The sequence below is a fragment of the Nodosilinea sp. LEGE 07088 genome, assembly GCF_015207395.1.
Classification (GTDB): Bacteria; Cyanobacteriota; Cyanobacteriia; order Phormidesmidales; family Phormidesmidaceae; genus Nodosilinea.
The window spans coordinates 1-49,971 of record NZ_JADEWX010000030.1 but is presented as its reverse complement, the minus strand read 5'-3'; the positions used below and the strand labels follow the sequence as shown (position 1 = coordinate 49,971).

Genomic DNA, 49,971 nt, shown 5'->3' with positions numbered 1-49,971 from the left:
ATATGCGCTCGGTCACGCGTCCGATAGGGAACTGTCTGAGCCTCCCGAAGTTCACTTAACGTGCGGTCTTCTTCCTCGGTCAAAATGATGCGTAATGGGGCGGGCATTTGAGGGCACTCTGGCTACCCTGCTATCTTACATTTAATCTCAACTGCCTACTTATCCTGGTTAGCACTGCAATATCATGAGCCGTGTCGTCGTAGGACTCGTTGGCACTCACCAACAAACAACACTTCTCTAACTGCGGACTCCACTGAGGAGGCATCCATGGCAGTGAAGTTCCTAGGTTGAACTGCTCAAAGCTTAACGTTCATGCGCCTGGTCAAGATTAGGTATTATTGCTCATTGCATAACTGGGATGCACCCCTATCAACGTCCGGGTTACTCTACGTCGTGAATTCGTGCTTTTGCAAGGTTCCTTGTAAGCAGATATGTCCATAGGCGGAAAGATGTTTTGAAATTTTGTTAGCAGAGAGATTTAAAGGTTATGTGTATCCATATTTGGCTGTAAAAGCAAAAATTTTTTGCATGGTTTAGCAGTAGTATATGGGCTTATAAAATGGTTTTGCCTCTGATGCAGACACTAATCTGACTGACGAAATAGCCACTTTTCTTGGCAAATTCTATGTCTAAAAGTAGTTCAATATCAGCATTCGGAAGCCGTCTTTAGAGTTCACCTATCGAGGTTGGGCGATCGCCCTTCTGCTAGATACACCCAAACAAACGAGTTAACCGAGTAGTGGAAGGGCGAGAATTTTGACATAACTATTACGGTATGCATATGCCCAGAGAAATGATCTGGCAGATCAGTTTTGGCTAGCGCAAAGTCAGGCTCATCTTAAGAGTTGCTTAAAATATGAGTCTTCAGATGGCTTTGCCGGTTAATTAAAGTCAAATGTGGTCGTTGCGGTTCCCTCAAAAATCCTTGGTTTACTGATCTGCTAATTATGACAATTATTTCAAAGTCTTTTAGAAAAGCGCTTTCACTGCTGGGTATAGCCGCGCTGGCTGCTATCAATGCGCCACCAGCTGCGGCTCAGGGTCGATCTGTCTCCTACTGTTTTGTCGTTCAAGACACCCTGAGCGTGTTTTCTAGCCCGTCATCCACAGCCGCAACGCCGGATAGATTTCTTCGGGGTGACATTGCCTACGCTATAGCTAATCCGCCTACGGTGCGCTTCGATGGCAACCGGGCCTTTGTTGAGGTCGCAATCTACGGCGGTAATCGGGGGTGGTTGCCTCGCCTATCGACCATCGACGGCGTACCGCTCATTGTCGATTTGACTACCGATCAGTGCCGCAACCCACCCTTCAACGCCGCCGGGGGTGGCGGCGGCATTGTCGGCGGTGACAATGGTGGTAGCCTACCCTACTGCTATCGGGTGCAGATGGCTACATCGGTGTTTTCTAGCCCCAATGTGGGGGCCGCTACGGGCGATCGCTTCCTAGTAGGTGATATTGCCTACGCCACGACCAACCCTCCTACCGCTGTGGTTCAAGGCGGGCGATCGTTTATCGAAGTAGCTATCTACGGCGGCAATAGAGCTTGGGTGCCCCAGCGCTCGGCCAACGGTAATCAAGCCATTTTGATGGATTTATCAACCGCTCAATGCAACAATCCCCCGGCCCAAGCGGCGGGCAGGCGATAGGAACCCCCAATCCTGGTTATCGACAGTTGTGGGGTGTTGCTCCCAGTTAACCGCTGAGTAGAGCTTCCACAAACTCGTAGCTAGAGAAGGGGCGCAGGTCTTCGATGCCCTCTCCGGCCCCGATAAAGCGAATTGGTAGACCCAACTGCTCGACGACCGCCAGGGCCACCCCGCCTTTAGCGGTACCGTCTAGCTTCGTGAGCACCACACCGCTGAGGTTGGCGGCTTCGGCAAAGACTTCGGCCTGGCGCAGACCGTTTTGACCCAGGGTGGCATCGAGCACGAGTAATGCCTCAATCTGGGCATCGGGCGCTTTCTTATCGACGATGCGGCGAATCTTGGCCAGCTCGTCCATCAAATTCTTTTTGTTTTGCAGTCGCCCGGCGGTATCGACCAGCAATAGCTCGGTATGGCGCGACTGGGCGGCAGCGATCGCATCGTAGACCACCGCCGCCGGGTCAGTGTTTTGCCCCGGGTTGGCGATCACCTCCACCTCGCTGCGAGCGCCCCAGGTTTTGACCTGTTCCACAGCGGCAGCCCGAAAGGTATCGGCGGCGGCAATCAGCGTGTTGTAGCCCGACTTTTTAGCAATATGGGCCAGCTTGCCAATGGTGGTGGTTTTACCGGCACCATTGACCCCAGTCATCAACCAGATATTAAAGCTGCCTTTCTCAGGGGTAAAGGTGAGGTTGTGGGCATCGCCCAGGGGGGCATCGAGCATATCCCGCAGAATAGATTTGAGGTAGGCGATCGCCTGGTCTGGGGGCAGCGCTTCTTCGCGCAGGCGCTTCTGCAACGCCTCAATCACTTTGTCGGTGGCGGCCACGCCCACATCGGCCTGCAACAGCAGGGCCTCAATCTCCATCACCGCATCATCGTTAAGCGGCCCCTGGCCGACAATGGCCTTGAGTTGGTTGACCAGGCTAAGGCGGGTTTTGTTCAGCCCCTGGCGCAGTTTGTTGAGCCAGGTGATCTCTTCGACGGAGATATCGTCGGGCCGTCGCCCCTGGGCAGCCAGCACCTCTGCCGACCAAAGAAAGGCTTCGTCGAGATCGATATCCAGTAGCAAGGGCTCGGGGGCGGCGACGACGGCGGCAACGGGCTCGGGGTCGGCAATGGCGGTGGCTTCCAGCTGGGCCAAGCGCTGCTGGCGTTCTTCCTCCGCCTGGGCCCAGAAAGGGCGCGGGGCGACGGGTTCTGGCTCAGGCTCGGGGGCGATCTCCTCAGCCTCAGGGATAGAGGCGGCCCCAGCATCTAGGGTTGCCGGAGGCTCAGCGATCGCCTCTGGGGCGATGGGCTCGGGCTCGGCAGTGGCAGGCTCCTCAGCCAAATCAACTGGGACAAAAGCCTCCGACTCTTCCTTTACGGTTTCAGGCTCTGGAGTTTCAGGCTCTGGGGTTTCAGGCTTTGGGGTTTCAGGCTCTGGCTCAGATTCAGCCTGCTGCTTTTGAATATTTTGATAGGCAGCTTTGGCCCACTTTAGATAGTCTTCTGAGGAGAGCGGCGGCGGCGCGGTACCAGAGTCTTTTTCGGTCTCGGCAGCGTTAGCGTCAGCCTCGCTAGCCTTAGCATCGGCGCTGTCAGACTTGTCGAAACTGCGCTGAAACCAGTTGAACCCAGACATATCGAAGCTACCTTGCGGACGGTGTGACTGTTCTTAATAGTAAGGCTTTATCCCCGTGCGAGAGGAGCCGGAGTGATTGCACTAAGCCCCTCAACTACCGGGCTAAGCTACCGGACTGTCTACGGTCGCTTCATTGCCCTCAACCTGGCTCCCATCACTGCGGCTGACCACCCGGCGCAGGACACCGTTAATAAAGCGAAAGCCATCGTCGTCACTGTAGCGTTTGGCCAACTCAACCGCCTCATTGATGGCGACCCGATCGGGGGTACCCAGGTAGTTGATCTCAACCACGGCCAGGCGCAAAATGTCGCGATCAATCCGGGCCAGGCGCTTGAGGTTCCAGGCGACCATGGCGTCATCGAGCACCGCATCGACATCATGCTGGTATTTGGCGGTGTTGCTCAGCAGCTCTAGGGCAAAGGCTTCGATCTCAGACTGGTTGCTGAGGCGAATAAACTCGGGCAGCTCCACGGCATGGGCCAGGCGGTTGATGGCGGTCTGAGTGAGGGCGATCGCATCTTCGACCATGGCTCGGCCCTTTTCGACATCGCTGGCGCGGGTGCCGCTGTCGACCAGGTGTTGGCTGCCCCGCTTGAGCTCATCAGAGGCGGTTTCTAGGGCGTCTTTGGCCTCAGCGGTGAGGGCTTGAACCGCCGACAGCAGTAGCTTCTTGAAATCTTGAGTAATCAGTTTACCCGGCTTCTCGGAAAGCTGGCTGAGGCCCAACAGGGCCAACTCGCGGGCCATACGGCGGGCTTGCATAGTCAATGTCTCCCAGAAGCGGCGGTGCTTGGTTCTGCCCAGGCCCCAATCGGGCAGGTTGCGCCTCGCGACACATCGCCTTACCCCAGGGCCAGAACCAGGCTATATCTTAGCAATCTTCGTCTAAGGGTAAGACAGAAAGTTGCTCGGGGGCGTCGAGGCGTTCAGGGGGGATTTCAGCCGTCAATCCTGCCCCACTCTGGCCCAGGGAAATCGACAACTGGCTCTCTCCTGTTACCACTTCAAGCCGCTCGGCAGGCACAGCCGAGGCCAGATTGGGGCCAACAATACCGCCAGACAGCAGCACCTTAAAGGCCTCTTCAATGGAGATCGACAGGTTCACTACGTCGGTTTCGGGCACAATGGCATACCAGCCGCTGGTGGGGTTGGGAGTCGTGGGCACAAACACGCTGAGCATTTTAGGAGCGCTCGATACGGCGGCCGCTGTCATAGCGCCGGTCACAAAGGCGATCGCCCAAACACCCTTGCGGGGATATTCCACCAGAACCACCCGGCGAAAGCGAGTACTAGAGTCTTGAAAGACGGTTTGCAGTAGCTGTTGCAGGGTCTTGTAAACCGACCCGGCCAACGGAATCGATTGCACTACTTTTTCGCCTACATCCAGCAGCCAGCGCCCGGCAATGTTGCGAGCCATCAGGCCAATGATGAGAATTGCCAGCAGTGGCACCGAGAGCCCAATCACCAGGTTGATGAAGTTCACCAGCACGGGGTTGAGGCCATCAAAGGGTGCCAGCTGCTTGGGGAAACGGGTCAGCAGCCGCACCACCCAGGCTGAAATCGTAATGGTCAGCCAAATGGTGGTGGCCAGGGGAATAATCACCAGCAGCCCGGCGATTAGATCGTTTTTAAGGTCTTGCTTGATCTTTTGCAGCACAGGGATCTCGTGGGGGTCTTGACCTGACAGAGATTGGGTGTTGAGGATAGGCGAACCGTTTAAGTCTATGGGTCCCGAAAGGCTGTCTAGGGAGAGGTTAGGCTACGAAGGTGGAACGGCAAACAGATATATAAAGAGCTTAGGTATGTATGACGCTGTGTAAGGGGTCGCCAAGTTGGGTTGAGTTTATTTGAGTATGAACAAACAAGCAACCTAAATCGACACAGACTTACAAATTATTGTAAACATTTGTATCCAGAAGTGGGCAAGAATACCTTTCACAACCCGAAATTTAGGCCGGAATCTAGCTTCCACCCTTTTTATCTTAAATCAAATTAGGTAGCGTAGCTCACATAAGGCGCGGGGCAACCGTTACGCGTCGGGCGCAGGGCTCTCAGGCTAGACCTAGCATATGGCGGGCCAAGGTGAGATAGAGTAGCACCCCGAGCACGTCCACAATGGTGGTAATGAAGGGGGCCGACATTAGGGCCGGGTCAAAGCCGAGGTGCTCAAACAAAATGGGCAGGGTGCCCCCGGCGGTAGAGGCCAAAATAGAGATGGCCACCAGGCTAATGCCTACGGTCAGGGCTACGGGCAGACTGCCCTGGAGCAGGTAGGCCCACCCGGTGACCACCACGCCGAGCATGAGCCCCAGAACCGTGCCAGCGATCGCCTCCCGCCGAATCACTGACAGGGCCTGCTTAGAGCTAATTTCTTGGGTGTTGAGGCCGCGAATCACCACCGTAGACGACTGCGCCCCCACGTTGCCGCCGCTGCCAATCAGCAGCGGAATAAAGGCGGCCAGGGTGACCACCTGCTGCAAGATATCCTGCTGGCTGCGAATCACGGCGGTGGTAACGGTGTTGGTCACCAGCAAAATCGAGAGCCACACCACCCGCTTGCGGGCCACATCGAATAGGTTGGAATGAAAATAGCTATCGCCACCGCTCTGCACACCGCCGAGGGTATAGATGTCTTCGGTAGTTTCGGCCTCGATGACGTCAATCAGGTCATCGACGGTGATAATGCCGACCAGGCGCTCTTCGGTGTCGACCACGGGCACGGCTAGAAAGTCGTAGCGCTGCACTAGGCGGGCGACTTCTTCTTGATCGGTGTCGGTGCGCACAGAGATCACGTCGCGGGTCATCAAGTCGCCGATGGTTTGCTCGGGCTGGCCCAGCACCAGGTGCCGCAGCGAGAGAATGCCGGTCATGCGGCGGGCGGCATCGGTGACAAACAGGTAGTAGATGGTTTCGCTGAGAAAGGCACGGCTGCGAATGTAGTCGAGGGCACGCAGCACAGTCCACCCTTCCTTGAGGGCGATGTACTCGGGGGTCATGATCCGCCCGGCGGTACCGGCTTCATAGCCCAGCAGCAGGGCGGTGGCCTCGCGCTCCTGGGGGCTGAGCTGCGACAGTAGGTTGCGCACAATTTTGGCGGGCAGTTCGTCAAACAGCCGAGCCCGATCGTCGGGCGACATTTTATCGACGATGTCGAGCACGTCCTGGCGCTTGAAGTCTTCGATCAGGGCCTGCTGCACGCTGGTGTCGAGGTTTTCGTAGACCTCAATCGCCTCGCCCTTGCCCAATAGCCGAAAAGCGATCGCCTGCATGGCCTCGGGCAGGCCCTCAATAGCCTCGGCAATATCCGCAGGCTGCACCGGCACCAGCAGCGCCTTGGCCCCTGGCAAATTGCCCTGCTCTAGTAGTACCTGGAGCTGCGATCGCACCAGCTCTTGCAACTCTCTGCGGTCTACGGTGAGGGTAGTCGGTGTATTCTGCGACTCGCTCAACGCTTACGTCTCGGCTATACAACTGCCATTAGTCTAGTGGCCCCTGGGCCCAGAGAGATGATAAATCATGGCCAAATTGCTGGGATTATTCTTTGAACTGCGGTAAAAGACTGGGCTAGCGCCGCCACCGCTCCGGGTTGGGCTTAGCTAGGGCACCGACTGGGGTCACCCTATCCGGCAACTAATGGGCAACGGCATAATGGATACAGAGTTCTTTGTCGGACGTAGATCACCCCACTATGGAACTGTCAAGGGCTACCAACGACATTATTGACGGCCGCTACCGCGTTTTGCGGTGTCTGGGTCAGGGCAGTAGCGGTACCACCTATGCCGCCGAGGTGCTCGATACAGGCCATGCGATCGCCCTCAAAGAGCTCTCGCTGCGCGGCCTGCAAGACTGGAAAAAAATTGAGCTATTCGAGCGCGAGGCTGGCATCCTCAAAACCCTCAATCACCCGGCTATTCCCCGATACATCGACGCGTTTCAAGTCGATACCGCCGACAATCGCTGGTTTTATCTGGCCCAAGACCTGGCTGAGGGCACCTCCCTGGCCGACTGGGTGGAGGCCGGAGGTCGGGTCAATGAAGCCGAAGCCCGCCGCATTGCCGCCGCCGTGCTGGATGTACTGAGCTATCTTCACGGCCTCAATCCGCCCGTCATTCACCGCGACCTCAAGCCCCAAAATATCATCCGTCGCGACGATGGCCAGATTTATCTGGTTGACTTTGGTGCGGTGCAGACGGTCTACCGCGACGACCAGGGCAGCACGGTGGTGGGCACCTACGGCTACATGGCCCCCGAACAATTTCGCGGCCAGGCCGTACCTGCAACCGATCTCTACGGTCTGGGGGCTACCCTGTTGTTTGTACTCACCCATCAGTCACCCGCCGACTTGCCCCAAGCGCGACTGCGCCTTAACTTTCGCCCTTATCTCTCGGTTTCGGCAGCCTTTGCCGACTGGCTGGATCAACTACTCGACCCCCTGGTGGAAGACCGCTTTGCGTCGGCCCAGGTCGCCCTCGCTGCCCTCACCCAACCCGCCCCCTTGGTGCCGATGGCCTCGCTCCGCCCGCGCCCACCTGCCGGAACTCGGGTGCGGGTTCAGACCTCACCCACGGAGCTGAGGATCGCGATCCCCCCTGTTGGCCTGCGCGGAGAGACCATTGGCCTTGCTCTATTCGGCCTGTTCTGGAATGGCTTTGTGTTGTTTTGGACCTTTGGTGTCGTATCGGGAGGCGCGTGGTGGTTTGGGCTGTTTGCCATTCCTTTTTGGGTGGCGGGCTTTGGCATGATTGGCGGCATCATCAACAATCTGCTGGCCCACGTTACCTTGCGCATCGATCGCCACCACTTTTCCCTCTCCCGCCGCCTGCTGAGGTGGACCCGGCAGCAGGCGGGCAATACCGCCGATTTAGCCAAGGTTGAACTGCAAACGGCCTACACCCAAAACGATCGCCCCGTGCAAACCATTACCCTGCTGGAGGGAATCAACCAGCACAAGTTTGGCACCCCCCTAACGGCGATCGAAAAAGCCTGGCTGGTGGAGGAAATCAGCTGGTTTCTTGGCCAAAACGGGGGCGATCGCTAGTCATGTCCGAGGCCGATGCCCTTGTTTCTAGCCTATGCCCCACGGTTTTTGTTGACCGATGCACTGCATTGGGACAGTGCCCGTAGTTTTGCCACTTGGAGTTATCGCTGGCCGATTGAGACCTTTCATGAGTTTGCCAAGCAAGTCGTCGGTTTTGAGCTGGCTCAGCTACGCCAGGAGGAAGCGGTTAAACGTCACTTCTGTTGACGCGGCACCGCCAGCAGAGCAAGGTGAACCCTAGCGGCTGCGATCGCTGAGGTGATTGCCGAACAAAAACACATGGCTATGGCTACGGCTAGGGTCATTCTGGGTACCTGCACCGGAACCATTGCCTGCACCAGAACCATGATCAGTCCTGGATGAGATGGCGATCGCGGCCAAGCGATCTGGTTTCTGCACCAGCATCCTAAATGTAGGCCGAAATATCTTCGCCACACTCGTCGGCCAGGTAGCACAGGGCCCGAAACCGCAACTCGACCAGCTCATTATAAAGAGGGTTGAGCTTGCACAGGGGTGGAATATGAGCAATAGATCGGCCACACACAACGATATTGCGCTCAAAGGGGCACTGGGCGGGGATCAACTCAGCCACCTTGTGGGCCCGGCGGGGGGTCTCAACCCTCAGGTGACTGATCCACCGACGCAGTGGCCGAAATAGGTCTAAGTTGAGGGTGTGACCTGTAGCGCGAAGACCCTGACTGATCGTAGACATAAAGCGTTTCATGGTTAAACCTCTCGCAAGTCCAATCGTTAAGACTGTCTGAGAAAGCATTGGGCACTGAGTGGACTTGACGTAAAATCTCAATGCCTGATCGCAGGAACATAGATACAGCAACAGACCCTTGTAAAGCCCTCTGCTTAAGTTAAAGAATTCCCTGGAGCATCAGGTAAAGCATCAGCGAAGCCAAACCCATCTCGACTAAAGCTCCGATGAAGTATTACTTCACTAAGACGTGGATAGATTCCGGAAAACCTTGCTGATATTAGACTCCAGCATCTATCAAGACTTGGGTTCACCGCTTAATGCCGAGTAATTTCACTCAAACAATTCAGATTTCAGTGTGGCAAAAAACAGTAGGGGCTTGCGTAAAAACCGTGACACTTTTACAGGTGGGCCTCAGCCGCTCCTGATTGATCTGAGAAGACATCTTTCCGTATAGAAGATTACTCAATCTGATACCATCATCGATGTTCTTTTGAGAGGCTTATAATGATGACCAAGTATGTGATGTGGGGCACCTACTGCGAAAATGTACTAGAAAAGCGGGCTCCATTTCGCGCAGATCACTTACAGGGGTTGCAGCAGCAGAAAGACAACGGGGTGCTGGTGGCCCTTGGCCCGACCACCGACAATACCAAGGTATTTGGAATCTATGAGGCCAATAGCGAAGCAGACGTGCGGCAGCTGATTGAGGGTGACCCCTACTGGCAAAATGGCATCTGGACTGATTATGCTGTGTACGCATGGAACCAGGTGTTTTAGCTGGGATGGCCATTTCCCCTTAAGATAATTTGGTTCAGATAATCTATGGCGTGGTTCAAAGGGGTGCCGTGGCTAAGTTAGCGCCTACTCAGATCGATCAGCTCCAGAACATTGGGGCGTATCTAGCGCAGGTGCGTCAAGATCAGGGCCTATCTATAGAGATGTTGGCCAATCAGATTTTTATTCGTCCTGCACTCCTCCGTGCTCTGGAATCGGGCAGTGATGGAGAGTTGCCGGAGCCAGTGTTTATTCAAGGGTTTATTCGCCGTTATGCCGAAGCTTTGGGGTTAGATGGTCAGGCGATCGCCCAAGAATTTAAGGTCATTCCGGTGGCTGTGCTGCCCACCGCAGAATCGCTAGCTCAGGCCGATACCAACGGTGTTGTTGAGCCCGAGACGCGCCACAGCATCAAGGTGCTGCAGCAAGAGTCTCCTAAACGGGCGTGGCTATCTCTGCCGCTGTTGCTCAGCCTGGGCGGGCTGTTATTGGTGCTGGGTTTGGGCATCTGGGGGTGGTTGGGTCGTAGTCGTGAGCCATCCCAGACAGATAGCAACAGCTCGGTGGCAGAGACAGTGCCAGACGACAGCAATGCCCCTAGCGATGCCCCTAGCGATGCTCCTGAAACAGCGCTAGACCCCCTAGAAGAAACAGGGGATTTGGCGACTGAGGCCGTACTAGAAGCGCCAGTGGTCGTCAGCGCTAGTCTCAGCGATCGCGCCTGGTTGAGCGTAGTCGCCGATGGCGAGAACGTCTACGAGGGCGTCGCTGAAAGCGGCTTTGAAGAAACCTGGACGGCCCAAACCAGCCTGGAATTTACTACGGGGAATGCGGGCGGGGTCGAGCTGTCGGTCAATGGCGATCGCGCCGTAACCGTTGGTGACAATGGGGATGTGCGCACTCTGACCTTTACCCCTGACTCGGATGTAGAGAGCATTCAATCCCCCTAATCTCAGACCTATAATCTGTTGGGCCTACAAAACCATGGGTTTACAATAGAAACGAATTCTCCACCGCCCCTTTGACCAGCCTATGACACCGCCCACCGAGCTTGAGACCGCCACCGCCGAGACGGCCAGCGCCAACGGTGCCACAGCCGACCCAGCGGTTGATCTCGACGATGTTCCCTACGATGTCGAGATGTCGCTGTTTGACCATCTAGAAGAACTGCGCCAGCGCATCTTCTATAGCCTAATCGCGGTAATACTGGCGATCGTGGTGTGCTTTTGGCAGGTCAACCCGATCGTTAGCTTGCTAGAGGTGCCCGCCCAGGGGGTAAAATTTTTGCAGCTATCCCCAGGGGAATACTTTTTTGTCTCCTTCAAGGTGGCGGGCTACAGCGGCCTGGTGGCGGCCAGCCCGTTTATCCTTTATCAGATCGTCATGTTTGTGCTGCCAGGGCTGACCCGCCGAGAACGGCGACTGGTTGGGCCGTTGGTGTTGGGGTCGAGCGTGCTGTTTTTTGCGGGGCTACTGTTTGCCTATGTAGCGCTGATTCCAGCCGCGCTCAACTTCTTCATTAGCTACGGTGCCGATGTGGTCGAGCAGCTGTGGTCGATCGATCGCTATTTTGAGTTTGTGCTGCTGTTGTTGTTCAGCACCGGTTTGGCCTTTCAAATTCCCATTCTGCAAATGCTGCTGGGGCTTTTGGGCATCGTTAACTCGGGGCAAATGGTGAAGAGCTGGCGCATCGTGCTGCTGGGGGCGGCGGTGCTGGGGGCGGTGCTGACCCCCTCTACCGACCCGGTCACCCAGAGTCTGCTGGCCGGGGCGGTGCTGTTTTTGTACTTTGGCGGCATTGGCCTGGTCAAGGCGATCGGGCGTTAACCCTACGAGCCTGTCTGGAATGGGGTAAGGGGGTAAAAGTCGCCTTTCCCCCCTGTTATCCTTGCTTGGGTGCGATCGCCCTAGAGGTCAAACTTAAGACCTCCCACCACTGAGGTGCTAGTTTGACCAGAGAATCCGCCCTCCAGGCGGAAGTAAATACCCGGGCCAATGGCGCGACCAGTGCCTACGGTGAGAGGAATGCGATCGCCGGACTCGTCGGTAATGAAGCGATGCGTCACAATCGGCAGACTACCGCCGCTGGCATCGGCAACCAGGGCGATGACTGGCTCACCATTCTCATCCACCAGGGGTTCTGTTTGGTATAAAGCTGTCACATTGCCCGCAGGGTCAACGCCGTAGGCAGGGCGCTGTTCTTCCCCAAAGGGGTTGATCACCGTTTCGACCCGCCAGCCGGTAGCACCACCGTTTCCTGCGCCCAGCACCAGACCCTGGGTAAATAGCTCTGCCCGGAGAGTATTAGCCGCTGGAGTCCAGGGAGTATTGCCAAAGTTGAGCACACCCCCCACCGCCAGTTCACCCAGCAGCGGTGACACATTGGGATAGGTCTCGGTCTGGGTGATGGCCTGACGGTCTACCTCAACTACGCCATCGCTCTCTAAGCCAGGGATAAACTCGATCTCGGTGGCCTCACCGACTAGGGCCTCAATTCCCCGAATTGTTTCAGTGGTCTTTGTTTCGTCACGCAAAATGCGATCGCCTAGAACCCTGGTGACCTGGTCAGGAGCACGATTGAACTGCACATTGCCCAGCACGCCTTCGGAATCAATGGTAAACAAAGCGTTACCCGATCGAGTAATTGTTTCTGTCCCGGGTTGCACCCACTCCTGAAGAGTCCTATCAACCTGGGTCACAGGCGTCTCAAAGAACCGGGTAATGGTTTGGCGACGGAGACCATCGGTCTGGGTGCTCTCAGTGGTGGTAGTAGTAGTGATGACATCTTGCTGATTGCCCAGTCCTAGGGATAGAGAACCACGGGCGTACAGCCCTGCCGCCATAGTCGTGGTGTAAAAGCCCGGTTGTCCGGGCTGTCCTGGAATAGCTGTATCGGCAGTGGTCAGGTAGTTGCCTACGCGAGCGTCGACCCCGGCTGGATCAGTCAGACTAAGGGTTGGCACCAAGCTGCCGTTGGGGGTTTGACGATATAGCCCCCGCAACCCGTTGAATTCATTGGTAATGGCGTTTTGCTGATCCAGAGTGTCTTCTACAGCATAGATTTCTGACGCTTCCTGCAAGAAATTATCGCGGTGGATATCGGCGGCAATCACCTGCCAGTTCCCGTCTACGGTGCGATAGCCTGTGGCATCCAGCGTCAGGGGGTAGGTTTGCCCAAGCTGCAAATCCTGATCGGCCTGCTGGGGCACGAGGGCGTAAATCACGCGGTGAGCTTCCCCTGCCGCCAGCGCGATCGGTTCAGTGGCATAGCCCTGCCTTGTCCATTGGGGCACAAACTCGCTACTGCCGTCGGCTCGTTCAATGACTAATCCCCCAACGTTATGGGTATAGGCTGCATTACCAGGACCTACCCGATCGGGGCTGGGTGGCTCAATGACCACGGCTTCGTCTGGGGGTAACTCAAAAATGCCGTTTACTGAGGTCAGGGCGCGCCCGGTCACAACCTGATCGGGCGTACTGGGCACATAGCCGACTAGGCGCGTGTTGCTCAGCAATCCGGTGGGCTGCACCAGACGAGGGCCATTGGGGTCAGGGTTAGTGATCACCTGGCCAAACATGTCAACCGCCTCACGGTGAGTGGGGTGAAAGAATTGGGTCAGTGATAGGGTACCGCTGAGGCCTGCTTGGTTAACAGCGGCGCCGGGGTTAAACCGCAGGGTTCCGGTCACCAGAGTAGGCGGTACGGCTGGATTGTTGCTGAGGGGAGGCAGTTGGCCAATCAGACTACCGCCATCATTGCCCAGGCGCACCTGGGCCGCCCCGGCGTAGCGATTGTAGATTAGTTGCTCGTCGTTCTCGGTCGTTGCCCCCAGGCTATGGGATAGGGCTGCAGCGCTCAGGCCATTGAGTTCCACTTCACCGTACTCGCGCTGTTCTTCGGTGTGGGTGGCAACGCGGTCAACGGACACCGGAATTTCGATGATCTCTTCCTCCTGGCGTACCAGAGGATCAAGAGGGGTGGTAATGATCTCCTCGATGAAAGTAGTCTCTTCAAACTGTCTGCTGTCGATGTCAGTCAAGACGGCATTGCCTTCGCCATCGGAGAGCCTGAAGTAGTCGCCATCGTTGAAGTCGTTGCGGGCAAAGGAGCCACGGCTCGGCCTGCGGCCCGGCGCAACAAATTCACCGTCAGGCCGATCCTCCACAGCAAACTCACCGGTGTTAGTAAAGTAAATACCCGACTCCCGGGGAAGAACCCGATTAGCAGACTGGTGCATCACCCGCAGCATCACCCGCTCGCCAGCGCTATAAGTAACATTAATTTCGGCTTGGTCTGGCAAGGGCTGACCATTTGGACCAAGCGTCACGTTATCGCCCCGCACATAGGCCACTTGGCGATCAATTTCATTGCCTTCGGAGTCGTAGACAATCACCTCAATCCCTTCTCCGAAGCCATGATTGCCGGGCGAGTACCTGAGGTTGAACTGGGTATTTAACGTAATAGATTTAGTGTCGAGGGTGTAATCAGACGAGACATCGGAGGGGAGTTGATTTCTCAGTTGCTCTCTAACATAGTCTTCGTTGATTTCGAGATTGACTGAGCTGGGGGCCAAACCTGGACGCGTAGGCTGGGAGACGTTCTCAAGCGGTTGATCCAGCAGCCCAGCCGGTAGCTGAATGCCCGTCTCGTTGTGTAACTCGCCCGTCGATAGGTCAAATGCATTGCTCTCAACTCGAACGTTGCCTGCGGCATCGATAATGGGCGTAGCCATAACGCCGACGGGGGCAATCGTGCCGGTAGCCAGCAGGGCCAAAGAAGCCAGGGTATAAACCCGGGTAGTTTTGGTGGGGATAAACTTGAACATAGTAGAACTCCTGGGGGCAAATCGTTGTCTCTGCATAAAGAAACAGTGATTCCACCCAGGTTCACCTAAAAGATTTTGTGTTTTCTTCCGCAGCTCTCCGTGATTTTCGTCACGTCTGGATTCGGGCTTCAGGAAATTTGCTGATGGTGCAGCGGAGTCATACAAATAGAGTGTCTTGGGTCAGCATGCTGGCGATCGCAGGTTGTTAGCCAAATCTGCGCCCTAGCCCCCCGAGCGGCTGCTCTAACCCGCCCTAAGGAGATCCCGACCAGAACAGACCTGAAATGCTAGATTCCATAAAAAGCTGGAGTCATCTCCTACGGATCACTCCAGACCAGCGATAGATTCCTTTTTGCTGAGCTTTCAGGTTACGATCGAGCCGTCGCTATAGCCTGACCAAGTCCTATGTTTTTAGATGAACTGACCCCGTTTGCCCAAGAACTCACGGCCCACCCGGTAGCGTTTTTAGGCGGGCTGGCCTCTGGTCTACTGCGGCTGAGTCTGGGGGATGACCCAGTCAAGAGCTGGCTGAATAACCAGGGAGTAGCGCCCCACAGTAGCGCTGCCAGCCAGGCCAGCTCCCGTAACGGTGGGCCTCAAAGTATTTCTATTGACTAGATAAATCCAACACAGCTCTGCTGTTGCCAGCGATCTAGGCGCAGCTTTGCGAGGGCACTAGCTCTGCCATATAGCGCTTGACTCGCCGCACCAGGGCCTGAATTTGAGAGCTGGGTGCCAGTGTCGCGGCGACGGCCAAGGTTCGGCGGTAGTCGGCCATGGCGCAGTTCCAGTCGCCGCGCAGGTGATAGGTGCGGCCTCGCTCAGCGTAGATAAACTCGGGTAGCTGCTTAAACATCAGCGCCTCATCAAAGCAGTCGAGGGCACTATCAAAGGCTCCGGCCTGACGCAGCGTAGCGCCGAGGTTAATGCGGGCACGGCTGTTGAAGGGATTGAGGTCAACGGCGCGATTGTAGTCATCAATGGCTGCGGCCAGGTTACCGAGGGCCGCGTGGCACATGGCACGATTGTTGTAGGCCTGGTCAAGGGTGGGGTCAAGTGCTACCGCGCGATCGCAGTCAGCCAGAGCCGCCGTGGGGTTGTCCAGCCGCAGATAGACCAGCCCTCGGTTGCTATGGTGCATCGCCCGCTGGGGATGACGCGCAAGCAACTGGCTCAGCAGCCGCAACGCCTGCGGATACTGCTGGTTTTTAACCGCTGCCGCCGCCAACCGACTCAAGGTTTCGTCGGTGGTGGAATAAAGGGTAGAGCGAGAGGCTGCTACGGCCGCTGCCGGGGCCTTGGAACCACTGCCAGAAAGCAGATCAACCTGGGGTCGCTGTCGTTGGTAGATGTGCATGGTCGGATCTCGATAGTGTGCTCATAAACCGGAGTGCCAGTTCAGCTGAGAAGTAAGACCTTGTATCCCTCCCTTCAAGAGTGGGGTCGTTAGTTTTAGCGTCTCATCTCTACTGACGTGACCCGACTATGCCTGTGGCAGTTGTCGAGCTGGCTTCACTCGTTGAAGAGGCGCAGGCGGCCTGCCCCATTGACCAGACCTGCCCTGGGAGGGCAAGCACTGCGGGTGGTCAGCGGTTACCCCTGACTCATGCGCTATGTTCGCACCTAGGTTTAAGGAGCTAAACCGCAAAAAAACGGAGGTTATAGCGGCCTTTTGTGGAGTAAATCGATCGGCAGGGGTCTTTTCTAGGGGAATACACGCACCACCGCCAGAATGCAATGGCGTTTTATCAAGGTTTGGGGAGTACTGGCTAGGGCGTTGATCGTCTCATGTCACTGGGCACCTTAGGGCCAATGACCAGGCAGACCCACTCGCCCACCCTAGTTACCCATGAAAATTGCCTACACGACCACCTACGATGTGCGCGATCGCGCCACCTGGCCCCGCCGCCATTTGGGGCTCTACGGAGCTGGGCAAAAAATTGCCCAGGTCTTGCAAGCTAGCGGAGCCGAGCTAGCGTTTTTAGGGCCATTGCACAGTTATAAAATACCGATTACTCGACTTAAGTGGCTGTATTATCGTCGCCGTCAGCAGAGCTACTACAGCCCGGTAGAGCCCTGGGTAGCCCCCCACTATGCCCGCCAGATTGAAACCCGGCTGGCCCAGTCGGGGTGCGACCTGCTGCTGTGTCCCGAAAACGCCATTCCCCTGGCGCGGGTGCGCACGTCCTTGCCGACGGTGTTGTGGACCGATGCCCTAATGGGCAGCCTAGTTGATTTTTATCCTCACCTGACTAACCCCTGCCCAGAAACTCGCCGCCATCTCCACGCCATGGAACAGGCCGCGATCGATCGCTGCGATCGCATTATTCTCACCTCTGGGTGGGCTGCCCAGTCAGCGATGACGCTCTACGACCTGCCCGCCGACAAAATTCGCATCATTCCCCGAGGCGCTAGCCATGCCCAAGATTTGGCCCAACCCGAGGTGGAGAGCATCATTCAGCAGCGCCCTGAGGGGCCCTGTCGCCTGCTCTTCTTGGGGGTCAACTGGGAGCGCAAAGGGGGGCCTTTGGCCCTGGAGGTTGCCCAGTTGCTCAACCGGCAGGGGCTTGAGACCGAGCTATGGGTAGTAGGCTGCCAGCCCAAAACGTCAGGTGAGCTGCCCAGTTTTGTGCGTCCCTACGGCTTTATCGACCGCGCTACCCCAGCCGGTGAGGCCCAGTTTGCCCAACTGCTCAACAGCGCCCATTTCTTGATCTTTCCGACCCAGGCCGATACCTTTGGGGTCGCCATTAGCGAGGCCAATGCGGCTGGACTGCCCTGTGTAGCCGCCGCCGTAGGCGGCATTCCCACGGTGGTGCAGGCCGATATCAACGGCAGGTGCTTTGCCGTCGACGCCACCGCCCAGGCCTATGCCGACTATATCGCGGCCTCCATGGCCGACCCTGCCCGCTACCAATCGCTAGCACTCTCGGCCTGGCAGCACTACCGCCAACACCTTAGCTGGGAAGCAGCCCAAACCAGAGTCTGGGGCTATTTACAGGAACTGATCGAGGGGCCTAATTCCCCTGAGAAAACGACACCATCACAGGGTCAGCCGATTCCCTCCAGAGGCTTCTGGAGAGCAGTGGGCAAGACGTTGACTCCCTAGTACTCGAAGGCTGAAATATGTCCACCGTTCTGGATCGCTTGGCTCCCTAGCTCCCCTGCTCCCTAGCCCTAAGGAATAGTATCTAAACTTGCGCCGTGGAGTACTAGTTCAAGGCAGCGCCACGGGCTTACCAAGTCGGGTCAACATACAGGTTAATCACCAGGGCCTCTTGCCCCGGTGGCACCGCCGTAATACAGGCACAAATCGGATCTTCGCGCCCGGTTAGCTCTACCTCGCAGGCGTGACATGAGCCCATCAGACAGCCCGTGGGAATCGTTACTCCGGCGCGATCGGCTACGACCAGCAATGGCTCACCCACCTCTGCCTCTACGGTGACGCCATCGGGTAAAAATTGAATTGAAACGCTCATGGCAATTGCTGTGGCAAACGGCGGTGTGCCCCTCCTGTAGGGCTGGGCTGGGGGTTAGGCGCTGGCGCGAGCCTGTTTTAGCATATCAATCAGGGTGTGGTGGGCATCTTCGGCACCTTCTAGAGCGTGGTCAAAGGTTACCCGCACAGGGGTTTGGGCCCCATCGACCGTGACCGCCAAGGTCATGCCCTCGGGGTCAATTGATTGCATGACGGCAGCGGTGGCGGCGGGTTGATGGCCGTAGGCGGCCGCGTAGAGCAGCACCGCTGCGGCGTGGTCGTCGTTCATATGCTTGCAGATGCGATCGCTCACAGCTGGGGTAATTGGCTCAGCCATAAAAAATCTCGTAGACTACTTCAACATTGGCTATTTGTTACATGCTGTTATGATACCGTCCTTACCCCCTGACTCAGACCATCCTTGGACTACGGGGCATGTTTTTCAAAGTCCAGGGGCACACCTCACCTACCGGGTCGTGGGGCCTTGCTGCCGTCTCTTTGACCGAGAGCAGCTGCCCTGGCCCTGCTGCCGTATTCAGTGGCGAGGTAAAGAACCCAGCTGGCGGCGCATCGGCAAACGACTGGTACCCGACATGGCCACCCGCAAGTCCCCCTCCTACTGCGTCGAAATTGTGGGCCAGGGCTATGGCCACCAGGCCTTTGTGACGACGCTTTACACCGCCAAGCTCGACCGCGCTACCCAAGCCTGGTGGCATACCCGACTCCACCAGGCCGAACCCCAGGTGCCGAGTGAGGCCGAGTGAGAAAGTTTGTAACAAAATAGACACATACATCCCCCTTTCGCAGTAGTCTTGTGCTCATCGCTGTGATGTTGCTATTGAGGTGGAAACCCCTATGTCAGCTGCCTTCTTACCTTCTATTTTGGTTCCTCTGACCGGCATTATTTTTCCTGCTGCCGCCATGGCCTTTTTATTCCTTTATATCGAGCGTGAAGACGCTGCCTAGGAATTGGCTGTCTGTGCTTAAGGCCCGTTCTTCTGACTGGTTTGAGCCCCTAAACAAGACTTTAAACCAAATCTTCGGGCCTACTTTGAACACATTACTTTCGGGCCAGAAGGCGGTCGTCATCATCACCATGATGACGACCGCCTTCTGGCTTGGTTACATCAACCTATTATTTCCCTAATAGCTGCGCCCTAGAGGGTGGCTACAGTACGGGCACTCGGCGCCAGGCTACAGCCCCAGCGACCTAGTATTTGGCTAGGTCAAGCTGCTTCGGGGTGAAATGTAATGTCCATCGCCTGCCCCGCCTGCCCCTGCCGACCTCACCCCGCTAGCCTAGCCTAGGGTCTATGATCTAAGGGTTCAAGACCCGGCTACCCATGACTCTGTTTACTCTACGCTCTGCCACCAAAGATTTTGGCATCAAGGAGATTCTCCGCGATGCCAGCTTTAGCCTCGATGAGGGCGACAAGGTGGGCCTGATCGGCACCAACGGCTCGGGAAAGTCTACTCTGCTGAAGATGATTGCCGGGCTAGAGCCCTTCGACGGCGGTGATTTTTGGGTCAACCCGGGGGCCAAGGTGGTCTACCTGCCCCAGCAGCCCGACTTTGAGGCCGACCATACCGTACTTGAGCAGGTCTTTGCCGACGCGGGCGAGCAGATGGCCCTGATTCGCGAGTACGAAGATATCTCTCACCACATGGCCCAGGGCACGGGCGATGCCGATGCCCTGATGGCCCAGCTCTCGGCGGTCTCAGAAAAAATTGCCGCCGCCGATGCCTGGGATTTGGAAACTAACGCCAAGGCAATTCTTAGCCGGTTAGGCATCGACGACTTTGACGCCAAAGTAGGGGATCTCTCAGGCGGGTACCGCAAGCGGGTGGCGATCGCCGCTGCCCTGCTCTCTGACCCCGATGCCCTCTTGATGGATGAGCCCACCAACCACCTCGATGCCGAATCGGTGGAGTGGCTGCAAAGCTATCTCAGCGGCTTTCGCGGCGCGCTGCTGCTGATCACCCACGATCGCTACTTTCTCGACCAGGTTACCAACCGCATTCTGGAAATCGATCGCGGCGACCTCTACGGCTACGCCGGTAACTATTCCTACTACCTGGAGAAAAAGGCATTAGCCGAAGCCGCCGACCAGAGCAGCCAAAAGAAACACGCCGGTGTGCTGCGCCGCGAGCTGGAATGGCTCAAGCGTGGCCCCAAGGCCCGCAGCACCAAGCAAAAGGCCCGCATCGATCGCATTGGCGATATGCAAAACCGCGAGTTCAAAGCATCCCTCGGCAAGGTCGATATCTCCACCGTCGGTCGCCGCATCGGCAAAAAGGTGATCGAGCTAGAGCATGTCTCCAAATGCTACGAGGGCAAAACCCTCTTCAAAGACTTCACCTACGCCTTTGCCCCTGACGATCGCATCGGCATCATTGGCCCCAACGGCGTCGGCAAATCGACCCTGATGAATGTGATTACCGGGCGGCTCGAACCCGACACCGGCACCGTCGACATCGGCAGCACCATCCACATCGGCTACTTCGACCAGCATTCCGAAGATCTGTTTGCCAACCCCAGCCAGCGAGTGATCGAATACCTGAAAGAAACCGCTGAGCTAGTCACCACCAGCGACGGCAGCGTGATCACCGCCTCCCAAATGCTGGAGCGGTTTTTGTTTACCTCTAACCAGCAGTATTCCCCGCTGGAAAAGCTCTCCGGCGGCGAGCGGCGGCGATTGTTTCTGCTGCGGGTGCTGCTCTCGGCCCCGAACCTGCTGATTCTCGACGAGCCCACCAACGACCTCGACGTGCAAACCCTCGGCGTACTCGAAGAATACCTGGAAGAATTTAACGGCTGCGTGATTGTGGTCTCCCACGATCGCTACTTTCTCGATCGCACCGTTAACACCATCTTTGCCTTCGAGGGCAACGGCGTGCTGCGAAATTATCCCGGCAACTACTCGGTGTATTTAGACTACAAAAAAGCGGCCTCCGACGCTGAGAAAGCAGGAGCTGAGAAGACAGCAGCCAGGAGTCAGAAATCAGAAGTCGAGAAGGCAGCAGCTGCTGAAGGACCTTCAGCGCCGGAGATTAAGCCCAAGAAGCTTTCCTATAAAGAAAAGCGCGAATACGAGCAGCTTGAAACCCAAATTCCTGAACTTGAAGCCGAAAAAGAAGTGCTCGAAAAACAGCTCTACGGCGACCCGCCTAGCGACTACGCCGAAGTAGCCAAACTCTCCGAGCAGCTGGGCAAACTCACGGCCACCATCGACACCGCCACCGAGCGCTGGATGGAGCTGGCAGAGCGGATGGAGTGAGGTTTGATTGTGGGCAACGTTCCCTACCCGGCCACGACAAAGTTGACCAGTTTACCCGGCACCACGATCACCTTTTTGACCTCTTTGCCGTCGATGTAGCGCCGGGCCGCCTCCGACTCGCGGGCGTACTTTTCTAGCGCCGCTCTGTCAGAGTCGGCGGGTACCACCAGGGTGCCGCGAGTCTTGCCCATGATTTGAATCACCAGGGTGATCTCGTCGGCGACCAGAGCATCGGGGTCGAAGGCGGGCCAGGGGGCACGGTGTACCGAGTCGGTATGGCCAATCTGGTGCCAGAGTTCATCGGCCATGTGGGGCGCGAAGGGAGCCAGCAGCAGCACCAGGGCGCGCACGCCCTCGGTGTAGACGGGGGAATCTTTTGCCGCAGAGTCGTTGAGGGCGTTGCTGAGCTTCATTAGCTCAGAGACGGCGGTGTTGAACTGGTAGTCGCCGTCGATGTCTTCGGTGATTTCTTTGATGGCGGTGTGGATGGCGCGGCGCAGAGTCTTTTCTGCCTTCTTTGGACTGGATTCTATTTGCTCTGGTTCTATGCTGTGACAGTCGAGACAAGAGCATATGGTATCTACAACATCAAGGCCACCTTGGAATCTAATCTCGTTGTCTACTCGTATACGCTGAGGTTTGGCATTTTGGAGTTTGCCTAATAGAACATCGGACTGAAGATCATCGGAGAAGAGAATATACTGCATATCTACTTGAGATCCCCATGCCTCTTCACCTTTTGTACGCGTGATGTGAGGCAAAGCCAATAGGTTTCTGCAGGAAATACCCTTTTGAATATCATCAGAATCGCGGTGAGCTTCGAAAAACTCTTCAGATAGGCTTTGTGCTCTAGCAAGCATGTTGTTAATGTCTAGAGCTTCTAAAGCTTCTAACTCCTCAAGAGACTTATAGACTGGTCTAATACACAGCAAATCAAGATCCAAAACCGGAACCAAAAAGCAAACCAGGTTATCAGGATCTTGCAATGTAGGAGTTAGATGTTTTTTCTTAAACCCATACTTACGGTTATTACGCCTCAAGGCTTGACGCAGAAGAGATTCAACTAAACCATACTCACCAAAATCCATCACTAGCCGCCAGACGCGGTTCAAGAAGCGAAACTGGCCTTCCACATCGGCCTCATCCCACTCCAGGTCTTTTTCGGGGGGCGCTTTGAACAGAATGAACATGCGGGCGGTGTCGGCCCCATATTTATTCAGGACATCGCTGGGGGCAACGCCATTGCCCTTCGATTTAGACATGGTGGCGAAGAGCTTTTCTAGAGGTTCTCCAGTAGCCGGGTCGCGTGGGTCGTCGGGGTTTTCGACCAAGTGGGCCGGAACCCACTTGTCTTTGCCGCCCTTATTTGGGTTCATGTAGGTGAGGCCCTGCACCATACCCTGGGTCAGCAAGCGCTCGAAGGGTTCATCGCAGGAGAGCAGGCCGCGATCGCGCAATACCTTGGTAATAAACCGCGAGTAGAGCAGGTGCAAAATGGCGTGCTCAATGCCGCCGACGTACTGATCGACGGGCATCCAGCCGTTGACCTTGGCCTGCTCAAAGGCGGCCTCAGGGTTTTTGGCATCGGTATAGCGCAAAAAGTACCAGGACGAGTCGATGAAGGTGTCCATGGTGTCGGTTTCGCGCCGGGCAGGGCGGTTGCAGGTGGGGCAGGGCACATTCACCCAGTCGCCCAGCTGGGCCAGGGGCGAGGCCCCGCGCCCCGAAAATTCCACATCCTCGGGCAGGGTGATGGGCAGCTGGTCGTCGGGCACAGGCACAATGCCGCACTCGGCGCAGTGCACCACCGGGATAGGTACGCCCCAGTAGCGCTGGCGCGAGATCAGCCAGTCGCGCAGGCGGTAGTTCGACTCGCCTTTGCCCTTGCCGTTGGCCTCTAGCCAGGCGATCGCCGCGTCTACACTCTGCCCTTCGCCCTTACCGGCAGCAGTGCCATTCAGCGGGCCAGAGTTGACCATGACCCCATCCCCGGGCCAGGCAATCGTCATCGTGTCGCCATCCAGCGCTTCGCCCTCGGGCTGCACGACGACCTTGATCGGCAGATTGAACTTGCGGGCAAACTCAAAGTCGCGCTGGTCGTGGGCGGGTACGGCCATAATCGCCCCGGTGCCGTAGCCCATCAGCACATAGTCGGCAATCCAGATCGGAATTTTGACCCCGTTCACCGGGTTTACGGCATAGCTGCCCGTCCACACGCCGGTTTTTTCGCGGTCTTCGGCGGTGCGATCGATCTCACTCTTGGCGGCGGCCTCTTTGCGGTAGTCGTCTACTGCGGCCACGTGGTCGGGGCTGGTGAGCTTCTCCACTAGGGGGTGCTCCGGCGATAGCACCATAAAGGTGGCCCCCCACAGGGTGTCAGGCCGGGTCGTAAACACGGGCAGTTCGTCACCGGTTGCGGTTTTAAACACCACCTGCGCCCCGGTGGACTTGCCAATCCAGTTGGCCTGCATGGTGCGCACTCGCTCGGGCCAGCCGGTCAGCTGATCCAGGTCTTGCAGCAGTTCCTCGGCGTAGTCGGTGATCTTGAGGAACCACTGGCGCAGCAGCTTTTTCTCGACGATCGCCCCCGATCGCCACGACCGACCCTCGCTATCCACCTGCTCGTTGGCCAGCACCGTCTGGTCGACGGGGTCCCAGTTGACCGCTGCCTCTTTTTGGTAGGCCAGCCCCATCTGGAGCATTTGCATGAAAATCCACTGGGTCCAGTGATAGTAGTCGGGGGCGCAGGTGGCCAGCTCTCGCTCCCAGTCGTAGGAGAGACCGAGCTCCTTGAGCTGGGCCCTCATCTGCTCGATATTTTGGTACGTCCACTGGGCCGGGTGAACGCCGCGATCGATGGCCGCATTTTCTGCGGGCAAACCGAAGGCATCCCAACCCATGGGGTGCAGCACCCGGTAGCCCTGCATGCGCCGCACCCGGGCCACCACGTCGGTGATGGTGTAGTTGCGCACGTGGCCCATGTGCAGGTTCCCCGACGGATACGGGAACATCGACAGCGCATAGAATTTCGGCTGGTCGGGGTTTTCCACGGCCCGATCGAGCCCTTGGTCAGCCCAGGCCTGCTGCCACTTTTTCTCGATCTCTGCGGGGGTATATTTGCTGGACTCCACGTCCCTAACTCCTACTGCTGCACAGGTGCGATGTTCCCCATGATAGACGGGAGTGGCGGTGGGGAGGCAAGTGGCGCGAGGGATAGGGAGGATGGAGGGATAAGGAGGATAGGGAGGGTGGGGAGCGAGACATCTGATCTAAGGAGAAAACCCGCCACCTGAGCTGGGTTTAATGTAGCCCTCCATCAGCCCTATCACCTGGATCTCCCCGATCAGCCCAAGACTTCCGAGGCAAAGCTGGCCTTGCGCTTAAACTCAAACGGCCCCGCCAGCGCCCCCCAGACATGCTCGTGGGTCTCGGGGTCACGGCCCCGGTCCCAGCTGATGAACTGGTCGGCGTCGATTTCAAATTCGCTATCTAAGTAAGTGGTCTTACCATTTCGTTCGACCATGCAGGCATTGCCCGGTTCTACGGCTCCCCTAAAGCTATGCCCCGTCCAGCGAACGATCAGGTTGCAGTGGGGGGTTTTCTCAAACTGGTCGGTGGTGAGCTTCGCCAGCTGCCCCAGATCGCGGGAGGCCCCGTAGAAGGATTCGCCATCCTGAAGGGTGTAGTTCTCGATTAAAATGTGGTCGTCCTGGGCGCTGAGCTTCATGCCCCGGGCCCGGTAGGGCTGATTGAGCATAAAGTCGTAGGCCTGCTCAATATAAAAGCCCAAACCACCCAAAATCTCCGTCGGTAGGGGACGCATACAGACGCGAATGTGGGCAAACAGGGGGGGGTTGTCAAAGGCCTGCTGCTGGTTGCTAAAGTCTGCCGCCATCCAGCGGGCCAGGGTATGAATATCGGTGGCGTGGGTCATGGATGGGTAAAGAAATCGTCGTAGGAGTATCTCTAGTTTACAGGGTTGGCGGTACTGGCTCTGGGGCCATCTCCCGACAACCACCGCTCTAGCTGAGTCGAGAAAGATGATCGCCGAGTTGGGCCGATTCCCAGTAGGCTAGGGTTTGGGGCGGTTTGCTACCGCTGGCCGTTGATATAGCCCCTTGCTAGGCGAAGTTGTCTGGGCGCACCATTCAGCGTGACCCAGGTATTTAGCGATGAACTCCCGCGTTGGCCAAATTAACCCTATGAACAATGGCCCGACGGCTGCGGCCTACCGCCTGCATGTCGAACTGAGCGATAGTGACCCACCCATCTGGCGGCAGGTGTGGGTATCAGGCGCGGTATCGTTAGACGAGCTCCACCGGGTGTTGGTGGCGGCAATGGGGTGGTCTGGCCAAGAAGACTATGTAGTTAAGGGCCAGGGGCGTGCCCTGGGGGTTGGCGAAGCGCGATCGCTCGCCACCCTGCTCCTCCAGCCCGGCGATACCCTGCTTTACAACTATGCCCCGGCGCTGGGCTGGCTGCATAAAATCACCTTAGAAACCATTGACCCCAGCGACAGCTCCCTCCCCTACTGCACCGCCGGGGAACGCCGCTGCCCCCCTGAGTTTTGCCAGGGGGTGTGGGATTACTTCGAGCTCCTCGAACGCCTCGAAGACAGCAGCGAACCCGACATCGATGCCCTTTGGCAGCGCATCGGCTACGACTTTGACCCCGAAGCGTTTGATTTAGCCGCTACCAACCAGCGGATGCAGGGTCTGGCTGTATAGGCCAGGCCTGCATCCGGCCCTGTTCTGGCTTTGATTACCTCGCCGCAGTCCGATTAATTCTCGCTAATGGTGAGGTTATAGTTGGTGGAGACGTTGCTAACGTTGCCCACAAAGAAAGAATAGGTGCCGCGATCGAGCAGGCCTGGGGCATGGATAGCCCCACTACCACCGGTGTGGCACTCGTTGAAGCCATTGTCACCCTGAATCATGAGGGTGAGACCGCTGGTGCCGCTAACGGCAACATCGACGGCGGCAAATTGTTGGTTAACCTGTAAGACTTGAACCGGGGCACTGCCCAGCACGCCACAGTCGGAGGGGCGAACAGGGTCTACAGAACCACTGGCTTGTACCGGCTGGTTGAGGGGGGTTTGGGCAATGGGTTGAGCTGAGGCCACGCCATTGCCTAAGGCTAACGTGATAGCCGCAGCAGGCAGAATGAAGAATTTATGCAGAGATTTCATCGCGTGTCCTCCTTGGTAAGGAGCATTGGTCTATGTGTCTATAGTATCTAGAGCTACGGAAACCGATGACAATACCTATGCCAGTTTGCCATCTGCCTAAATTGTGTGACCAGTTAGCTAACCCAGAGTAACGGAATATGGAGCGTCAAAATCCGCCAGAATGGGTCGCCTTCGCTATGATTAAGGGCAATTATTTTGGCCCCTTCGGGCTAGCAGGGCGGTGAGCCTTGGCCCTGGCTTTTTAGTAGCTGGATTGCTACAGGTTATTTATGGCACAAACCTCTCGCTCTCAGCCGATTTCGGCCCAGGTGTCTACGGCCCGAGTGCTGGGGCGGCTGTCGGCAACACAAAGTTTAGCGCTGCGACGACTGGTGGCCTGGGGTTTAGAGGTGGGGCTACTGGTTAGTAGTGTGGCGCTGCCCTGGGGGCTAGGGGAGTGGGTCAGGCGACAGGCAGACCCTGCAGGCTCCGTAATTGCCCCTACTACGGTTGAGCTAAACCCGGTGGTGGCAACGGTGCAAACGGCGATCGCTCGGCCCCTGGGCATATCGCGCCAGCGACTAGTGACCGCAGTGCCCCGCTTGACTAATTTGCTTTGGTTTACGGCCCTGGTTTTGCCCGTGGCGCTAACCGGTAGCCAAATCTACGGGCTGGCCACCCGGGGTAAAACCTGGCCCAAGGCCTGGCTGGGGTTGCAGGTGGTGGCCATCAATCGCTCGGGGGTAGGGGCCTATGCCACGCTGGTGCGAGAGTTAGGCCGCTGGGGCGTGCCGACGGGGGCCGCCTATGGGGTCTGGCTGGCGATCGGGGCTTTCCCTAGCTTGCCGTGGTTGGGAGGGTTGGCTTTGGTCTGTAGCCTGGGGGCTGGCGCGACGGGGCGCACTAACCCATCGCGGCGGGCCTGGTACGACTATCTGGCTGGTACTCGGGTGGTAGTGCTGCGGGGCGGACAGGTGCCCAGCCGTTACACCCCCGACCCAGAAGATGGCGAAGGTCAGCGTTTTGATCAGGGTTGGGGGCCATTACTCAGTTCATCGCCATTGGTCGGGCTGACAACCGAAGAATATGGCGGTCTCACGGCGATCGTGCTGTCTCCCGATGCCTCGGCTGAGGTGCTGGGGCCCCGGGGCTGGCGACGTCACCTGCCGGTAATAGCGGCCTTGGCAGGGGTAGTGGCCCTAGGGGGCCTGGGGGCGCTGTGGCTCGATCGCCGGTTGCCTGCGGCCCGTGAAGACAATGCGTTGTTTTTGGCCCTGGTCGAAAATCTCAGCCGCAATGCGACCTCCTTTAGCGATCGCCAGGCCGCCGCCCTGGCCCTGGCCAGCAGCCAAGACCCCCGCGCCATTCCGCTGCTGGTGGATATGCTGGCCCAAACCGGCGACCCCGATTTGCTGAATACCCTGCAACAGGCTCTGGTGACCCTCGGGCCGGGGGCGATTCCCCCTTTGCAGCGGCTCAATCTGGCCCTGGCCAATGACCTGCTGACCCTACCTGCCGAGCAGCGACTGGTACCTCAGCTGCGCCAGCGGACGGTGAAGCGCACTTTGACCAAAATTTTGGTGCTCCACAGCGGCAATCTCAACCAGGTCGACCTGAGTGGTACCAACCTGGCCTACGTGCTCGAAGGCCCCGACAACTTTACCCTGCTGCTGGAGCAGCAAAACCTAGCTGGCATCATCTGGCGCAATGCGGTGCTGTCGGGAGCACGGCTACGCAAGGCCAAGTTCTATAACCCCGGTGACGATGGTCTGGCTGACACCTTTGACGATTGGGTGAGTGACTTTAGCGGCTCAGACCTGACGGAGGCCAGTTTCGTGGCAGCCCACCTGCGCCACGTCGGGTTTCGCAATACCAGCTTGCTGCGGGCCAACCTGAGTAATGCCCTAGCCCCCTATAGCGACTTCTCTGGCGCAAATGCCAGCAGCGCCTGGTTCATTGAAGCCGATGTCAGCCACGCTATCTTCAATGGCACTAGCCTGGTAGGAGCCGATTTCACCGATGCTGATCTGACCGCAGCCAGCCTGGTGGCCGCCCGGCTACGCCAGGCCCACCTGGCTGGGGCTACGTTAACCACAGCCAACCTGACCCAGGCCGACTTGGCCGACGCCAACCTCAGTGGAGCCAATTTAACCGGTGCCAACCTCAGCCAGACCCTGCTCACCAATAGCTGGCTGACCGGTGCCAATCTCAGCCAGGCCAACCTCGAACAGGCCGATTTAAGTGGCTCAGACCTGGCCGGAGTCGTGTTCACTGGGGCTAACTTGACAGGCGTTAACCTGGCCAATGCCCGCTTTTTTACCCCAGAACAATCCCAGGGCGATAGTTTTGTGGCCATCATCACTGAGCCAGATGCTGGCCATACCCTGGCCGGGGTAGACTTTTCTGAGACGCTCAACCTGGGCGGTGACCAGCTAGAATTTGTGTGTCGCCAGGGGGGGCTGCACCCCGCCTGTGGGGGAGGATTTTAGCCCTTTAGCACCGTTATTTTCCATCCAGAATTAGCCTATGCAGCGCACTCGTTTAAGCACCCTCATTGACGATTTGGGCGATCAGCTGAGCCTGTGGTTAGTCAACCCCTGGCGGCGGGTGTCGCTGGTGCTGCTTAGCCTGCTGCTGGGCTATTTTGTGGCGGTCTCGCTGGCGGCGATCGCAGGCCAGGCCGCCGTACAAGATACGATCGTGTCCGCATTTTTAGTCATTGCTGCCGAGCTGATTAGCTGGCTGGTCTACAGCCGCCGCTGGCGGGACCCCGAGTTGCTCAAGACCATCCCCAAGCCCCTCTGGATTGACTGCCTGAACGGCTTCAAGATGGGGGCAGTCTATGCTCTCTGTGTGGAAGCCTTTAAGCTCGGCAGCTAGAGGGCTGGCCTGGGGCAGGGCTCGGCCTAGTACTCCACGGCGCAAGTTTAGATACTATTCCTTAGGGCTAGGGGGCAGGGGAGCTAGGGAGCCAAGCGATCCGGAATGGTGGAATATTTCTGCCTTCGAGTACTAGTGTGTTGGTGGGGGTTCAGCCTAAAGCGGTGCCTAGAGCCGGTAGAGCTCGGCCAGCATGGGCTCGGTGATTGCGGCAGGAGGCCGGTCAAAGCAAATTTGGCCCTGGCGCAGGCCGATCATGCGATCGCAGTATGCCATCGCAAACGCCACCTCATGCAGGCTGATCACCAGGGTTTTGCCGGTGGTTTGATTGAGCTGGCACAGCAGCTCCATCATCGCTCGCGATCGCTCGGGGTCGACGCTCGCGATCGGCTCATCGGCCAGAATAGCCGTTGGGTCTTGCACCAGCACCCGCGCCAGGGCCACCCGCTGCTGCTGCCCACCGGAGAGGCGATCGGTGCGGGCGTAGAGCTTATCGGCAATGCCTACCTGGGCCAAAGCCTGGGCCGCGATCGGCACCGCCTGGGGCCACACCAGCGACCATAAAGCCCTGGGCAGCGACCAGCGGCCCAGGTGCCCGGCATTGACATTGTGAATCACCGCCAGGTTGCCCACCAGATGGTGCTGCTGGTATACCGTGCCCACTAGCCGCTGGATGCGCCGCAGTTTTCTAGAGCTCAAACGGCCAACATCCTGCCCCAGGATGACGACCCGTCCGGCGATGGGCGACAAACTGCCATTCAGCAGACTCAGTAGGGTACTTTTGCCCGCGCCGCTGGGGCCGATGAGCGCCACTCGCTCCCCAGCGGCGATTGTCAGGGTGCAATCGCTCAAAGCCATCACCGACCCAAATCGGCAGCTCACGCCCTCAAGCTGAAAAATCGGCTCGCCCCTACTGAATTTTGCCAATTTTGCGGCCCACCGCTTCAATTTCGGCGTAGTTGTCATTGGTCGTGGCAATAAACCGCTCCGCCCCAAATAAATCGAGAATTTCTTTTTGTTCGGGCACAGCCGGGTCGAGGGCCATGAGGGCAGCCTGCACCTTGTCAGCAAAGCCTTCGCCGTAGCGCTGATCCACTGCTGGGCCAATCACCCAGTGGTAATCGTAGTAGGGCGGGGTGCGCCAGATCATGGCCACCTTATCGGTATCGACATCTCCTTCGCTCAGGCGATCGATCCAGACCTGTTCATTGAGCGCACCCACGTCATAACTACCGGCCTCGACCAGCTTGATGGTGGCATCGTGGTTGCCCGAGAACCCCACTTCACCCTTGAGGTCTTGCTCGATGTCAAGGCCAGCCTGCTCCATAAAATACTGGGGCATCAGTCGCCCTGAGGTGGAAGACTCGCTGCCAAAAGTAACGGTGCGCCCCTTGAGCTGAGCCAGGTCTTGAATGTCAGAAAATTCCTTCAGGCCGCTAGCGGTATTGGCAATAAACACGCTGTGGAACTGTTCATCAATGTTGCGTTGGGCGATCGCTTGAGCACCGGGCACCTGCAACCGTGCCTGCACCCCGGTCAGGCCGCCAAACCACACCAGATCGAGATCGCCCACCCTAAAAGCAGTGACCGCTGCCGCATAGTCGGTCACTGGCTTATACTCTACCGGCACCCCCAGTTGGGCCTCTAGGTAATCGGCCAGCTTGCCGTAGAGGCGCTGGAGTTTTTCGGGATCTTGGTCGGGAATAGCGCCCACCGCCAGGGGCTCGGTGCTTTGCTCGGCAACGGGGTCATTTTCGGGCGCGGTGCCCAGGTCTGGGTTAGATGACCCACAGGCACCCAACGGCAGTAGCAACAGCAAGCTCGATAGCCCCGCAACCCACGAACGACGAATGCTCACCATGGTTATCCAGCGTTTAGACAGCAGCTTCACATCATACGGGCCGAGTTTGGCCCAGCGCAATGCCATCCCCCCAAATGACCATCCCTTGAACATCGGGATCTGAGCTGTATTCTCTAGCTCAGCCAGACCAGCCCCCCCAAGACCAGGGCAACACCCACCAGCGCAACCCAAAGAAACCCGTTGTCTTTGCGGTTGATTTCGCTGGGGTCAATGGGCGGTTCCTTAAGTTTGGCGCGAGGGGTAGATTTAGTCGCCCCAGAGTAGGCAGCGGTGCCTAAAATTTTGGCTCCATCGGCAGATAGCTCGTCTAAGTCAGGAATTTGCGTCATCCAGTTAGTGGGGCGCTGGAGCTGGGGCGCTTGCAGAATATAGAGCAGGTTTTTGCCCTGCTTGCGGGTGTCTAGATCGGGGTGGCGAGTGAGGATTTGGCAGAGGGCGATCGCATCCTGCTGTCGCCCCACGGCACTATAGGCATTTACCAGCCAGGTCTGAATTTCCCCACCAAGCGGGGTAGCGGCCTTGGCCAGCTGAACGGCTTCCTCAAAACGTTCTACCGCTTCGCGGTAGCTGCCTCGCTCGAAGGCAGCTTGGCCAATGACGTACTGGGCTTGGGCTTGGGCACGGGGGTCTTCGGTCATGGGTTCTACAAAACTGGGTCAATAAAAAGACTGCACAATCGTCTAGCGACCTTCTCCTGAGTCGGCTGTGACAATACTCCCAGCTCGCGCAAAATAACAGACAGTTTGGCTGTCATCAAGTAGTGCAACCGCAAGGCAGACGGCTTACGCAGCCCACTGGCAACGAAGTCAGGATGAGATGGTTTGAAGATGATGTCTGTTGGCAATGGGCTATCTGGAATACGGCTAGTAATAAATGCTAGTAGAACATGCTGGTAAGGACCAATTGAATGGGTCAAACACAAGGCCGGTCTTACCTTAGCTGTCACCAAATCATCAAACGGGAACCGAACCAGGACGACCTTACCCCTAGGGCTCGAAGGGTTTACCATCGCTTAATTCGTAAATATCTTCTTCAGGGTCGCTCAGAAAGTCAAAGGCAGGATTTTGAGCTGCCGCCTGTAGCCACTCATCATCTCCGATGTCTTTGGCCTCGTCCACCAAAACAATCACCCTGACCTGAGCATCTTTTAGCGCAGGATCTAGCTGAAAGTCAGGCCAGGTCAAATGGCCATTGGCCATAACGGTTGCCGGTAGCTCGTAGGCTTTCATCGTGGTGGTTACTGTTCGGGGTTACGCCAATTTTAGAACAATCGATAGGTCTACTGTTTCATCGCTGACTCAAGTCAGCATGGCTTGACAGCTACCAAACTAGGGCCAGATTCAATTCAAAGCCAGGGAGAACGGTTTCGCCAGAGAGATAGGTAGGGTTGGTCAATACCTCAGGCGCTTGTCCCTGGCGATAAATTTCGACCTGTCGGGTCTGGGGATGGATCAACCAGCCCAGGCGGACGCCGCTGATCATATATTCCTGTATCTTGGTCTGCACCATTGAGGCACGATGATAGGCCGCTGTAGCTCTACCCCTGAGCGCGAAAAGTATCATGACACGCTAACCCCACAGAGGCTGTTTTCCCTCAAGATAGAGCTAGGGAATCAAGGAGACATGTATCGTGGTAGCCCCAGCAATTAAGCCTCAGACCGACGCACGCCCCTACGAGGCTAAGACCCTCTCGATCGCAACCGCCCTGCTCGGGGCCACCCGCGAGAAGAAAAATCTCTTCGCCCAGATGCGCGACCAGATGCGCTGGGACGACAAGATCATGGATTTCGCCATGGCCAACCCCGGCCTCAAGGTGCAGTTGTTTCGCTTCATTGATGCCCTGCCCGCCCTGCGCAGCAAGCCAGAAATTGCCCGCCACCTGCAGGAGTATCTGTCTGCCGACGAGGTAGAGCTGCCCAACGTGCTCAAGGGTCTGCTCAACTTCACCGACCCCGACTCGGCCCCCGGCAAGCTGGCCGCCACCACCGTCGCCCCCGCCGTTGAAACCCTGGCCTACCGCTACATCTCGGGCGAAAAGATGGATCAGGCGATCAAGGCGATCGAGCGCATGCGCAAGGACAAGCTCACCTTCACCATGGACCTGCTGGGGGAGGCAGTAATTACCGAGGAGGAGGCCCAGGCCTACCTACAGCGCTACCTCGACATCATGGAGCAGCTGTCGAACGCCGCGAAAAACTGGAAAACCATCGACGCGATCGACGTTGCCGAGGGCAAAGAACTCTCCAAAGTCCAGGTGTCGGTGAAGCTGACCGCCTTTTATTCTCAGTTTGACCCGCTGGATGAGGCGGGCAGTCGGGCCGGGGTCAGCGACTCCATTCGCACCCTGCTGCGCCGCGCCCAAGAGCTGGGGGTGATGGTGCACTTCGACATGGAGCAGTACAAATACAAAGACCTCACCCTGGCGATTCTTAAAGACATCTTGATAGAGGATGAGTTTCGCCAACGCGACGACGTTGGCGTTACGCTCCAGGCCTATCTGCAAGATAGCTACGACGATCTGAAGGACCTGGTGATCTGGGCCAAAGATCGGGGCACCCCCGTCAGCGTGCGCCTAGTGAAAGGGGCCTACTGGGACCAGGAGACGATCACCGCGCGGCAGAACGACTGGCCCAGCCCGGTCTACAGCCAGAAGGTCTCCACCGACGCCAACTTTGAGCGCATGACCCGGCTGCTGCTGGAGAATCATGAGTATTTGTATGCCGCCATTGGTAGCCACAACGTCAGGTCGCAGGCCTATGCCATGGCGATCGCCGAAGAACTCAAGGTCCCCAAGCGCAATATCGAGCTACAGGTGCTCTACGGCATGGCAGACAAGCTGGCCAAAACCCTGGCTGACCAGGGCTACCGGGTGCGGGTCTACACCCCCTTCGGCGAGCTGATTCCCGGCATGTCCTACCTGATTCGTCGCCTGCTGGAGAACACCGCCAATAGCTCCTTCCTGCGGCAAAACCTGGAAGATACCCCGGTGGAGACGCTGCTGGCGGCACCGGAGTTTGCCCCGGGAGACAAGGAGCAGGGGGGCAGGGGGGATTGGGAGCCGCCGTTCCCCAATGCGGCGGATACGGACTATGCGATCGCCGTCAAGCGTGCCGAGGCCTTCGCCGCCCTCAAGGCCGTGCGCCAGCAGATCGGCCAGCGCTACAGCCCGATTATCGACGGCGAAGCGGTGACCACCGAGACCTTCTTCGACTCGGTGAACCCCTCCAACCCCAAGGAGCTGATCGGCAAGGTGGGCATGGCCAGCCAGGAGCAGGCCGAACGGGCGATCGCTGTAGCCAAAGCCGCCTTCCCCGCCTGGGCCGCTACCCCGGCCAAAGAGCGAGCCGACATTCTGCGCCGCGCCGCCGACATTATGGAAGCCCGCCGCCACGAGCTTAACGCCTGGATGGTGCTGGAGGTGGGCAAGCCCCTGGGCCAGGCCGATCCCGAAACCTCAGAGGCGATCGACTTCTGCCGCTTCTACGCCGACGAAATGGAGCGGCTGGACGCGGGCTACGCCTACGACTACCCCGGTGAAACCAACCGCTACCGCTACTTCCCCCACGGCATCGGTCTGGTGATTTCTCCCTGGAATTTTCCCCTGGCGATCACCACCGGCATGACCGTAGCGTCGCTGGTGGCGGGCAACTGCACCCTGATGAAGCCCGCCGAAAACTCCTCGGTAATCGGCGCTAAGATTGCCGAAATTCTCTACGAAGCGGGCATTCCTAAGGGCGTGCTCCAGTTCATGCCCGCCAAAGGCTCCACTGTCGGGGCCTACATGGTCGAGCATCCCGACATTCACATGATCACCTTCACCGGCTCTCGTGCCGTGGGCTGCCGCATCTACGCCGAGGCCGCCCAGCTGCGCCCCGGCCAAAAGCACCTGAAGCGAGTGGTGGCCGAGATGGGCGGCAAAAACGGCATCATCATCGACGAGAGCGCCGATCTCGATCAGGCGGTGCAGGGGGTGGTTTACTCCGCCTTTGGCTACAGCGGCCAGAAATGTTCGGCCTGCTCCCGCGTCATGGTGGTGGAGTCGGTGTACGACACCTTTGTGCACCGGCTGGTGGAGGCGACCCGCTCCCTCCAGGTCGGCATCGCCGAAGCCCCCGGCACCACCGTCGGCCCGGTGGTCGATGCCGCCGCCCAGGCCAAAATTAAGGAGTACATCGAAAAGGGCAAGCAGGAGTCAACCCTGGCCCTGGCAATGCCCGCCCCCGACAGTGGCTACTTCGTTGGTCCCACGGTGTTTACCGACGTGGCCCCCGATGCGGTTATCGCCCAGGAAGAGATCTTTGGCCCGGTGCTGGCGGTGATCAAGGTCAAAGACTTTGAGGAAGCCGTGCAAGTCGCCAACAACACCGACTATGGGTTAACCGGCGGTCTTTACTCCCGCACCCCCTCTCACATTGAGCGGGTGCAGCATGAGTTTGCCGTCGGCAACCTGTACATCAACCGGAGTATTACGGGGGCGATCGTCTCGCGGCAGCCCTTCGGCGGCTTCAAGATGTCGGGGGTGGGCTCTAAGGCCGGTGGCCCCGACTACCTGCTGCAATTCCTGGAGCCCCGCCACGTCAGCGAAAATGTGCAGCGCCAGGGCTTCGCCCCGATCGAGGGAGTCGATTAAAGACTCAACTACGGAAGACTGCAAGCTGTGAACCAATGGTTGACAACCATCATTGGTTCACAGTCTATGATTTAAGTAATGAGGCTAATCGCCATGCCCACATCAATTGCAGAACTATTGCCCGCGATCGCAAATCTCTCCCCTGCCGATAAGTTTCGGCTAGTGCAATTTGATGCCTGAACTCAGACATCAAAACAGCGGTTCACCTATTGCCTATAGTGACTGCTTGGCAGGGCAGGCTCTTTCGCGCTCTAGCCAATCAAACAGGTGTTCGAGCTGGCTGAGAGAAATAAAGCCGTACTGCCACAGAATAATCGGGAACTGAATGCGACCGTCGTTGTGGTTTAGTGCAGTGCTGACCTCATCGGTAGAGACCCCAAACTCTGCCTGCACAAACCTAACCAGCCGAGTGATTTGGGGCAATGTCATGGCACAACCTCCGAATAGCGTTGGCAGATGTGTCTGAAGCGGGATGGGTAACCCGCTGGTAGCTGCGGTAGGAGTCACCAAATCGACCCAATCGATGCAGAGCCACACCGCGAAAAAGCCAGGCCTGGGTGTGATGGGGGGAGAGCCAGATGGCCCGGTTGCTGCTATTGAGTGCGGCCTCGGGCTGGTTGAGCAAAATTTGCAGGGTGGCCTTTTGCACCCAGAGGTGCGCATCGTCGCCCCCAATCAGGCTTTGGGCCTGCTCTAGGCTCTCCATGGCGTCGTCGTAGCGATTGAGGCAGGCTAGGGCATTGGCGCGGCTATACCAGCTCTCAACGTCGTGGGGGCGCAGAGCCAGGGCTTGCTCAATAGACTCTAGAGCCTGGTGATAGCGGCCCTGCTCCAAATGAATTTTTCCCAGTTCGCAGTAGCGCAGGGCCTCGGTTTGAGGGTCAGGAGCGGGCGGAATTGGGGTCGAGATCTGGGGTTTGCGATCGCGTACACAAGTTGCCATAACAATTGTCCTTTGGGTATGAGGTGAGCGATTCACTTGGTCGCTAACGATAAATACCCGGTGTGGCAATAATGTGTCGATGGCGTTTCAAGGCCGTGAACGATAGAAATTCACCTCCCTGCGGTCTGAGTCGGGCAGGCTGCGACGGGTCACCTAGCGCCTAAACACAAACAAATTGCCGGTGACGCCCCGTCCGAACCGCAAATCATCATCCAGGTAAGAGGTGATCCATAGCGCCTCCTGGCGCAGAAAATCTAAAATCGGCACCGTGATCTGAGGCAGATGCAGCCCAGCGATGCCCAACAGGCGGGTGGCTTGCACCGTCAAGGCCCCAAAACTTACCTGAGCACTCTCCCCTTCCTCAAAGGGTTGCCATATACCCTGGGCCGTTGCCGTCAGTTCGCCCACAAATGGTAGCGAGAGCACCGCCCCATTTTCAGAGGTAATAGCGGTGCCGGTTTCCTCTGGCCCCGCCAGCCGCTGCCAAATCCGCCGAATGCCTACTGGCATCGGCAGGGGGAGGTTGATGCGGCGGGTCACCACCGTACCCCGTGAGGCATAGACCAACGCCCAAGACCCGAACAGCAGGGGCCGATATTCCTGGCGCAGGGGTTGATTGATCGGGGTAAGCGACTCTAGCTCACAGATCATCTGGTCAATGTCTGGGTGCTCATGGGGCAGCAGGGCCAACTCAGGCTGGAGCGCTTCAATTTGCTGAAGTAGCTGGGCTTTAAGCTGGGTACGACGGTGATGAAGAGGGGTCATTGTAGCGGCCAACTAAATTCAATGGGCCTGGATTAGGCCTGGAGTTCTAGCATACCCATGAAGACGATTTTGGGCGCTGCTTAGAGTATTCCACCTAAAAAACAGCCCGATCAGGAACGCGAACTTGGCCCACTGGGCCGGTCGCGGAGAGACACCGGATAGGTATTGAGTTGGAACACTCTTAGTTAAATAGGACACCATGTTAAATAGGACACCATTTTGAGCGTATAGGTTTGGGGTATGCCCGACTGTATGGCTAGCCATACAGTCACCTGGTCGGCTATTTGACCAGTGGCAACGGTACGCCGCGCATGGAAAAATCGAGCAGCTCTATGGGGTGAAACAGTGGTAGAGCACCGTCTTGCTGAGCCATGTGCTGCTGAATTTGCAGGGAACAGCCGGGGTTGGGAGAGGCCACTAGCGCTGCGCCGGTATTCAGCAGATGCTTGACCTTCATTTGGCCGAGTTCGGTTGCCACCTCCGGATTTAGCATGTTGTAGACGCCAGCGCTGCCACAGCAGAGGGCGGCATCGATGGGTTCCCGCAGGGTTACACCGGGGATTTGTTTGAGGAGTTGCCGGGGCTGAAGGCTGATCTTTTGCCCATGGAGCAGGTGGCAGGCGTCTTGATACACGATGGGCAATTTGCCCTCAGCCAGGGGGTGGAGTGGGGTAGTCAGACCCACCTGAGCCAGAAATTCTTGCACGTCTCGCACCTTGGCGACGAAGGCTTGGGCGCGATCGCGGTACTCAGGGTCATCCTGCAAAATGTGGTGGTATTCCTTCAGGGTGTGGCCACAGCCTGCGGCATTGATAACGACAAAATCGACCTCGGCTGCCTCAAAGCAATCGATCATCTGGCGGGCGAGGGTCTGGGCCTGGGCCTCCTGCCCCTGGTGGGCGGGTAGGGCCGAGCAGCATCCTTGCCGGTGGGGAATCACCACGTCGCAGCCGTTGGCGCTGAGCACCCGGGCAGTAGCCGCGTTCACATCGGAGAAAAAGACCCGTTGTACGCAGCCCAGCACCATGCCCACTCGGTAGCGCTTTTGGCCCACGGCGGGAACGAGTTCCGGCAGGTCATCCTGAAAGCTTTCGGCGGTGATGGGGGGTAGCAGGGTCTCCATGGCCGCCAGGCTGGGAGAGAGTTTGGCCAGCAGCCCAGTTTGCTTGACCAGCGCCGAAAGCCCCAGCTTTTGGTAGAGGTACAGCGGCCCAGCGATCGCCCGCAGCCGCGTAGGGTAGGGAAACAGGCTAAAGATCAGCGATCGCACCAGTCGTTCGGGTAAAGAGCGCTCATGGTGGCGCTCTACCTGGGGCCGCACCGCCGCAATTAGCTGGTCATACTGCACCCCTGAGGGGCAGGCTGTCGTACAGGCCAAACAGCCCAGGCACGAGTCAAAATGCTGGGCCGAGGTCGCCGACAATGGCGCTTCCCCGGTATTAATAGCATCCATTAGATAGATGCGGCCCCGGGGTGAATCCATCTCAGTACCTAACACCCGATAGCTGGGGCAGGTGGTGAGGCAAAACCCACAGTGCACGCAGGCATCGATCAGCTTGGGGTCAGGCGGATGCTGAGCATCAAAGCCCCCGGCGACGGTGGGGGCGGAGGTCGGGGGGGCAGACTCTGGTGTAGGCATGGAAACCCAGATAACGGCTTCTTTTCAGCCTAGCGCGATTCCGGAACAGATCGCTTCGCGAATCGCCCGCTGCTTTGCCCCGGTTAGCTAACAATCCCGCAATGCTTACCATAGGCATAGAGCGCACAAGCGTCTGGCGGGGCTGCTCTGTCCTGTACTAGCGCTGCTCCCACAGGTCTTTCATGCGCTGAATGCGCTCTAATAGGGTTTCGTTCGACATCCGCGAATTCAACCGCTCCACCAATAAGGGGAATGCCAAGGGGGAGGGACGTTTAGTCTCCTGCCACACCACCGATCGCTGGTCGAGCCGTTCTAGGGTTTGAGTTAGACGATGGGTTTCAAGCTGGTCTTGCAGCACTTCTCGCTCGGCCTGCTTGAGCAGCAGATTGTCGGGCTCGTACTTAGTGAACACCTCGTAGAGTAGCGACGTACTGACCTGGAGCTGGCTAGAGGTTTTGCGCGACCCCGGATAGCCCTTAAACACCAGCCCGGCCACCTGGGCCACGCCGCGAAACTGGCGCTGGGTGAGTTCTGAAATGTTGAGGCTGGCGCGAATGTCATCGGCCAGGTTTTCTAAACTAAAGAAGGCGCTGGAGAAGAGATCCTCGTAGGGGTAGCCCTTGGGGCCGAGAATTTCAAAACCGTAGTCGTTGACCGAAATCGTGAAGGTCGCCGTTTTTTGCTTGGCAAAACGGTAGCCCCATAGGAATCCCAGCCCTTCATGGACGAACCGTCCCTCAAAGGGGAACACGTAGAGGTGCTGGCCCTCACGGGTTTTGCAGCTCTCGACCAGCAGTTCATCGGCCCTGGGCAGGGTCGAGAGCCGCTGCTGAGCGGCGAGAATGGGGGCGATGGTGAGAATTTCGGCGTTGGCGGTTTCTGGCTTGTAGTCAGCTTGATGTTCGTCAGGTGTCCGGCAAGAATGCCCCCTGCCCCTCTTGTTAAGGGGGGTAATGGCGTGATCTTCTCCAACGAGAGATTGGGGGAAGCTAGTCTCGTCAAAGGTGGATTCCACTGATTGGGGGAAAGCTGAGCCACTGACTTCTTTGATCACCTCTCGCACCCACTCCACCTCGCGACGCAGGTGATGGCTGAGGGTATCGGAGATGGCCATCTGGCCGCCACCCCAGGAGGGGGTTACGGTCGATTTGCGTTTGGTGCTTTTGACGTAGAGCACCATGTCCTTGATTTGAAAGTATTCCAGCTGTCGTCCGGCGAAGAAGAACACATCCCCTTTCTTCAGCCGCGATACAAACGCTTCTTCTACGGTGCCAATTTCGCGGCGGTTGGTGTAGACGATTTTGACCGACGTGTTAGAGGTAATGGTGCCAATGCCCATGCGGTGATTGCGGGCCAGCTTGGTGTCGCTGACCTGACAAAGACCCTCCTCCCGCACCACTTTTTTGTAGCGGGGGTAGGCCCCGAGGCACTGGCCGCCGGTTTCAATAAAATCTAAGATCCACTGGTATTCTTCATCGGTGAGGTCGGCATAGGCGACGGTCTGGCGCAACGTTTTCAGGGTCTGTTGGGGCTCAAAGCCATCGCCACAGGCCAGGGTGACCAGGTGCTGCACCAGCACGTCGTAGGGCTTGTGCTGGGGGCGACGAGTCTCCATATCGCCCAGGGCTAGACCCCGACGAAAGGCGGAGATCTCCAGCAGTTCCAGGGCGTTGGTGGGTAAGAAGAACACCTCCGAGGTGCCCTCAGGTACGTGGGCACTGCGCCCCGCCCGCTGCAACAACCGAGCCAGGTTTTTGGGGCTGCCGATCTGCACCACCCGCTCCACCGGCTGAAAATCTACACCCAGATCCAGCGATGAGGTGCAGACCACCCACTTGATGTCGCCCGATTTCACCCCGGCCTCGATCGCTTCCCGCTCCTTGACATCGATTGAGCCGTGATGCAGGGCAATGCTTTTGGCCTCCTCCGGTAGGGCAAAGTTTAGCGCCTGGTACCAGCGCTCGGCATGGTTGCGGGTGTTGGTGAAAATCAGGGTGGATTTTTCCAGATCCAACGCCTCAATCAGGGTCTCGAACATGCGCAGGCCCAAATGCCCCGCCCAGGGAAAGGTATCCACGGACTCGGGCCGAATGCTTTTGATCACGGTGTCGCGCTTCAGGTCGGCGCGAATAATCACAGGCTCGGAGCCCAGGCCCACGGCGGTTTGGGCGGCTTCGGCCAGATTCCCCAGGGTGGCGGAGATGGCCCAGGTGCGGAGAGTGGGCTGGAGCGATCGCAGCTGCCCCAGGCACAGCTCTGCCTGGGTGCCCCGCTTCGAGCTCATCAGCTCGTGCCACTCGTCGAGAATGACGGCCTGGAGGTGTTTGAAGCGTTTGGCCCCGCCCTTGTAGGACAGCATCACCGCCAGGGACTCGGGCGTGGTGATCAAAATATTCGGCATTTGCTTAAGCTGCTTGGTCTTGCGTGATGAGCTGGTGTCGCCCGTGCGCGACTCGACCGAGATGCCCCAGTTCATGGCCTCAATCGGGGCCTTGATCGCCTGCTCAATGTCGCGCGAGAGGGCGCGCAGGGGGGTGATGTAGAGCAGGTGCAGCCCCTCACTGGGCTGGGCGATCAGCTCTGCGATCGCCCCCATGACCGCCCCATAGGTTTTGCCTGAGCCGGTGGGCACCTGTACCAACCCACTGCGTCCCGACAGGTAAGCCGCCCAGGTCTCAGCCTGAAAGGCGAGGGGTTGCCAGCCTCGGGTGGCGAAATAGTCGGTGATGGGGGTGAGGCTAACAACCACGGGGCTTTGGCAACTGAGGAGAGTCTATTTATTGTAATGAGATAGGGGTAGTGAGACTGGGGCAGAGAGGCAGGAGATGGGGCCGTCGAGGGAGGGTTCAGATACAATTAAACCTAGACCCAACCCCTACCTGCCGCCTGGGGTGCTGCCCTAGCCAACGACCATGACGGCGATCGTTCCCCAAGTTTCTACGCCCATCTATCCCTCCGCAGACGGTGAGCCTGTGGCTGAAACCTTTGTGCATCTCTACGCCATGCTGGTCACTCTGGAGGTGCTACGGCAGTATTTAGCCGGGCAGCAGGCAACTGTGCTCAGCAATCAGTTTCTCTACTACGCCCAGGGGTTTCCCAAGCTACGGGTGGCCCCCGATGTGATGGTGATTTTTGATGTCGAGCCCGGGGGCCGCGACAACTACAAGATCTGGCAAGAGGGGCAAACCCCCGCCGTCATTTTTGAAATGACCTCTGCGGGCACCCAGGAGCAAGACCAGTCGTTTAAGAAAACCCTCTACGCACAGCTTGAGGTCGAGGAGTATTGGCTGTTTGACCCCAAGGGCGATTGGATACCCGAAAAGCTCAAGGGTTATCGCCTGCAGAGGGAGGAGTACACCGCCATTACCGACGGCATTAGCCAGCGGCTGAGCCTGCGCCTCGTCGTAGAAGACACCCTGATCGGCTTTTATCGCCTCGATACGGGCGAGAAGCTGCTCATCCCGGAGGAACTGGCGGTGTCGCTTCGTCAAGAACAGCAGCGGGTTGCCCAGCTCGAAGCTGAACTTGCCCGCTACCGCCAGCAGTTTGGCGATCTGCTGCCAGAGGCCTAAGACCAAATCCTGCCTGCATACCCCCGGTTTGTAGGGGCATTGCATGTGTCACGCGCTGTAAGGTTGTACCCCGCCCGGCGACACACTGCTATGCCCCTACGCAAATCCTGGCGATACACCACACACCTCCTATACCCGGGTATTTGGCAAAATGCCTCCAGGATCGATTTCAGCGATTATTCGTTCCTACAAATCGGCTACAACCAAACGCATCAACACCCGGCGCGATGCGGCAGGCACACCGGTTTGGCAGCGCAACTATTTGGCAGCGCAACTATTACGACCACATCATTCGGAACGAGCGATCGCTCCAGCCCATGCGCCACTACATCACACACAATTCCCTCACCTGGGCTGACGGCCAGCTGCATCCATGCAACCCATCAAAATGGTGATGGCAACCTCCCGTCGCTATCATGGTCATAGCACGTTGCCAAACCCATGACCCTTGCCAGCAGTCCTTCCTCCATTCGCGTTGAAACCGGCCATGGCGATATTCGCACCATTCAGCCGGGGCGCACCTGGGAGCAGTTTAAGCACCTGCAAAAAGGCTTTGAGAACACCCGTGGGCTCCGACTATTCTTCTACAACGGCACCATTGAAATCCTTATGCCCGGCGAGGCCCACGAGCTGTTTAAAAGCGTCATCGGCTTTTTAATCGAGACGTTTTTGTTCCATCGCGGCCTTGAATTCAAGCCCACCGGGTCAATGACCCAGGAGAAAGAAGGCATCGCCGCCGCCGAAGCCGACGAGTCGTATCAGATTGACGGCTACAGGCTATCGGTCGAAGTCAATTTCACCAGCGGCAATGCCGCTAAGCTAGAACGATATCAAGCCCTGGGGGTTGATGAAGTCTGGATGTGGGAAGACGGCTCCCTGATGGTTTACCACCACCAATCTGGTCAATACGAAAGGGTTGCTCGCAGCGGCATACCAGCTCTGGCCGAGATCGATCTGAGTGTACTGTCGGCGTGCATCCTGCTTGGAGAAACCTCTAGAATTCAGGCCGCGCAACGGTTATTAGCGGCTCACCCCGCTTCCTAGTGCATGATTATCCCTCCTGGGAGGCTTGTGCTGAGCCTGGCGAAGTGGGCAGGGGTGGGTCTGCAAGGGATCCTATAAAGAATGTAGCTTTCTGATCCGAGCCTCACCCACCCCGCCCTGCGGGCACCCCTCCGAGGAAGGGACGGCGAGCTGAAGTTAACCTACAACGCCATCCCCAAATTCGCCACCAAAAACGCCCACTTGTCCGACACCTCTTCGATCACCTTTGCTGTCGGCTTGCCCGCTCCGTGGCCCGCCTTGGTCTCAATCCGAATCAGCACCGGGGCATCCCCCTTGTGGGCCGCCTGGAGCGCCGCCGCAAACTTAAAGCTATGGGCCGGTACTACGCGATCGTCGTGGTCGGCAGTGGTAATCAACGTCGCTGGGTAGGCCGTCCCTGGCTCCAGGTTGTGCAGCGGCGAATAGCCGTAGAGCACCTTAAACTCATCCTCGTTTTGGGGCGAACCATAGTCCGACTCCCAGGCCCAGCCAATGGTGAACTGGTTGAACCGCAGCATATCCATCACCCCCACGGCGGGCAGCGCCGCCGCAAACAGGTCGGGGCGCTGGGTCATGCAGGCCCCCACCAGCAGGCCGCCGTTGCTGCCGCCTGCGATCGCCAGTTTCTGCGACGACGTATAGCCCTCGGCCATCAGCCACTCTGCCGCTGCAATAAAGTCGTCAAATACGTTTTGCTTGTTCAGCTTGGTGCCCGCCAAGTGCCACTCTTCGCCGTACTCGCCGCCGCCGCGCAGGTTGGGTACCGCATAGACGCCACCCATCTCCATCCACACCAGATTGCTGACCGCAAACGACGGCGTCAGCGAAACGCCAAAGCCCCCATAGCCGTAGAGCAGCGTTGGGTTCTGCCCATTTAGCTCAATCCCTTTTTTGTGGGTAATAAACATCGGGATGCGGGTGCCATCTTGGCTGGGGTAAAACACCTGGGTGGTGGTGTAGGCGCTGGGGTCAAAATCGACCGTCGGCTGACGGTAGAGGGTGCTCTGGCCGGTCACCATGTCGTAGCGGTAGATAGTGTTGGGCACCGTAAAGCTGGTAAAGCTGTAGAAGGTTTCGGTGTCTTCTGGTTTGCCATCAAAGCCCCCTGCCGAGCCGATGCCGGGCAGTTCGACCTCGCGCACCAGCTCCCCCGTCAGCGAAAAAATGCGAATGGTGGTGTAGGCATCCTTGAGATAATCGGCCACAAACTGGTGGTTGAGAATGCTGACTCCCTCCAGCGTGTCGTCACCCTCGGGAATAATCTCCTGCCAGTGCGATCGCGCCGGCTGCCCAACATCGATCGCAATCAGCCGCCCCTTGGGGGCCTCCAGATCTGTCGTGAACCAGAACAGCGACCCCTCGTTATCGACAAAGCTGTAGCTGGCCTCAAACTCCGAAATCAGCTCCACCACAGGGCTGTCGGGCTGGCTCAGGTCTTTATAGAACACCAGGTTGTCGGGGTCAGTCCCTTTCCATACCGAAATGATTAAATACCGCCCATCTTCTGTAACGTCGCCGCCAAAGCCCCACTCTTTTTCGTCGGGGCGCTCGTAGACGAGAACGTCTTCACTCTGGGGGGTGCCAATGCGGTGGTAGAAGAGTTTCTGGTAGTAATTGACCGCCTCCAGCTTAGTGCTCTCGTCAGGTTCGTCGTAGCGGCTGTAGAAAAAACCCTGGTGGTCGTGGGTCCAGGACGCGCTGGAAAACTTCACCCACTTCAGCAGGTCATTGGTGTCTGCGCCCGTTGCAATGTTGCGCACGTGCCACTCGACCCAGTCGGAGCCGCCGGTAGAGAGTCCGTAGGCCAGGTAGGCCCCATTCTCGCTCACCGCCATGCCGCTGAGAGAAACGGTGCCGTCCTCTGACAGGGTGTTGGGGTCGAGCAGCACCGTGGGCTCGGCCTCCAGGCTGGGCAGGGTGTAGAGCACGCTCTGGTTTTGCAGGCCGTCGTTTTTGAAGTAAAAATACCGCCCGCCCCGCTTGAAGGGTGTGGTGTAACGCTCGTAGTTCCAAATTTTGGTTAGGCGATCGTTGATGGTCTGTCGCCCTGGCAGCGTTTCTAGGTAGGCCGAGGTAACTCGGTTTTGGGCCTCAATCCACTCGCGACTGGCGGGCGATTGGGGATCTTCGAGCCAGCGATAGGGGTCGGGTACCGCCACGCCGTGGTAGGTATCAACCTGATCCTGTTGCAGGCTGGGCGGGTAGGTGAGAGAAATGGCAACCATAGGAATTTGCGATAGACCAAGGGCTAACAGTAACCCTAGCAAGAAGCGCAAGGGATTGGACATGGGTTAGACAGTGCAGATGATGCAGGAACTCAGGTGTATACCTATATCACAACTCACCGGCTAGTCGTAGGCGGTGGCGCAAGTTTGATGGTTATGGCCTATGGCTGGGCGGCAGCGGAGCCAGGGGGCTAAGGAGACAGGGAAGCAGTAATTAGAATTAGCTTGTCTAAGATTGCCCAGGGGGATTGGGATGAAGCCTCAATATTGCGTTGTGATGCAGCTTTGCCCTGGCCCCCTTGCTGTCACCTAGGCTGAGGGTAAGACAACCGCTTGCCCCTGCTCAGCAATGGCTTTTGGACTTAGATCTCGGCAAGATATCCCCCCAGCCCAGGGGGGTCTAAAATCCTGGCACAGTTTGCCCTTGGTCAGGGTGCTGAGCCTGGTGGATGTTGATCCTGAGGTCGGCTTGACGGCTGAGGTCGTCCGCGATCGCCTTAGCTACTACGGCCCCAATACCTTGCCAGCGGCCAATCGCCGCTCGGCCCTGGGGCTTTGGGTGGAGCAATTTATCAGCTGGCCCGTGGGGTTGTTAGCCATGGCGGCATTGCTCTCTGAGATGACCGGCAGCCCGGTGGATGCGGCGGTGATTTTGGGCGTTGTGGTGATCAACGCCATCATCGGTTTCACCACCGAAAGCCAGTCAGAGCGCATCATTCGATCGCTGCAGCAGACGGTGTCACCCAAGGCCCAGGTGCGTCGGGATGGCCGCGCGATCACGGTAGACAGTGCAGAAATTGTGCCTGGAGATGTGCTGCTATTGCAGGCTGGGCAGGCCGTAGTCGCCGATGCTCGAGTGATTGACGGCAATCGCCTCAGTCTGGATGAGTCTTCCCTCACGGGAGAAAGCCTGTCGGTAGCCAAGCAGCCTGCCGATCTAGAGGAAGACGCGCCCCTGCCCGAGCGGCACAACCTGGTATTTAAGGGCACCCTGGTGACCGGCGGAGCAGGGCTGGCCGTGGTGGTGACGACCGGTACCAATACTGAGCTGGGCGCTATTCAGGCCCTGGTGGATACGACTCAGAGCCAAGATACTCCCCTGCAAAGACAGTTAAGCCGGGTGAGCGGTCAGCTAGTGGTGCTCTGTAGCGTTGTGTGTGCCGTCATTTTTACGGTTGGCGCATGGCGAGGCTACGACCTACTGCATGCCCTCAAAATCTCGATTTCCCTGGCCGTAGCCGCTGTACCCGAAGGGCTACCCGCCGTGGCCACGACAACGCTGGCCCTGGGCATTCAAACCATGCGCCAACGTAAGATTTTGATTCGCGCCCTCCCCGCCGTGGAGACCCTGGGTACGGTGCAGGCGATCTGCCTCGACAAAACCGGCACTATCACCGCTAACCGCATGGCTGTGCAGGCCGTAGCCCTGGCCGCAGGAGACGTTTCAGCGGTCGAGCCGTTGTGGGGGTCTCCGGCCCTAGATCGATTGTTGACCGTAGCCGTGCTTTGCAACGAAAGCCAGCTGATGCTGGCTGAAGATAAGACCTCCACCCTGCAAGGGTCAGGGACAGAAAATGCCCTGCTCACCCTGGCGATCGCAGCGGGCATTGCCGTGGCCCCCCTCAGACAGCGCTATCCTCGATTGGCGCTTAACCTGCGCCAAGAAGATCGGCTGTTCATGAGTACCCTGCACCGCACCCCCGAGGGCGGTGGCCTGGTGGCTGTTAAGGGTAGCCCCAACGAGGTGCTCGATCGCTGTAGTCACTGGCTGCTGGGCGATCGGCCTACGCCGCTCACCGCCAGCGATCGCCAGCACCTCAAGACCCGCAATCAGGCCATGGCCGAACAGGCCCTGCGCGTACTAGCGATCGCCGAGCGGGCGATCCCCCTCGAGTCTGGCCAGCCGCCCCTAGCCCCCGCTGCCTACGAACAAAACCTCACTTGGCTGGGCCTGGTGGGTCTGGCCGACCCCATTCGCGAAGGGGTGCCCGAGCTGATCACCGCCTTTCACCGGGCCGGTATTGATACGGTGATGGTGACCGGCGACCAGCGCGCTACGGCGAAAGCCATTGGCGAGCAAGTCAAGCTGGGCCGTCAGGGCGAGTTGACCATTGTCGATGCCTACGATCTGGCCGATATGTTCGAGGGCGATAGCCAGTCTCTGACCCACCGGATCGATATCTTCGCCCGCATTAGCCCCGCCGACAAGCTCCAGGTGGTGCGCACGCTGCAAGCGGCTAACAAAGTTGTGGCCATGGTCGGTGATGGCATCAATGACACCCCCGCCCTCAAGGCCGCCAACGTGGGGTTGGCCATGGGCTCGAGCAAAACCGAAGGCGTTCACGATGTCGCCGACGTGATTATCCAAGATGACAACCTGGGCACGGTCATTGATGCGATCGCCCAGGGGCGCACCACCTACACCAACATTCGCAAAGTGGTGCACTATCTGCTGGCCACCAACCTCAGCGAAATTATGGTGGTAGCCGTGGCCACGCTGGTCGGGCTCGGAGATCCGCTCAACGCTATTCAACTGCTGTGGCTCAACCTGGTCACCGATATCTTCCCTGGCCTGGGTTTGGCCCTCGACCCCGCCGACCCCACCGTGCTAGAGCAGCCTCCTCGTGCTGTTGACACCCCCATTATCAATCCCACCGACTTGCGCCGCATGGTGTGGGAAGCCAGCGTGATTTCCCTCATTGCCCTGGCTGCCTATGGCTATGGTCTGGGCCAGTATGGGGCCGGGGCCACCGCCAGCACAATTGCCTTCATGGGCCTCACCCTGGCTCAGGTGCTCCACGCCCTGGTCTGCCGCACCGAGATCCGGCGAGGACAAGATAATTCACCCCTGCCCGCCAATCCTTATCTGATCGTGGCCGTCGTCGGGTCTTTGGTCTTGCAGTTGCTGCCCCTGGCCGTACCAGCCCTGGGAGAGCTTCTGCACATTGCCCCCCTAGCCCCCAGAGACTATGGGGTAATTGTCGCCACCGCCCTCATTCCCCTGGCCATCAATGCCGTTAGTAAGCCCACCGCCCAGAGCGAGTCCTTGGATAGTACCGACATTATTCACCCCTGACGACCGCTGCGGAAATTAACCCCCAGCAACGTTACACTAGCCACCGGACGATTTTAGATGAACCAGCCATGGGCCAGCGCGCAGACGAATCCACCGCCGCCAGGATGCAAACGCTCAGGTCGCAGCTGCAGGCCGCCAGCTACGCCTACTACGTGCTCGACGATCCTGACCTGCCCGATCAGGTCTACGATCGCCTCTACCGCGAGCTACAAGACCTCGAAGCCGCCCATCCCGAGCTGGTTACCCCCGACAGCCCCACCCAGCGCGTCGGCGAAACGCCCGCCACCCAGTTCACTTCGGTGCGCCACAACATTCCTCTCTACAGCCTTGAGAACGCCTTCGACCTGGCCGAGTTTCGCGCCTGGGAAGATCGCTGGCGGCGGCAGGCCCCCGAGGTTGGGGCCGTAGACTACGTGGCCGAACTTAAAATCGACGGCAACGCTCTGGCCCTGACCTACGAGAATGGTCTGCTGGTGCGTGGCGTCACCCGTGGCGACGGTGTCTCAGGCGAAGACATCACCCCCAACGTGCGTACCATTCGCTCCATTCCCCTGCGGCTCAATACCGACCATCCGCCCGCCGTCGTCGAAGTACGGGGCGAAGCCTTCTTGCCCCTCGACGTGTTTGAGCAAATCAACCAGGAGCGCGAGGCGCGAGGCGACAGCCTCTTTGCTAACCCCCGCAACGCCGCCGCCGGTACCCTGCGCCAGCTCGACTCCCGCATCGTGGCCGATCGCAGGCTGGATTTTTTTGCCTATACCGTGCATTTGGAGGCGGGGGAGCGGGGGAGTGGGGG

Annotated in this window: 43 protein-coding genes and 2 pseudogenes; 20 read left to right on the top strand and 25 right to left on the bottom strand. The window is 58.0% G+C overall.

Annotated elements, in window-relative coordinates; translation table 11 throughout:
* Nucleotides 1-947 precede the first annotated feature (947 nt).
* On the top strand, nt 948-1,649 hold the full coding sequence (locus tag IQ254_RS09930) for a hypothetical protein (protein ID WP_193966016.1): 702 nt from the start codon (nt 948-950) through the stop codon (nt 1,647-1,649).
* Between the two features lie 46 nt (nt 1,650-1,695).
* On the opposite strand, the gene ftsY is transcribed toward IQ254_RS09930, so the two are convergent.
* From ftsY to mgtE, 4 genes are all read right to left on the bottom strand, one after another.
* Complete coding sequence (ftsY, locus tag IQ254_RS09925; RefSeq protein WP_193966015.1) at nt 1,696-3,273, bottom strand: signal recognition particle-docking protein FtsY; 1,578 nt, start codon at nt 3,271-3,273, stop codon at nt 1,696-1,698.
* Between the two features lie 102 nt (nt 3,274-3,375).
* Entirely contained in the window at nt 3,376-4,035 is a 660-nt protein-coding gene (nusB, locus tag IQ254_RS09920) for a transcription antitermination factor NusB (RefSeq protein WP_193966014.1), read from the bottom strand.
* Between the two features lie 109 nt (nt 4,036-4,144).
* Nucleotides 4,145-4,930 (bottom strand): DUF502 domain-containing protein, encoded by a 786-nt coding sequence (locus IQ254_RS09915; protein ID WP_193966013.1) that lies wholly within the window; start codon nt 4,928-4,930, stop codon nt 4,145-4,147.
* Nucleotides 4,931-5,324: 394 nt separating this feature from the next.
* Nucleotides 5,325-6,722, bottom strand: coding sequence for a magnesium transporter (gene mgtE / locus IQ254_RS09910; RefSeq protein ID WP_193966012.1), 1,398 nt, complete (start codon nt 6,720-6,722; stop codon nt 5,325-5,327).
* A 239-nt stretch (nt 6,723-6,961) separates the two neighbouring features.
* Between mgtE and IQ254_RS09905 the strand changes: the two genes are divergently transcribed.
* Both IQ254_RS09905 and IQ254_RS09900 read left to right on the top strand, forming a co-directional pair.
* Entirely contained in the window at nt 6,962-8,311 is a 1,350-nt protein-coding gene (locus tag IQ254_RS09905; RefSeq protein WP_193966011.1) for a serine/threonine-protein kinase, read from the top strand.
* A gap of 15 nt (nt 8,312-8,326) precedes the next feature.
* A complete protein-coding gene (locus IQ254_RS09900) occupies nt 8,327-8,518 on the top strand; it encodes a hypothetical protein (RefSeq protein ID WP_193966019.1) in 192 nt (63 codons plus the stop codon).
* A gap of 30 nt (nt 8,519-8,548) precedes the next feature.
* Here IQ254_RS09900 and IQ254_RS09895 read toward each other — a convergent pair whose 3' ends face one another.
* Nucleotides 8,549-8,710 carry a hypothetical protein gene (locus tag IQ254_RS09895; protein WP_193966010.1) on the bottom strand — a complete coding sequence of 54 codons (162 nt, stop codon included), beginning with the start codon at nt 8,708-8,710 and terminating at the stop codon, nt 8,549-8,551.
* A gap of 7 nt (nt 8,711-8,717) precedes the next feature.
* Nucleotides 8,718-9,035 carry a Mo-dependent nitrogenase C-terminal domain-containing protein gene (locus IQ254_RS09890; protein WP_193966009.1) on the bottom strand — a complete coding sequence of 106 codons (318 nt, stop codon included), beginning with the start codon at nt 9,033-9,035 and terminating at the stop codon, nt 8,718-8,720.
* 489 nt (nt 9,036-9,524) lie between these two features.
* Here IQ254_RS09890 and IQ254_RS09885 point away from each other — a divergent pair, with 489 nt between their 5' ends.
* From IQ254_RS09885 to tatC, 3 genes are all read left to right on the top strand, one after another.
* The gene (locus IQ254_RS09885) at nt 9,525-9,794 is read left to right on the top strand and encodes a YciI family protein (RefSeq protein ID WP_193966018.1); all 270 of its coding nucleotides are present in this window, start codon (nt 9,525-9,527) and stop codon (nt 9,792-9,794) included.
* Between the two features lie 68 nt (nt 9,795-9,862).
* Complete coding sequence (locus IQ254_RS09880) at nt 9,863-10,741, top strand: helix-turn-helix domain-containing protein (protein WP_193966008.1); 879 nt, start codon at nt 9,863-9,865, stop codon at nt 10,739-10,741.
* Between the two features lie 82 nt (nt 10,742-10,823).
* Nucleotides 10,824-11,618 carry a twin-arginine translocase subunit TatC gene (gene tatC / locus IQ254_RS09875; RefSeq protein WP_193966007.1) on the top strand — a complete coding sequence of 265 codons (795 nt, stop codon included), beginning with the start codon at nt 10,824-10,826 and terminating at the stop codon, nt 11,616-11,618.
* 80 nt (nt 11,619-11,698) lie between these two features.
* On the opposite strand, the gene IQ254_RS09870 is transcribed toward tatC, so the two are convergent.
* Nucleotides 11,699-14,617, bottom strand: a complete 2,919-nt coding sequence (locus IQ254_RS09870) for a hypothetical protein (protein WP_193966006.1) — start codon at nt 14,615-14,617, stop codon at nt 11,699-11,701.
* 405 nt (nt 14,618-15,022) lie between these two features.
* Between IQ254_RS09870 and IQ254_RS09865 the strand changes: the two genes are divergently transcribed.
* On the top strand, nt 15,023-15,235 hold the full coding sequence (locus IQ254_RS09865) for a hypothetical protein (RefSeq protein ID WP_193966005.1): 213 nt from the start codon (nt 15,023-15,025) through the stop codon (nt 15,233-15,235).
* 34 nt (nt 15,236-15,269) lie between these two features.
* Here IQ254_RS09865 and IQ254_RS09860 read toward each other — a convergent pair whose 3' ends face one another.
* Nucleotides 15,270-15,974, bottom strand: a complete 705-nt coding sequence (locus tag IQ254_RS09860; RefSeq protein WP_193966004.1) for a tetratricopeptide repeat protein — start codon at nt 15,972-15,974, stop codon at nt 15,270-15,272.
* Nucleotides 15,975-16,466: 492 nt separating this feature from the next.
* Here IQ254_RS09860 and IQ254_RS09855 point away from each other — a divergent pair, with 492 nt between their 5' ends.
* Nucleotides 16,467-17,726 (top strand): glycosyltransferase family 4 protein, encoded by a 1,260-nt coding sequence (locus IQ254_RS09855; protein WP_193966003.1) that lies wholly within the window; start codon nt 16,467-16,469, stop codon nt 17,724-17,726.
* 127 nt (nt 17,727-17,853) lie between these two features.
* On the opposite strand, the gene IQ254_RS09850 is transcribed toward IQ254_RS09855, so the two are convergent.
* Both IQ254_RS09850 and IQ254_RS09845 read right to left on the bottom strand, forming a co-directional pair.
* A complete protein-coding gene (locus tag IQ254_RS09850; protein WP_193966002.1) occupies nt 17,854-18,096 on the bottom strand; it encodes a 2Fe-2S iron-sulfur cluster binding domain-containing protein in 243 nt (80 codons plus the stop codon).
* A gap of 54 nt (nt 18,097-18,150) precedes the next feature.
* Nucleotides 18,151-18,432 (bottom strand): DUF2470 domain-containing protein, encoded by a 282-nt coding sequence (locus tag IQ254_RS09845; protein WP_193966001.1) that lies wholly within the window; start codon nt 18,430-18,432, stop codon nt 18,151-18,153.
* 49 nt (nt 18,433-18,481) lie between these two features.
* On the opposite strand from IQ254_RS09845, the gene IQ254_RS09840 reads away from it, so the two are divergent.
* The 3 genes from IQ254_RS09840 (at nt 18,482) to IQ254_RS09830 (ending at nt 21,373) form a co-directional block, all read left to right on the top strand.
* Nucleotides 18,482-18,859 carry a hypothetical protein gene (locus tag IQ254_RS09840; protein WP_193966000.1) on the top strand — a complete coding sequence of 126 codons (378 nt, stop codon included), beginning with the start codon at nt 18,482-18,484 and terminating at the stop codon, nt 18,857-18,859.
* A gap of 91 nt (nt 18,860-18,950) precedes the next feature.
* Entirely contained in the window at nt 18,951-19,061 is a 111-nt protein-coding gene (gene psaI / locus IQ254_RS09835; protein ID WP_193965999.1) for a photosystem I reaction center subunit VIII, read from the top strand.
* Nucleotides 19,062-19,438: 377 nt separating this feature from the next.
* Nucleotides 19,439-21,373 carry an ABC-F family ATP-binding cassette domain-containing protein gene (locus tag IQ254_RS09830; RefSeq protein WP_193965998.1) on the top strand — a complete coding sequence of 645 codons (1,935 nt, stop codon included), beginning with the start codon at nt 19,439-19,441 and terminating at the stop codon, nt 21,371-21,373.
* A 23-nt stretch (nt 21,374-21,396) separates the two neighbouring features.
* On the opposite strand, the gene leuS is transcribed toward IQ254_RS09830, so the two are convergent.
* Nucleotides 21,397-24,504, bottom strand: a complete 3,108-nt coding sequence (leuS, locus tag IQ254_RS09820) for a leucine--tRNA ligase (protein WP_313887411.1) — start codon at nt 24,502-24,504, stop codon at nt 21,397-21,399.
* Nucleotides 24,505-24,716: 212 nt separating this feature from the next.
* A complete protein-coding gene (locus IQ254_RS09815; RefSeq protein WP_193965997.1) occupies nt 24,717-25,307 on the bottom strand; it encodes a chromophore lyase CpcT/CpeT in 591 nt (196 codons plus the stop codon).
* 238 nt (nt 25,308-25,545) lie between these two features.
* On the opposite strand from IQ254_RS09815, the gene IQ254_RS09810 reads away from it, so the two are divergent.
* Entirely contained in the window at nt 25,546-26,100 is a 555-nt protein-coding gene (locus tag IQ254_RS09810) for a plasmid pRiA4b ORF-3 family protein (protein WP_193965996.1), read from the top strand.
* A 53-nt stretch (nt 26,101-26,153) separates the two neighbouring features.
* On the opposite strand, the gene IQ254_RS09805 is transcribed toward IQ254_RS09810, so the two are convergent.
* The gene (locus tag IQ254_RS09805; protein WP_193965995.1) at nt 26,154-26,561 is read right to left on the bottom strand and encodes a hypothetical protein; all 408 of its coding nucleotides are present in this window, start codon (nt 26,559-26,561) and stop codon (nt 26,154-26,156) included.
* A gap of 269 nt (nt 26,562-26,830) precedes the next feature.
* Between IQ254_RS09805 and IQ254_RS09800 the strand changes: the two genes are divergently transcribed.
* Together IQ254_RS09800 and IQ254_RS09795 are read left to right on the top strand one after the other, a co-directional pair.
* A complete protein-coding gene (locus tag IQ254_RS09800) occupies nt 26,831-29,029 on the top strand; it encodes a pentapeptide repeat-containing protein (RefSeq protein ID WP_193965994.1) in 2,199 nt (732 codons plus the stop codon).
* Between the two features lie 37 nt (nt 29,030-29,066).
* Complete coding sequence (locus IQ254_RS09795) at nt 29,067-29,420, top strand: DUF565 domain-containing protein (RefSeq protein WP_193965993.1); 354 nt, start codon at nt 29,067-29,069, stop codon at nt 29,418-29,420.
* A 168-nt stretch (nt 29,421-29,588) separates the two neighbouring features.
* Here the strand turns inward: IQ254_RS09795 and IQ254_RS09790 are convergent, their stop codons facing one another.
* The 6 genes and pseudogenes from IQ254_RS09790 to IQ254_RS09765 form a co-directional block, all read right to left on the bottom strand.
* Nucleotides 29,589-30,278: a phosphonate ABC transporter ATP-binding protein gene (locus IQ254_RS09790; RefSeq protein WP_228040449.1), complete on the bottom strand. Its 690-nt coding sequence runs from the start codon at nt 30,276-30,278 to the stop codon at nt 29,589-29,591.
* A 52-nt stretch (nt 30,279-30,330) separates the two neighbouring features.
* On the bottom strand, nt 30,331-31,281 hold the full coding sequence (locus tag IQ254_RS09785) for a putative selenate ABC transporter substrate-binding protein (protein ID WP_193966017.1): 951 nt from the start codon (nt 31,279-31,281) through the stop codon (nt 30,331-30,333).
* Nucleotides 31,282-31,394: 113 nt separating this feature from the next.
* Nucleotides 31,395-31,919 carry a tetratricopeptide repeat protein gene (locus tag IQ254_RS09780; RefSeq protein WP_193965991.1) on the bottom strand — a complete coding sequence of 175 codons (525 nt, stop codon included), beginning with the start codon at nt 31,917-31,919 and terminating at the stop codon, nt 31,395-31,397.
* A 5-nt stretch (nt 31,920-31,924) separates the two neighbouring features.
* Nucleotides 31,925-32,290, bottom strand: coding sequence for a type II toxin-antitoxin system PemK/MazF family toxin (locus tag IQ254_RS33535; protein ID WP_193965990.1), 366 nt, complete (start codon nt 32,288-32,290; stop codon nt 31,925-31,927).
* Nucleotides 32,268-32,510: a hypothetical protein gene (locus tag IQ254_RS09770; protein ID WP_193965989.1), complete on the bottom strand. Its 243-nt coding sequence runs from the start codon at nt 32,508-32,510 to the stop codon at nt 32,268-32,270. The genes IQ254_RS33535 and IQ254_RS09770 overlap by 23 nt, the downstream gene beginning before the upstream one ends.
* A 91-nt stretch (nt 32,511-32,601) precedes the next feature.
* Nucleotides 32,602-32,784: pseudogene (locus tag IQ254_RS09765) on the bottom strand (Uma2 family endonuclease); the annotation flags it as partial.
* A gap of 127 nt (nt 32,785-32,911) precedes the next feature.
* Here IQ254_RS09765 and pruA point away from each other — a divergent pair.
* Nucleotides 32,912-35,911, top strand: a complete 3,000-nt coding sequence (pruA, locus tag IQ254_RS09760; protein ID WP_193965987.1) for an L-glutamate gamma-semialdehyde dehydrogenase — start codon at nt 32,912-32,914, stop codon at nt 35,909-35,911.
* A 213-nt stretch (nt 35,912-36,124) separates the two neighbouring features.
* On the opposite strand, the gene IQ254_RS09755 is transcribed toward pruA, so the two are convergent.
* From IQ254_RS09755 to IQ254_RS32430, 5 genes are all read right to left on the bottom strand, one after another.
* Entirely contained in the window at nt 36,125-36,340 is a 216-nt protein-coding gene (locus IQ254_RS09755) for a DUF2949 domain-containing protein (protein ID WP_193965986.1), read from the bottom strand.
* Nucleotides 36,309-36,854: a tetratricopeptide repeat protein gene (locus IQ254_RS09750; RefSeq protein WP_193965985.1), complete on the bottom strand. Its 546-nt coding sequence runs from the start codon at nt 36,852-36,854 to the stop codon at nt 36,309-36,311. Before IQ254_RS09750 ends, IQ254_RS09755 begins: the two co-directional genes overlap by 32 nt.
* A gap of 153 nt (nt 36,855-37,007) precedes the next feature.
* Nucleotides 37,008-37,619: a PAP/fibrillin family protein gene (locus IQ254_RS09745; protein ID WP_193965984.1), complete on the bottom strand. Its 612-nt coding sequence runs from the start codon at nt 37,617-37,619 to the stop codon at nt 37,008-37,010.
* A 280-nt stretch (nt 37,620-37,899) separates the two neighbouring features.
* On the bottom strand, nt 37,900-39,258 hold the full coding sequence (locus tag IQ254_RS09740) for a (Fe-S)-binding protein (protein WP_193965983.1): 1,359 nt from the start codon (nt 39,256-39,258) through the stop codon (nt 37,900-37,902).
* Between the two features lie 157 nt (nt 39,259-39,415).
* A complete protein-coding gene (locus IQ254_RS32430) occupies nt 39,416-42,007 on the bottom strand; it encodes a ligase-associated DNA damage response DEXH box helicase (RefSeq protein ID WP_193965982.1) in 2,592 nt (863 codons plus the stop codon).
* 163 nt (nt 42,008-42,170) lie between these two features.
* Between IQ254_RS32430 and IQ254_RS09730 the strand changes: the two genes are divergently transcribed.
* From IQ254_RS09730 to IQ254_RS09720, 3 genes are all read left to right on the top strand, one after another.
* Nucleotides 42,171-42,830 (top strand): Uma2 family endonuclease, encoded by a 660-nt coding sequence (locus IQ254_RS09730; protein WP_193965981.1) that lies wholly within the window; start codon nt 42,171-42,173, stop codon nt 42,828-42,830.
* A 227-nt stretch (nt 42,831-43,057) separates the two neighbouring features.
* Nucleotides 43,058-43,225: a hypothetical protein gene (locus tag IQ254_RS09725; protein WP_193965980.1), complete on the top strand. Its 168-nt coding sequence runs from the start codon at nt 43,058-43,060 to the stop codon at nt 43,223-43,225.
* Between the two features lie 46 nt (nt 43,226-43,271).
* Nucleotides 43,272-43,874 carry a Uma2 family endonuclease gene (locus IQ254_RS09720; RefSeq protein WP_193965979.1) on the top strand — a complete coding sequence of 201 codons (603 nt, stop codon included), beginning with the start codon at nt 43,272-43,274 and terminating at the stop codon, nt 43,872-43,874.
* Nucleotides 43,875-44,035: 161 nt separating this feature from the next.
* Here IQ254_RS09720 and IQ254_RS09715 read toward each other — a convergent pair whose 3' ends face one another.
* Nucleotides 44,036-46,099: a prolyl oligopeptidase family protein gene (locus IQ254_RS09715; RefSeq protein WP_193965978.1), complete on the bottom strand. Its 2,064-nt coding sequence runs from the start codon at nt 46,097-46,099 to the stop codon at nt 44,036-44,038.
* A gap of 349 nt (nt 46,100-46,448) precedes the next feature.
* Here IQ254_RS09715 and IQ254_RS09710 point away from each other — a divergent pair, with 349 nt between their 5' ends.
* Nucleotides 46,449-49,175, top strand: coding sequence for a cation-transporting P-type ATPase (locus tag IQ254_RS09710; protein WP_193965977.1), 2,727 nt, complete (start codon nt 46,449-46,451; stop codon nt 49,173-49,175).
* 68 nt (nt 49,176-49,243) lie between these two features.
* Nucleotides 49,244-49,971, top strand: a pseudogene (gene ligA, locus IQ254_RS09705) (NAD-dependent DNA ligase LigA); the annotation flags it as partial.

Coding starts and splice junctions, on each gene's coding strand:
- IQ254_RS09930 (WP_193966016.1), top strand. CDS start 948: ATGACAATTATTTCAAAGTCTTTTAGAAAAGCGCTTTCACTGCTGGGT.
- ftsY (WP_193966015.1), bottom strand. CDS start 3,273: ATGTCTGGGTTCAACTGGTTTCAGCGCAGTTTCGACAAGTCTGACAGC.
- nusB (WP_193966014.1), bottom strand. CDS start 4,035: ATGCAAGCCCGCCGTATGGCCCGCGAGTTGGCCCTGTTGGGCCTCAGC.
- IQ254_RS09905 (WP_193966011.1), top strand. CDS start 6,962: ATGGAACTGTCAAGGGCTACCAACGACATTATTGACGGCCGCTACCGC.
- IQ254_RS09900 (WP_193966019.1), top strand. CDS start 8,327: ATGCCCTTGTTTCTAGCCTATGCCCCACGGTTTTTGTTGACCGATGCA.
- IQ254_RS09890 (WP_193966009.1), bottom strand. CDS start 9,035: ATGAAACGCTTTATGTCTACGATCAGTCAGGGTCTTCGCGCTACAGGT.
- IQ254_RS09885 (WP_193966018.1), top strand. CDS start 9,525: ATGACCAAGTATGTGATGTGGGGCACCTACTGCGAAAATGTACTAGAA.
- tatC (WP_193966007.1), top strand. CDS start 10,824: ATGACACCGCCCACCGAGCTTGAGACCGCCACCGCCGAGACGGCCAGC.
- IQ254_RS09870 (WP_193966006.1), bottom strand. CDS start 14,617: ATGTTCAAGTTTATCCCCACCAAAACTACCCGGGTTTATACCCTGGCT.
- IQ254_RS09865 (WP_193966005.1), top strand. CDS start 15,023: ATGTTTTTAGATGAACTGACCCCGTTTGCCCAAGAACTCACGGCCCAC.
- IQ254_RS09860 (WP_193966004.1), bottom strand. CDS start 15,974: ATGCACATCTACCAACGACAGCGACCCCAGGTTGATCTGCTTTCTGGC.
- IQ254_RS09855 (WP_193966003.1), top strand. CDS start 16,467: ATGAAAATTGCCTACACGACCACCTACGATGTGCGCGATCGCGCCACC.
- IQ254_RS09850 (WP_193966002.1), bottom strand. CDS start 18,096: ATGAGCGTTTCAATTCAATTTTTACCCGATGGCGTCACCGTAGAGGCA.
- IQ254_RS09845 (WP_193966001.1), bottom strand. CDS start 18,432: ATGGCTGAGCCAATTACCCCAGCTGTGAGCGATCGCATCTGCAAGCAT.
- IQ254_RS09840 (WP_193966000.1), top strand. CDS start 18,482: ATGATACCGTCCTTACCCCCTGACTCAGACCATCCTTGGACTACGGGG.
- psaI (WP_193965999.1), top strand. CDS start 18,951: ATGTCAGCTGCCTTCTTACCTTCTATTTTGGTTCCTCTGACCGGCATT.
- IQ254_RS09830 (WP_193965998.1), top strand. CDS start 19,439: ATGACTCTGTTTACTCTACGCTCTGCCACCAAAGATTTTGGCATCAAG.
- IQ254_RS09815 (WP_193965997.1), bottom strand. CDS start 25,307: ATGACCCACGCCACCGATATTCATACCCTGGCCCGCTGGATGGCGGCA.
- IQ254_RS09810 (WP_193965996.1), top strand. CDS start 25,546: ATGAACTCCCGCGTTGGCCAAATTAACCCTATGAACAATGGCCCGACG.
- IQ254_RS09805 (WP_193965995.1), bottom strand. CDS start 26,561: ATGAAATCTCTGCATAAATTCTTCATTCTGCCTGCTGCGGCTATCACG.
- IQ254_RS09800 (WP_193965994.1), top strand. CDS start 26,831: ATGGCACAAACCTCTCGCTCTCAGCCGATTTCGGCCCAGGTGTCTACG.
- IQ254_RS09795 (WP_193965993.1), top strand. CDS start 29,067: ATGCAGCGCACTCGTTTAAGCACCCTCATTGACGATTTGGGCGATCAG.
- IQ254_RS09790 (WP_228040449.1), bottom strand. CDS start 30,278: ATGGCTTTGAGCGATTGCACCCTGACAATCGCCGCTGGGGAGCGAGTG.
- IQ254_RS09785 (WP_193966017.1), bottom strand. CDS start 31,281: ATGGTGAGCATTCGTCGTTCGTGGGTTGCGGGGCTATCGAGCTTGCTG.
- IQ254_RS09780 (WP_193965991.1), bottom strand. CDS start 31,919: ATGACCGAAGACCCCCGTGCCCAAGCCCAAGCCCAGTACGTCATTGGC.
- IQ254_RS33535 (WP_193965990.1), bottom strand. CDS start 32,290: ATGGTAAACCCTTCGAGCCCTAGGGGTAAGGTCGTCCTGGTTCGGTTC.
- IQ254_RS09770 (WP_193965989.1), bottom strand. CDS start 32,510: ATGAAAGCCTACGAGCTACCGGCAACCGTTATGGCCAATGGCCATTTG.
- IQ254_RS09755 (WP_193965986.1), bottom strand. CDS start 36,340: ATGACATTGCCCCAAATCACTCGGCTGGTTAGGTTTGTGCAGGCAGAG.
- IQ254_RS09750 (WP_193965985.1), bottom strand. CDS start 36,854: ATGGCAACTTGTGTACGCGATCGCAAACCCCAGATCTCGACCCCAATT.
- IQ254_RS09745 (WP_193965984.1), bottom strand. CDS start 37,619: ATGACCCCTCTTCATCACCGTCGTACCCAGCTTAAAGCCCAGCTACTT.
- IQ254_RS09740 (WP_193965983.1), bottom strand. CDS start 39,258: ATGCCTACACCAGAGTCTGCCCCCCCGACCTCCGCCCCCACCGTCGCC.
- IQ254_RS09730 (WP_193965981.1), top strand. CDS start 42,171: ATGACGGCGATCGTTCCCCAAGTTTCTACGCCCATCTATCCCTCCGCA.
- IQ254_RS09725 (WP_193965980.1), top strand. CDS start 43,058: ATGCGGCAGGCACACCGGTTTGGCAGCGCAACTATTTGGCAGCGCAAC.
- IQ254_RS09720 (WP_193965979.1), top strand. CDS start 43,272: ATGACCCTTGCCAGCAGTCCTTCCTCCATTCGCGTTGAAACCGGCCAT.
- IQ254_RS09715 (WP_193965978.1), bottom strand. CDS start 46,099: ATGGTTGCCATTTCTCTCACCTACCCGCCCAGCCTGCAACAGGATCAG.
- IQ254_RS09710 (WP_193965977.1), top strand. CDS start 46,449: ATGGCTTTTGGACTTAGATCTCGGCAAGATATCCCCCCAGCCCAGGGG.